Source organism: Pseudomonas sp. FSL R10-0056 (assembly GCF_009600105.1).
Classification (GTDB): domain Bacteria; phylum Pseudomonadota; class Gammaproteobacteria; order Pseudomonadales; family Pseudomonadaceae; genus Aquipseudomonas; species Aquipseudomonas bubulae.
This window is the reverse complement of record NZ_WIWL01000174.1, coordinates 1-57,671: the sequence shown is the minus strand read 5'-3', so window position 1 is coordinate 57,671 and position 57,671 is coordinate 1. Positions and strand designations below refer to the sequence as shown.

50 protein-coding genes (1 of these 50 running past the window's edge) are annotated in these 57,671 nt (G+C 57.6%); 20 read left to right on the top strand and 30 right to left on the bottom strand.

Annotation, left to right across the window (positions count from 1 at the left end; genetic code table 11):
* On the bottom strand, window positions 1-1,278 hold the 5' portion of the coding sequence (gene uvrD / locus GHO42_RS11650; protein WP_153327821.1) for a DNA helicase II. Its footprint begins 906 nt before the window's first position; the window shows 1,278 of its 2,184 coding nt (coding positions 1-1,278); its start codon is at window positions 1,276-1,278; its stop codon lies off the left edge, out of view.
* Between the two features lie 193 nt (window positions 1,279-1,471).
* Here uvrD and GHO42_RS11645 point away from each other — a divergent pair, with 193 nt between their 5' ends.
* The 3 genes from GHO42_RS11645 (at window position 1,472) to GHO42_RS11635 (ending at window position 4,453) form a co-directional block, all read left to right on the top strand.
* Window positions 1,472-3,007 (top strand): bifunctional diguanylate cyclase/phosphodiesterase, encoded by a 1,536-nt coding sequence (locus tag GHO42_RS11645; protein WP_095024793.1) that lies wholly within the window; start codon window positions 1,472-1,474, stop codon window positions 3,005-3,007.
* A gap of 157 nt (window positions 3,008-3,164) precedes the next feature.
* On the top strand, window positions 3,165-4,031 hold the full coding sequence (gene hexR / locus GHO42_RS11640) for a transcriptional regulator HexR (RefSeq protein ID WP_094999545.1): 867 nt from the start codon (window positions 3,165-3,167) through the stop codon (window positions 4,029-4,031).
* Window positions 4,032-4,240: 209 nt separating this feature from the next.
* On the top strand, window positions 4,241-4,453 hold the full coding sequence (locus GHO42_RS11635; RefSeq protein WP_094999544.1) for a PA3496 family putative envelope integrity protein: 213 nt from the start codon (window positions 4,241-4,243) through the stop codon (window positions 4,451-4,453).
* Here GHO42_RS11635 and GHO42_RS11630 read toward each other — a convergent pair.
* Window positions 4,395-5,357 (bottom strand): LysR family transcriptional regulator, encoded by a 963-nt coding sequence (locus GHO42_RS11630; RefSeq protein WP_094999543.1) that lies wholly within the window; start codon window positions 5,355-5,357, stop codon window positions 4,395-4,397. The genes GHO42_RS11635 and GHO42_RS11630 overlap by 59 nt on opposite strands.
* A gap of 190 nt (window positions 5,358-5,547) precedes the next feature.
* Here GHO42_RS11630 and GHO42_RS11625 point away from each other — a divergent pair, with 190 nt between their 5' ends.
* Both GHO42_RS11625 and oadA read left to right on the top strand, forming a co-directional pair.
* On the top strand, window positions 5,548-6,963 hold the full coding sequence (locus tag GHO42_RS11625) for an acetyl-CoA carboxylase biotin carboxylase subunit (protein WP_016782925.1): 1,416 nt from the start codon (window positions 5,548-5,550) through the stop codon (window positions 6,961-6,963).
* An 11-nt stretch (window positions 6,964-6,974) separates the two neighbouring features.
* Window positions 6,975-8,783 (top strand): sodium-extruding oxaloacetate decarboxylase subunit alpha, encoded by a 1,809-nt coding sequence (oadA, locus tag GHO42_RS11620; protein WP_094999542.1) that lies wholly within the window; start codon window positions 6,975-6,977, stop codon window positions 8,781-8,783.
* A gap of 341 nt (window positions 8,784-9,124) precedes the next feature.
* Here oadA and GHO42_RS11615 read toward each other — a convergent pair whose 3' ends face one another.
* The 3 genes from GHO42_RS11615 to GHO42_RS11605 are packed head-to-tail and all read right to left on the bottom strand — an operon-like array spanning window position 9,125 to window position 10,905.
* Window positions 9,125-9,805, bottom strand: a complete 681-nt coding sequence (locus tag GHO42_RS11615) for a GNAT family N-acetyltransferase (protein ID WP_153327819.1) — start codon at window positions 9,803-9,805, stop codon at window positions 9,125-9,127.
* Between the two features lie 14 nt (window positions 9,806-9,819).
* Complete coding sequence (locus GHO42_RS11610) at window positions 9,820-10,269, bottom strand: GNAT family N-acetyltransferase (protein ID WP_094999540.1); 450 nt, start codon at window positions 10,267-10,269, stop codon at window positions 9,820-9,822.
* A 6-nt stretch (window positions 10,270-10,275) separates the two neighbouring features.
* Window positions 10,276-10,905, bottom strand: a complete 630-nt coding sequence (locus GHO42_RS11605) for an FMN-binding negative transcriptional regulator (RefSeq protein WP_095017943.1) — start codon at window positions 10,903-10,905, stop codon at window positions 10,276-10,278.
* An 89-nt stretch (window positions 10,906-10,994) separates the two neighbouring features.
* Here GHO42_RS11605 and GHO42_RS11600 point away from each other — a divergent pair, with 89 nt between their 5' ends.
* The gene (locus tag GHO42_RS11600; RefSeq protein ID WP_153327816.1) at window positions 10,995-12,551 is read left to right on the top strand and encodes a PLP-dependent aminotransferase family protein; all 1,557 of its coding nucleotides are present in this window, start codon (window positions 10,995-10,997) and stop codon (window positions 12,549-12,551) included.
* Window positions 12,552-12,653: 102 nt separating this feature from the next.
* Here the strand turns inward: GHO42_RS11600 and GHO42_RS11595 are convergent, their stop codons facing one another.
* From GHO42_RS11595 to aspA, 5 genes are all read right to left on the bottom strand, one after another.
* Window positions 12,654-13,685, bottom strand: coding sequence for a histone deacetylase family protein (locus GHO42_RS11595; protein WP_095020581.1), 1,032 nt, complete (start codon window positions 13,683-13,685; stop codon window positions 12,654-12,656).
* 140 nt (window positions 13,686-13,825) lie between these two features.
* The gene (locus GHO42_RS11590; RefSeq protein WP_094999536.1) at window positions 13,826-14,818 is read right to left on the bottom strand and encodes an AraC family transcriptional regulator; all 993 of its coding nucleotides are present in this window, start codon (window positions 14,816-14,818) and stop codon (window positions 13,826-13,828) included.
* Window positions 14,819-14,998: 180 nt separating this feature from the next.
* A complete protein-coding gene (locus tag GHO42_RS11585) occupies window positions 14,999-16,003 on the bottom strand; it encodes an asparaginase (protein WP_130872236.1) in 1,005 nt (334 codons plus the stop codon).
* 56 nt (window positions 16,004-16,059) lie between these two features.
* Window positions 16,060-17,481 (bottom strand): sodium:alanine symporter family protein, encoded by a 1,422-nt coding sequence (locus GHO42_RS11580; RefSeq protein ID WP_153327813.1) that lies wholly within the window; start codon window positions 17,479-17,481, stop codon window positions 16,060-16,062.
* Window positions 17,482-17,977: 496 nt separating this feature from the next.
* A complete protein-coding gene (aspA, locus tag GHO42_RS11575; RefSeq protein WP_094999533.1) occupies window positions 17,978-19,402 on the bottom strand; it encodes an aspartate ammonia-lyase in 1,425 nt (474 codons plus the stop codon).
* Window positions 19,403-19,582: 180 nt separating this feature from the next.
* On the opposite strand from aspA, the gene GHO42_RS11570 reads away from it, so the two are divergent.
* On the top strand, window positions 19,583-20,488 hold the full coding sequence (locus GHO42_RS11570; protein WP_095017945.1) for a LysR substrate-binding domain-containing protein: 906 nt from the start codon (window positions 19,583-19,585) through the stop codon (window positions 20,486-20,488).
* 21 nt (window positions 20,489-20,509) lie between these two features.
* On the opposite strand, the gene GHO42_RS11565 is transcribed toward GHO42_RS11570, so the two are convergent.
* Window positions 20,510-21,106, bottom strand: a complete 597-nt coding sequence (locus GHO42_RS11565) for a hypothetical protein (RefSeq protein WP_153327812.1) — start codon at window positions 21,104-21,106, stop codon at window positions 20,510-20,512.
* A 51-nt stretch (window positions 21,107-21,157) separates the two neighbouring features.
* Window positions 21,158-21,712, bottom strand: coding sequence for a reprolysin-like metallopeptidase (locus GHO42_RS11560; protein WP_153327810.1), 555 nt, complete (start codon window positions 21,710-21,712; stop codon window positions 21,158-21,160).
* A 415-nt stretch (window positions 21,713-22,127) separates the two neighbouring features.
* On the opposite strand from GHO42_RS11560, the gene purE reads away from it, so the two are divergent.
* The 4 genes from purE (at window position 22,128) to GHO42_RS11540 (ending at window position 24,689) form a co-directional block, all read left to right on the top strand.
* On the top strand, window positions 22,128-22,619 hold the full coding sequence (purE, locus tag GHO42_RS11555) for a 5-(carboxyamino)imidazole ribonucleotide mutase (RefSeq protein WP_016782937.1): 492 nt from the start codon (window positions 22,128-22,130) through the stop codon (window positions 22,617-22,619).
* A gap of 11 nt (window positions 22,620-22,630) precedes the next feature.
* Window positions 22,631-23,716, top strand: a complete 1,086-nt coding sequence (locus GHO42_RS11550; protein WP_094999530.1) for a 5-(carboxyamino)imidazole ribonucleotide synthase — start codon at window positions 22,631-22,633, stop codon at window positions 23,714-23,716.
* Window positions 23,717-23,822: 106 nt separating this feature from the next.
* Window positions 23,823-24,071, top strand: coding sequence for a GlsB/YeaQ/YmgE family stress response membrane protein (locus tag GHO42_RS11545; protein WP_016782939.1), 249 nt, complete (start codon window positions 23,823-23,825; stop codon window positions 24,069-24,071).
* A gap of 81 nt (window positions 24,072-24,152) precedes the next feature.
* Complete coding sequence (locus tag GHO42_RS11540) at window positions 24,153-24,689, top strand: DUF3299 domain-containing protein (protein ID WP_094999529.1); 537 nt, start codon at window positions 24,153-24,155, stop codon at window positions 24,687-24,689.
* 54 nt (window positions 24,690-24,743) lie between these two features.
* Here GHO42_RS11540 and GHO42_RS11535 read toward each other — a convergent pair whose 3' ends face one another.
* Both GHO42_RS11535 and GHO42_RS11530 read right to left on the bottom strand, forming a co-directional pair.
* Window positions 24,744-25,643 carry a D-hexose-6-phosphate mutarotase gene (locus tag GHO42_RS11535; RefSeq protein ID WP_095021421.1) on the bottom strand — a complete coding sequence of 300 codons (900 nt, stop codon included), beginning with the start codon at window positions 25,641-25,643 and terminating at the stop codon, window positions 24,744-24,746.
* Between the two features lie 22 nt (window positions 25,644-25,665).
* The gene (locus GHO42_RS11530) at window positions 25,666-26,067 is read right to left on the bottom strand and encodes an acyl-CoA thioesterase (protein WP_003438129.1); all 402 of its coding nucleotides are present in this window, start codon (window positions 26,065-26,067) and stop codon (window positions 25,666-25,668) included.
* A gap of 373 nt (window positions 26,068-26,440) precedes the next feature.
* Here GHO42_RS11530 and GHO42_RS11525 point away from each other — a divergent pair, with 373 nt between their 5' ends.
* The 7 genes from GHO42_RS11525 (at window position 26,441) to GHO42_RS11495 (ending at window position 35,876) form a co-directional block, all read left to right on the top strand.
* The gene (locus GHO42_RS11525) at window positions 26,441-27,730 is read left to right on the top strand and encodes an MFS transporter (protein WP_094999527.1); all 1,290 of its coding nucleotides are present in this window, start codon (window positions 26,441-26,443) and stop codon (window positions 27,728-27,730) included.
* Window positions 27,731-27,896: 166 nt separating this feature from the next.
* Window positions 27,897-28,883, top strand: a complete 987-nt coding sequence (locus tag GHO42_RS11520) for a phosphate ABC transporter substrate-binding protein PstS (RefSeq protein WP_094999526.1) — start codon at window positions 27,897-27,899, stop codon at window positions 28,881-28,883.
* Between the two features lie 217 nt (window positions 28,884-29,100).
* Window positions 29,101-31,386: an ABC transporter permease subunit gene (locus GHO42_RS11515; RefSeq protein ID WP_094999525.1), complete on the top strand. Its 2,286-nt coding sequence runs from the start codon at window positions 29,101-29,103 to the stop codon at window positions 31,384-31,386.
* A gap of 15 nt (window positions 31,387-31,401) precedes the next feature.
* On the top strand, window positions 31,402-33,072 hold the full coding sequence (gene pstA, locus GHO42_RS11510; protein WP_095017950.1) for a phosphate ABC transporter permease PstA: 1,671 nt from the start codon (window positions 31,402-31,404) through the stop codon (window positions 33,070-33,072).
* Between the two features lie 155 nt (window positions 33,073-33,227).
* Entirely contained in the window at window positions 33,228-34,061 is an 834-nt protein-coding gene (gene pstB, locus GHO42_RS11505) for a phosphate ABC transporter ATP-binding protein PstB (protein WP_094999523.1), read from the top strand.
* Window positions 34,062-34,146: 85 nt separating this feature from the next.
* Window positions 34,147-34,908: a phosphate signaling complex protein PhoU gene (gene phoU, locus GHO42_RS11500; RefSeq protein ID WP_094999522.1), complete on the top strand. Its 762-nt coding sequence runs from the start codon at window positions 34,147-34,149 to the stop codon at window positions 34,906-34,908.
* 77 nt (window positions 34,909-34,985) lie between these two features.
* Entirely contained in the window at window positions 34,986-35,876 is an 891-nt protein-coding gene (locus GHO42_RS11495) for a response regulator (protein ID WP_094999521.1), read from the top strand.
* A gap of 69 nt (window positions 35,877-35,945) precedes the next feature.
* On the opposite strand, the gene GHO42_RS11490 is transcribed toward GHO42_RS11495, so the two are convergent.
* The 16 genes from GHO42_RS11490 to GHO42_RS11415 all read right to left on the bottom strand — a co-directional run bounded on the left by GHO42_RS11490 (window position 35,946) and on the right by GHO42_RS11415 (window position 54,769).
* Window positions 35,946-36,662, bottom strand: coding sequence for a hypothetical protein (locus GHO42_RS11490; RefSeq protein WP_095017952.1), 717 nt, complete (start codon window positions 36,660-36,662; stop codon window positions 35,946-35,948).
* 43 nt (window positions 36,663-36,705) lie between these two features.
* Window positions 36,706-37,281 (bottom strand): hypothetical protein, encoded by a 576-nt coding sequence (locus GHO42_RS11485; RefSeq protein WP_095021419.1) that lies wholly within the window; start codon window positions 37,279-37,281, stop codon window positions 36,706-36,708.
* 347 nt (window positions 37,282-37,628) lie between these two features.
* The gene (locus tag GHO42_RS11480) at window positions 37,629-41,246 is read right to left on the bottom strand and encodes a tubulin-like doman-containing protein (protein ID WP_169916976.1); all 3,618 of its coding nucleotides are present in this window, start codon (window positions 41,244-41,246) and stop codon (window positions 37,629-37,631) included.
* A gap of 104 nt (window positions 41,247-41,350) precedes the next feature.
* Window positions 41,351-41,761 (bottom strand): hypothetical protein, encoded by a 411-nt coding sequence (locus GHO42_RS11475; RefSeq protein WP_095024788.1) that lies wholly within the window; start codon window positions 41,759-41,761, stop codon window positions 41,351-41,353.
* Between the two features lie 30 nt (window positions 41,762-41,791).
* On the bottom strand, window positions 41,792-43,267 hold the full coding sequence (locus tag GHO42_RS11470) for a hypothetical protein (RefSeq protein WP_095017956.1): 1,476 nt from the start codon (window positions 43,265-43,267) through the stop codon (window positions 41,792-41,794).
* Window positions 43,255-44,721, bottom strand: a complete 1,467-nt coding sequence (locus GHO42_RS11465) for a hypothetical protein (protein WP_095021416.1) — start codon at window positions 44,719-44,721, stop codon at window positions 43,255-43,257. Before GHO42_RS11465 ends, GHO42_RS11470 begins: the two co-directional genes overlap by 13 nt.
* Window positions 44,722-44,918: 197 nt before the next feature.
* On the bottom strand, window positions 44,919-46,880 hold the full coding sequence (locus tag GHO42_RS11460; protein WP_095024786.1) for a DUF4105 domain-containing protein: 1,962 nt from the start codon (window positions 46,878-46,880) through the stop codon (window positions 44,919-44,921).
* Window positions 46,877-47,197 (bottom strand): DUF2388 domain-containing protein, encoded by a 321-nt coding sequence (locus tag GHO42_RS11455; RefSeq protein WP_016782951.1) that lies wholly within the window; start codon window positions 47,195-47,197, stop codon window positions 46,877-46,879. The genes GHO42_RS11460 and GHO42_RS11455 overlap by 4 nt, the downstream gene beginning before the upstream one ends.
* Before the next feature lie 26 nt (window positions 47,198-47,223).
* Complete coding sequence (locus tag GHO42_RS11450; RefSeq protein WP_094999513.1) at window positions 47,224-47,517, bottom strand: DUF2388 domain-containing protein; 294 nt, start codon at window positions 47,515-47,517, stop codon at window positions 47,224-47,226.
* 204 nt (window positions 47,518-47,721) lie between these two features.
* Window positions 47,722-48,039, bottom strand: coding sequence for a DUF2388 domain-containing protein (locus GHO42_RS11445; RefSeq protein WP_094999512.1), 318 nt, complete (start codon window positions 48,037-48,039; stop codon window positions 47,722-47,724).
* A gap of 300 nt (window positions 48,040-48,339) precedes the next feature.
* Entirely contained in the window at window positions 48,340-48,555 is a 216-nt protein-coding gene (locus GHO42_RS11440; RefSeq protein ID WP_094999511.1) for a DUF1127 domain-containing protein, read from the bottom strand.
* A 318-nt stretch (window positions 48,556-48,873) separates the two neighbouring features.
* Window positions 48,874-50,364 carry an acetyl-CoA hydrolase/transferase family protein gene (locus GHO42_RS11435; protein WP_094999510.1) on the bottom strand — a complete coding sequence of 497 codons (1,491 nt, stop codon included), beginning with the start codon at window positions 50,362-50,364 and terminating at the stop codon, window positions 48,874-48,876.
* Between the two features lie 181 nt (window positions 50,365-50,545).
* Entirely contained in the window at window positions 50,546-51,982 is a 1,437-nt protein-coding gene (locus GHO42_RS11430) for an NAD(P)(+) transhydrogenase (Re/Si-specific) subunit beta (protein WP_150629145.1), read from the bottom strand.
* Window positions 51,979-52,302: an NAD(P) transhydrogenase subunit alpha gene (locus tag GHO42_RS11425; RefSeq protein WP_003438157.1), complete on the bottom strand. Its 324-nt coding sequence runs from the start codon at window positions 52,300-52,302 to the stop codon at window positions 51,979-51,981. Before GHO42_RS11425 ends, GHO42_RS11430 begins: the two co-directional genes overlap by 4 nt.
* An 11-nt stretch (window positions 52,303-52,313) precedes the next feature.
* The gene (locus GHO42_RS11420) at window positions 52,314-53,435 is read right to left on the bottom strand and encodes a Re/Si-specific NAD(P)(+) transhydrogenase subunit alpha (RefSeq protein ID WP_178126979.1); all 1,122 of its coding nucleotides are present in this window, start codon (window positions 53,433-53,435) and stop codon (window positions 52,314-52,316) included.
* Window positions 53,436-53,872: 437 nt separating this feature from the next.
* Window positions 53,873-54,769 (bottom strand): LysR family transcriptional regulator, encoded by an 897-nt coding sequence (locus tag GHO42_RS11415; protein ID WP_095017960.1) that lies wholly within the window; start codon window positions 54,767-54,769, stop codon window positions 53,873-53,875.
* Window positions 54,770-54,927: 158 nt separating this feature from the next.
* Between GHO42_RS11415 and GHO42_RS11410 the strand changes: the two genes are divergently transcribed.
* Both GHO42_RS11410 and GHO42_RS11405 read left to right on the top strand, forming a co-directional pair.
* Complete coding sequence (locus GHO42_RS11410; protein WP_094999506.1) at window positions 54,928-56,109, top strand: acyl-CoA dehydrogenase; 1,182 nt, start codon at window positions 54,928-54,930, stop codon at window positions 56,107-56,109.
* Window positions 56,110-56,123: 14 nt separating this feature from the next.
* Window positions 56,124-57,344 carry a CaiB/BaiF CoA-transferase family protein gene (locus GHO42_RS11405; protein WP_094999505.1) on the top strand — a complete coding sequence of 407 codons (1,221 nt, stop codon included), beginning with the start codon at window positions 56,124-56,126 and terminating at the stop codon, window positions 57,342-57,344.
* Window positions 57,345-57,671: the final 327 nt, after the last annotated feature.

Below are 57,671 nucleotides of genomic sequence, written 5' to 3'. Positions count from 1 at the left end.
TTCGACGGTTTTTTCACCAATGCCGCGGGCAGGTACGTTAATCACCCGCTCCAGCGCCGCATCATTGCCACGACCTTCGAGCAGGCGCATATAGGCCATGGCATTTTTGATTTCCGCGCGTTCGAAGAAGCGCTGGCCGCCATAGATGCGGTAAGGGATGCGCTCGCGCAGCAAGGCTTCTTCAAGCACCCGCGACTGGGCGTTGGAACGGTACAAGATGGCGATATCGCTATGGGCGATGCCGGTTTTCAGAGCGCTTTCGATGGTTTCGACCACGTAGCGCGCTTCGTCATGTTCGTTGAACGCGGCGTACAGATTGATGGCTTCGCCTTCGCCGCCGTCAGTCCACAGCTCTTTGCCCATGCGCCCGGTGTTGTTGGCAATCAGGGCATTGGCCGCTTTGAGGATGCCCGCCGTGGAGCGGTAATTTTGCTCCAGACGAATGGTCTCGGCATCCGGGAAGTCGGTTGAGTACTGATAGATGTTTTCGATTTTTGCGCCGCGCCAGCCGTAGATCGACTGGTCGTCATCACCGACCACCATCAGGCTGTCGCCGCCCTGGGCCAGCAACCGTAGCCAGGCATATTGCACGGCGTTGGTATCCTGGAATTCGTCTACCAGGATGTGCCGGAAGCGTTTCTGGTAATGCGCCAGCAAGCCCGGGTTGTCGCGCCACAAATCAAGGGCACGCAGCAGCAGCTCGGAAAAATCGATCACACCGGCGCGTTGGCACGCGACCTCATAGGCCTCGTAAATATTGCGCATGGTGGCCAGGAACAAGTCGCCGCTGGCCTGGATATGTTTGGGGCGAAGGCCTTCGTCTTTTTGACCGTTGATAAACCACTGGGCCTGACGTACGGGCCAGCGTTGTTCATCCAGCCCCAGCTCACGGATCACACGCTTGACCAGGCGTTGCTGGTCGTCGCTGTCGAGGATCTGGAATGTCTGGCTAAGGCCGGCTTCTTGCCAGTGAGCCCGCAGCAGACGGTGAGCCAGGCCGTGGAAGGTGCCGACCCACATGCCTGCCGGGTTGATACCCATCAACTGCTCGATGCGGTGGCGCATCTCGGCAGCGGCCTTGTTGGTGAACGTCACCGACAGCACGGAGTGTGGGGACGCGTTTTCGACCTGGATCAGCCAGGCGATACGGTGCACCAGCACACGGGTTTTGCCGGAACCAGCGCCGGCCAGGACCAACTGACGCCCGACACTGGCCGTGACGGCCTGACGTTGGGCATCGTTGAGAGAATTTAACAAGAGAGAGAGATCATCGCGCATCGGGGCATTTTAGGGGCTGTTGGTGTTTCATTGCTAGCTGCGTGGCCGCCTTGGGCCGAGCGGTCTAAAAGCCGGACAATAAATGTGCCTGGCTGATTTCATCCATTTAATAGCGCCTGTGCGTTTGGTCACGGGCATTGCTTGTGTATGCTCGGGCGACTTTTTGGCTCATCTACTGATAAGAATTTCGCCGATGGTTCAGAGTTTAAATTCGCCGGGTATTTTTTTCGGCATAGGCATCGGTTTTTTCCTGCTGGCGGGCGGCCTGGGATGGCAGGTCAAGCGGATCAGGCAACGGCGCATGGTGCGCCGCTTGCGGCATCAAGGTTTGCGCGAAGATTTGCAGCAAGCGAATGTCCGTAGTGAGCAACTCAATACCGAGCTTGCCTATGAGGTCGAGCAGCGCCGTTTGAGCGAAGCGCGGGTGCGCCACCTGACCCGTTTTGATGAGCTGACCGGGCTGGCCAACCGCCTTCTGTTCAAGGAACGCCTGGAGGAGGCTAGCCAGCGTGTACGCCAGGGCTCGTGCAACCTGACGTTGCTGCACATCAATCTCGATCGTTTCAAATTGCTCAATGACAATTTCGGGCATGAGCTGGCGGACCATGTGCTGCAAAAAATGGCCGAACGCATCACCAAGGCCTTGCCTGAGGCCGACACCATTGCGCGCCTGTCGGGTGATGAATTTGCAGTGCTGTTTGATGCCTATAACAGCCTGACCAGCCTGGCGCGGGTCGCGACCCGGCTGCTGGACAAGCTCGGTCGGCCGCTGGTGGTGGATGGCCATGAGCTGGTCATCAGTGTGTCAATGGGCATCAGCATGTTGCCCGACAGCGCGCGCGATATTGCCAGCCTGGTCCATCAGGCCAACAAGGCCATGCAGCAGGCCAAGCACCTGGGCGGCGGCAGGTTTCAGTTCTACAGTGACAGCCTGCATGGCAGCTCCCTTGAACGGCTGCAGCTGGAAAACCAACTGCGCAAAGCCATTAGCGAACGCCAGCTCAACGTGTTCTATCAACCCAAGCTGTGCCTGGCCACAGGGCGTCTGCACGCCGCCGAAGCGTTGGTGCGCTGGGATCACCCGCAACTGGGTAATGTGCCGCCAGGCAACTTTATTGTCCTTGCCGAAGAGACCGGCCTGATCAGCGCCATCGGTGAATTTGTACTGCGCGAAGCCTGCCGGCAAGCGTGTGAATGGCAACGAGCAGGGCTGGCGCCAATACGGGTATCGGTGAACTTGTCGGGGCATCAGTTGCGCCAGGGCAAGCTGGTCAGCCTGGTGCGCCAGGTACTTGAAGAAACCGGGCTGGCGCCGCACTGCCTGGAACTGGAACTGACAGAAAGCCAGTTGCTCGACAATGTTGAATACGTCATCGCTACCTTCCAGCAATTGCATGAACTGGGGGTGAAGCTGGCAATCGATGATTTTGGCACCGGCTATTCATCGCTCAGTTACCTCAAGCGATTTGCGGTGGATTACGTAAAAATCGATAAAACGTTTATTCACGGCGTGGGCCGTTGCAGCGAAGACGAGGCCATCACCCTCGCAATTATTGCCATGGCCCACAGTCTGGGCCTTAAAGTGGTGGCAGAAGGCGTTGAAAACGAGGCGCAGCTGGCATTTCTCAAGACTCGCCAGTGCGACGAAGTGCAGGGCTATTTGATCAGTCGTCCGATAAACGCAGTGCAATTCAGCGATTTACTGCGTAACGGTGTAGTGGTCTTGTAGTGCCAAAAAGGGCTACATGGCCCTCAAGCGGCTTGAATCAAGGGAGATAACTGGATAGTTGATGGCGTATTGGCTGGGCAGAAAACGAATTCTTGTAGTATAACTACAAGATTGCTACATCCCCGGCGCCCGCCGCTTACAGACCGAGTCCTGCCCTTTGAACCTGCTGCAACATATTGCCCAGTCACGCCACCTGTTACGTAAATCGGAACTCAAGGTCGCCGATCACGTGCTGCTTGATCCTGCGGCTGTAATGCACAGTTCCATGGCCGACCTTGCCCACAGTGTCGGAATCAGCGAGCCGACCATCGTGCGTTTTTGCCGGGCGATAGGCTGTTCCGGGTTTCAGGACCTGAAGCTCAAGCTGGCGCAAAGCCTGGCGGCCGGCGCCAGTTTTGGTCAGTTCGCGATCCATGAAGACGATTCGGTAGCGGACTACAGCCTGAAAATTTTCGACACCACGCTGCATACCTTGATGGACGTGCGCGAGAAACTCGATCCGATAGCGCTGCAGCGTGCCGTGACGGCCATGTCGCAAGCGCAGCGTGTCGAGTTTTATGGGTTTGGTGCCTCGGGCGCGGTTGCGGCGGATGCCCAGCACAAGTTTTTCCGTCTGTTGCTGACCGCGGCGGCCTATTCCGACCCGCATATGCAAGCGATGTCGGCCGTGACCTTGAAGCCTACCGACGTGGCGATCTGCATTTCCCAGTCGGGCCGTTCCAAAGACTTGCTGATCACCGCCAACCTGGTGCGTGAAAGCGGCGCGACCCTGATTACCTTGTGCCCGAGCCAGACGCCGCTGGCGGAGCTGGCAACCGTCAATCTGGCGATCGATGTGCATGAAGACACCGAAATCTATACCCCGCTGACCTCGCGTATTGCCCACCTGGTAGTGATTGACGTGTTGGCAATGGGTGTTGCCATGGCCCGAGGCCCGAGCCTGGTCAACCACCTCAAGAGCGTCAAGCGCAGCCTGCGCAGCTTGCGCCTGTCGCCTAAATCACTGAAAAGCCACGAAGATTAAAAGCGCACAACATCTTCTGTGGGAGCGGGCTTGCTCGCGATAGGGAATGCCGCCGTGTGACAGACACACCGCAGCGCCTGAATCGCGAGCAAGCCCGCTCCCACGCAGAGCTCACATTCAGCGTTCATCCCCCTGTCATCCCACCTTCGCCAAGTCGTCATAAACAAGGTGCATCGTAAAGCTCCCGTACACGCCTTGGGAGACTCGAAATGGCTCAGCCTTACGAAGAACGCAATAGCGCCGTCAAAACCCGCCGTCAGCAAGAAGACCAGCGCCGCATGGCCTTCCGTCGCGCGATTGAAGACCATACGAGCCAGCGCCAACTGCGTCTGGAAACCTCTGATTACCCTGACCTCGGGTCGATCAACTACTGGCAGTCTGCGTCGGCAAGTGACCGTCGAAGCGCTCAACCAACGCGCTGATTTGCAGGCGCTCACTGCGAATAAACCCCAGAAATGCATGCGCTACCGGTGACAGGCGCTTGGCCTTGGCCTGCACCACGCACCAGCTGCGATACAGCGGCAACTCCTCGACCGGCAGTTCGCACAGCAGGCCGGTCGCCAGCTCCAGGCTGACGGCGTGGCGGGTCAATAACGCCACGCCCAACCCGGCTACCGCGCACTCGCGCTGCGACTCGTTGGACGACACTTCCAGCGTCTGATTGAAGTGCACGCGCTTTTCCTTGAAATACTCCTCACACGCCATGCGCGTGCCCGAACCCTGCTCGCGCATCAGCAAGGTATAAGGCTCCAGATCCTGCAAATGCAGCGGACCCCGGTTGCACAACGGATGATCAGCGGGAGCCACGGCCACAATCGGGTTGTTCAGAAACGGCAAGAATTCCAGGCCCATGTCCTGGGGCACCATCGACATGATCACCAGATCATCGCGGTTATCTGACAGCCGACGAACGGCCTGCGCCCGGTTGACCACCGTCAGTTGCAAATTGACTTCCGGATGCTGGCGCTTGAAGGCCGCAAACAGATGCGGCACAAAATATTTCGCGCTCGACTCTACGGCCAGTTTCAACTGGCCTTGCAATGACCCGAGCATGTCGGAAAGTTGCATGTCGAGGTTTTCCAGCCGGCCGAAAATATCCCGACTGGCCAACTGAAGCGCTTCAGCGGCTTCGGTCATGTACAGCTTTTTGCCGACGTACTCGAACAATGGTTGGCCAACCAGCTCTTCAAGCTGACGAATTTGTAGACTTACGGCGGGTTGCGTCAGCGACATTTCTTCTGCTGCGCGGCTGTAAGAACGCAAATCACAGACTTCGTTAAACACCTGTAATTGGCGAAAAGTGATACGCATCAATGACTTACGCATTTTTATAAAATTATCCGAAGCGACAAGTTATCTGACTATAAGTTGTTACTTATGCACAACCCAAGAATTATTGATTTTTGTTTATCACTGCGTGGGTCTAGTGTGACGACACAACGGTTCAGACACATTTGGACACGTGCCGACCTGGTCTAGCAGGTCGTTTGTTCCATGGGCTTTAGGGAAAATCCAAGTGATAAAAAAGATCCTGATCGCCAACCGCGGAGAAATCGCCGTCCGCATCGTGCGTGCCTGCGCCGAGATGGGGATTCGCTCTGTAGCGGTCTATTCCGAAGCTGATCGGCATGCCTTGCACGTCAAGCGCGCCGACGAAGCACACAATATCGGCGAAGACCCGCTGGCCGGTTATTTGAATCCGCGCAAGCTGGTGAACCTGGCGGTTGAAACCGGTTGTGATGCTCTGCATCCCGGTTACGGTTTTTTGTCAGAAAACGCTGAGTTGGCTGATATCTGCGCCGAGCGCGGGATCAAGTTCATCGGTCCGGCCGCTGAAGTCATTCGCCGTATGGGCGACAAGACTGAAGCGCGTCGCAGCATGATCAAGGCCGGTGTGCCGGTCACGCCGGGCACTGAAGGCAACGTTGCCGACATCCACGAAGCCTTGATTGAAGGCGAACGCATTGGCTACCCGGTGATGCTCAAGGCCACCTCGGGTGGTGGCGGTCGCGGCATTCGTCGCTGCAACAGCCGTGAAGAACTCGAGCAAGCCTTCCCGCGGGTGATCTCGGAAGCGACCAAGGCCTTTGGTTCGGCCGAAGTGTTCCTCGAAAAATGCATCGTCAACCCCAAGCATATCGAAGCGCAAATTCTCGGCGACAGCTTTGGCAACGTGGTGCATCTGTTTGAGCGCGACTGCTCGATCCAGCGTCGCAACCAAAAGCTGATCGAAATCGCCCCGAGCCCGCAGCTGACCCCGGAACAGCGTGCCTATATCGGCGACCTGTCTGTGCGCGCAGCCAAGGCCGTGGGTTACGAGAACGCCGGTACCGTGGAGTTCCTGCTCGCCGAGGGCGAGGTGTACTTCATGGAGATGAACACTCGGGTGCAGGTGGAGCACACCATCACCGAAGAAATTACCGGCATCGACATTGTTCGTGAACAGATTCGTATCGCCTCTGGCCTGCCGCTCTCGATCAAGCAGGAAGACGTGCAGCATCGCGGCTTTGCCCTGCAGTTCCGGATCAACGCCGAAGACCCGAAAAACAACTTCCTGCCCAGTTTCGGCAAGATCACCCGTTACTACGCGCCCGGCGGCCCCGGTGTACGTACCGACACGGCGATCTACACCGGCTATACCATCCCGCCGTATTACGACTCTATGTGTCTGAAACTGGTGGTGTGGGCCCTGACCTGGGAAGAAGCAATGGACCGTGGTTTGCGCGCCCTCGACGACATGCGTCTGCAAGGGGTCAAAACCACCGCCGCGTATTACCAGGAAATCCTGCGTAACCCGGAATTCCGTAGTGGCCAGTTCAACACCAGCTTCGTAGAAAGCCACCCTGAGCTGACCAACTACTCGATCAAGCGCAAACCCGAAGAGTTGGCCCTGGCCATCGCTGCCGCCATCGCCGCCCACGCAGGCCTGTGAGGAAAAGAATAATGAGCAAGAAGATTTTCGTAACTGACACCATCCTGCGTGACGCCCACCAGTCGCTGCTGGCCACCCGCATGCGCACTGAAGACATGCTGCCGATCTGCGACAAGCTCGACAAAGTCGGCTACTGGTCCCTGGAAGTCTGGGGCGGCGCGACCTTTGATGCCTGCGTGCGTTTCCTCAAGGAAGATCCGTGGGAGCGTCTGCGCCAACTGCGTGCCGCCTTGCCCAACACGCGTCTGCAAATGTTGCTGCGCGGCCAGAACCTGCTGGGCTATCGCCATTACAGCGACGACGTGGTCAAAGCCTTCGTCGCCAAAGCAGCAGTCAACGGCATCGACGTGTTCCGCATCTTCGACGCCATGAACGACGTGCGTAACCTGCGTGTGGCCATCGAGGCGGTCAAAGCTGCCGGCAAGCATGCCCAGGGCACCATCGCCTATACCACCAGTCCGGTACATACCACCGAGGCGTTTGTGGCGCAGGCCAAGCAGATGGAAGCCATGGGCTGCGACTCGGTCGCCATCAAAGACATGGCTGGCCTGCTGACGCCGTACGCCACGGGCGAACTGGTCAAGGCGCTGAAAGCCGAAATCACTCTGCCGATCTTTATTCACTCCCATGACACCGCCGGTCTGGCTGCCATGTGCCAGCTCAAGGCTATCGAGAATGGCGCAGACCACATTGATACCGCGATCTCCAGCTTTGCGTGGGGCACCAGCCACCCGGGCACCGAGTCGATGGTTGCCGCGCTCAAAGGCAGTGAATACGACACCGGTCTCGATCTGTCGCTGTTGCAGGAAATCGGCATGTACTTCTACGCAGTGCGTAAGAAGTATCACCAGTTTGAAAGCGAATTCACCGCTGTAGATACCCGTGTTCAGGTTAACCAGGTGCCGGGCGGGATGATTTCCAACCTTGCCAACCAGCTCAAAGAGCAGGGTGCGCTGAACCGCATGAGCGAAGTGCTGGCCGAAATCCCGCGTGTGCGTGAAGACCTCGGTTACCCGCCGCTGGTGACACCGACGTCGCAAATTGTGGGTACTCAGGCATTCTTCAACGTATTGGCGGGTGAGCGTTACAAAACCATCACCAACGAAGTGAAGCTCTACCTGCAAGGCGGCTACGGCAAGGCGCCGGGCGTGGTCAACGAGCAACTGCGTCGTCAGGCCATTGGCAACGAAGAGCTGATCGACGTACGCCCTGCGGACCTGCTAAAGCCCGAAATGGTCAAGCTGCGTGCTGAAATTGGTGCCCTGGCCCAGTCGGAAGAAGACGTACTGACCTTCGCCATGTTCCCGGATATCGGTCGCAAGTTCCTTGAGGAGCGCGCTGCAGGCACTCTGACCCCAGAAGTGCTGCTGCCTATCCCTGAGGCTGGCGGTGTCACCAAGGCGAGCGGTGAGGGCGTGCCGACCGAGTTCGTGATCGACGTGCACGGTGAGAGCTATCGCGTTGACATAACCGGTGTGGGCGTCAAGGCTGAAGGCAAGCGTCACTTCTACCTGTCCATCGATGGCATGCCGGAAGAGGTGGTGTTCGAACCCCTCAACGAATTTGTTGGTGGCACCTCAAGCAAGCGCAAGCAGGCCAGCGAGCCAGGCCATGTGAGCACGGCAATGCCGGGCAACATCGTTGATGTACTGGTCGCTGTAGGCGATGTGGTCAAGGCGGGTCAGTCGGTACTGATCACCGAAGCGATGAAAATGGAAACTGAAGTCCAGGCCGGCATCGCAGGCAAAATCGTCACCATCCATGTAATCAAGGGTGATCGCGTTAATCCGGGCGAAATTCTGATCGAAATCGAAGCCTGATACTGTCTTTGATGTAAACGCTTTAAACCTCGGGGGGGCATGTGCTCCCCTTTTTTTTGCTCTTGAATTGAGGCTTTTTCGCAGGTTCGATTCAAGGAATCTGGCGACGACAAGGCTGGAAAAGCGCCTGTAGCGCCTAGCAAGTAGGGCGAGGTGTGGTGTGCCCGTACGAGGCGTTAGACATAAGTCGCTGAGCCATGGTGTTTCAGGTGCATCGCGCTGCTACGAGTGTTTGCGCTTCTCCCTGTGCAACAGGGGTATCAAGCGGTCGCGTAGCGCAAATGTGTTTATTCCAAGCACAAAAACGCCCAGCAGTCCTTGCTGGGCGTATTGATCAAATTTTATACAGCTGTGGCTCTGCATTCTTCCAGGGTCTTTATTTGGCCGCTTTCTGGTTGGTTATCCAATGCCAGCCATTTTTCGAACCCTGCCGCTAGTGGGGGCCATTCCGTACTAATAATGCTGTACCACGTGGTATCACGGTTTTTGCCTTTAACCACCATATGGTGGCGGAAAACGCCTTCGTATGTGTACCCCAATCGTACTGCAGTACGCTTCGATCTTGCGTTATCGTTGTTGCACTTCCATTCCAGACGCCGGTTGCCCAGGGCGAAGGCTTCCTTGGCGAGCAGGTAGACCGCCTCCGTGCTTTTCGGTGAGCGTTGCATGGGTGCGCCAAAGGCGACGTGGCCGATCTCGATACGCCCGTGCTCCGGGACGATGCACATCAGGCTAAGCAAGCCTTGTGCCTCACCGCTGGGCTTGTCGATAACGGCATAGAAATGTGGATCACGGCTATCGGCATGCTTTTGCAGCCAAGCGTCAAAGGTCGGACGCTCGTTAAATGGACCGTAGGGCAGGTAGTCCCACAGCTTGGGATCGGCCTGCGGCCCTTGTAAGGCTAGCCATAGTTCATCGCCATGACGTTCGGGGTCGAGCTTTTCCAGACGAATGAATCGCCCTTCGAGGGTGCGGGTATCCGGGGTTTTAGCCGCCAGCCAACGTTCTAGAGAGTCGGGCATTGCGCGTTCCTTATTTATGACAAGGTTTTGCGAAACTGGATAAAGCCGGGGCGCTCGCCAATGCGCTCATACAACTGAATAGCCGTGGCGTTGGTTTCCTGGGTGAGCCAATGCACTTTGCAGCAGTCCTTGGCGCGGGCGGCTGCGTATACATGCTCGATTAACTGACGACCCACCCCCTTGCCGCGCACATCGGGACTGACAAACAGGTCTTGAAGATAGCAGGCGTCTTTGATGCTCCAGTTGGTGCGGTGATAAACGCACTGCACCATGCCCACCGCTTTGTCGTCTTGCCAGGCCAGGGCCAGGGTGGTCGGTTCTGCCGGGTCGAGAAAACGCGCCCAGGTGGATTGGCTGATTTCGTCGGATAGCTCGGTTTTGTAGAAGCGCAAGTAAGCTTGCCAAAGTGGTAGCCACTGTTCGCGATCGGTGGCGGTGGCAGTTTTGATCTGGATTTGAGCCATTTTCAGTTATTCCTTAACCATTAAATGAGCGAGTGCGTGGTCTTGCGGGTTGGGGTTGGCCAGCAGGCCCTGGCGCACACCAGCCTGGTCGCGGGCGTCGCGGTTCTGGCTGAGTTTGCGTTTGCCTTGCAGGCGGGTGATAGGCAGGCGAAAGCCCACAATGGCCTTGAGCATGCTGTCGACATAGTCGGCGGGGGCGTCGCTGACAGCCCAGGGCGCGGGGCGATTGGCTTCATGCCTGTCGCTCAGGCGGCTGACCAGTGCCAGCAAACGTTCGGCATCATCGAACACCTCGGCCATGCCATAAGCGTGTACGGCCAGGTAATTCCAGGTGGGTACGGCTTTTCCGTGGTCGGCCTTGCCTGGGTAAAAGGTAGGGCTGATATAGGCCTGTTCGCCGGCAAAGATCACCAGTGCTTCCGTGCCTTGGGCCAGGTCCTGCCAGTGTGGATTGGCCCGGGCCAGGTGCCCGTACAATGTGCCGCACGGGCCTTCGTCGGGGTTCAACAGCATAGGCACATGACTGGCGAGCAGGCCCTGGCTGGCATGTGTGACCAGCACGGGCAGGGGGGAGGCCTGCATCTGCTGGTGCAGGATTTTAATGTCGTCTACGGCGAAGGCGCGGGGTACGTACATGGAAATTATCCTTGGCGATTGGCTTTATCCTAGGCAGGCTATTGGTTGGTTGTAAGAGCCATTAATGGTCAATTTCATAGGTCCAATCCATGAAGGATTCAGTTCTTTCCATCGCCTTCAACCCCGCCGGGATCGAGCTTGATCCCAAAAAGGGTCTGAGCCGCCAGCTGTATCTGGCATTGCGCCAACGTGTGCTGGATGGTCGTTTGAATGGCGGCTCGCGCTTGCCCGCCAGCCGTGACATGGCCGGTGCCTTGGGGATTTCCCGCAATAGTGTGATGCGGGCCTATGACCAGTTGTATGCCGAAGGATTTATTGAGGGGAGAGTTGGGGACGGTACCTATGTCGCCAAATTGCCAGAAAAAGCCCTGCCGCTAAAAAAGTTGTCCACCAACTTACCCACAGGCTTTTCAACAGGCTTATCCCCAGGGTTATCCACAAAACAGCCTGAAATACCTGTAATTACATCCAGTAAAGTTATCCACAGCACGGCTCTGAGCAGGGTTGCAACCCATGCATTGGACCTGCCACCCAGTGGTGTTCCCCGCGCATTTCGGGTGGGTGTTCCGGCGTTCGACTTATTCCCTTTCGAGGTATGGAGCAAGCTGCAGGCGGCTTTTTGGCGTAAGCCGGAGTTGCAGCACCTGTGCTACGGCGATCCTGCAGGTGATGAGCGTCTGCGTGCATTGATTGCGGCTTATTTGCGTACTTCACGAGGTTTATCGTGTACGGCTGAGCAAATTTTGATCACCAGTGGCGCGCAGCAAGGAATTAGCCTTTGTGCACAGCTGCTGGTGGAGCCGGGCGAAGGGGTGGCTGTGGAAAACCCCGGCTATCGCGCAGCTGCCTATGCCTTTGCGATTGCCGGGGCGAATGTGCAGGGCGTGGCGGTGGATCAGGACGGTATGGACTGTTCGGCGCTGGCGCATTTGAGCAACTGCCGGCTGGCCTATGTCACGCCCTCCCATCAATACCCCAGCGGGGTCACCATGAGCCTGGCCCGGCGCCTGGAACTGCTGGCCTGGGCCGAGCGTACAGAGGGCTGGATTGTCGAAGACGACTACGATGGCGAGTACCGCTATAGCGGTGCGCCGCTGGCCCCGCTGGCAGCACTGGACCGCAGCGGGCGGGTGATTTATGTCGGTACCTTCGGCAAGGTGGCGTTTCCGGCGTTGCGCCTGGGGTATCTGGTGCTGCCCAAGGGGCTGATCGAGCCGTTTGCCCGCCGGCGCTCGCTGGATATGCGCCATTCGGAGGTCGGCACTCAGGCGGTGATGGCCGAGTTTATGGCGGCGGGGCATTTTCAGCGGCATATACGGCGGATGCGTCGCGCGGCTTTGAGTCGCCGTGATGTGTTGCTGGCCAACTGGCCACAGGGGTTGGCGGAGGTTGGGGCCATGCCGGGTATCGCGGCGGGCTTGCATGTGGCGGTGCCGGTGGCGAGTTTGGCTCGTGAGCAGCAACTGCTGGCGCAGGCCCGGGCAGTGGACGTGGAGATCAACGGGCTGAGCAGTTATTGGTTACAGGATTCGAGTGAGCCTGTGGATAACCGCGCGGGATTGGTGTTGGGGTTTGCAGCGGTACCCGAAGTGGAGATCAAGGCGGCGCTGGAGCGGCTGGGCAAGGTGTGGAATGGCAGCCGTTGAACCTGTGGGAGCGGGCTTGCTCGCGAGGGGGGCACCGCATTAATTCAGACAGACCGCACCGGCTGAATTGCGAGCAAGCCCGCTCCCACAGGAAGGGCTTGATCATTGCGCGCTTTCAAACCCCTCCAGCACATTCACCGCATTCACGCCGATTTCCTCTACGGCGTAACCACCTTCCATCACAAATAGTGTCGGTTTGCCCAGCCGCGCAATACGCTCACCCATGCGCAGGTAGTCCGGGCTGTCGAGTTTGAATTGGGAAATCGGGTCGTTCTTGAATGTATCCACACCCAGCGAAACCACGATTACGCCAGCGTCATAGCGCTCGATTTCAGCGCAGGCCAATTCCAGCGCCGCGCTCCAGCGATCCCAGGCCGAACCCGCAGCCAGCGGGTAGTTGAAGTTGAAGCCTTCCCCGGGCCCTTCCCCCAGTTCGTCTTCGTAGCCCAGAAAGAACGGAAACTCGGCCTCAGGATGGCCGTGAATCGAGGTAAACAGCACGTCGTTACGTTCATAGAAAATCGACTGCGTACCATTACCGTGATGGTAATCAACGTCGAGGATAGCCACCTTGCTGTGGCCTTGATCGAGAAAGGCCTGGGCTGCTATGGCGGCGTTATTCAGGTAGCAGTAACCGCCCATCAAGTCGCTGGCGGCGTGATGCCCCGGTGGCCGGCAAAGTGCGAAAGCACTGTGGGCGCCGTTTTGAATTTCGGCTTGGGCAGTCAGGGCTACTTGCGCTGCACTGTAAGCCGCTTGCCATGTGCCCGCAGTAATCGGCGCTCCGCCGTCGAAGCTGTAATACCCAAGCTGGCCATGCAGGCTGGTGGGCAGAACGGCACGTAAAGTACGGGCAGGCCAGGTATAAGGCAGCAAGTCACCGTCGCGGCCATGTTGGGCCCAGCGGTCCCAGGCACCCTGGAAAAAGTCCAGGTAGGCCGCACTGTGAATCCGCTCGATAGGCCCGCGGCCGAAGTCTTGCGGGGCGCTCACTGGGCCGAGTTCACGGGTTTGTACACGTTGCAAAATATGGTCGGCCCGTGATGGCATTTCAAAGCAGGGCAACAGTTGCCCGTCCATCAACTCACAGCGGCCATGATGCAGGTGGTGATCGTCCGAATAGATCGTCAGCATTGTCTTGTTCTCCCAGGGCATGAGCGGTTGGCTACAGTCTTGCGGCGCCGGGGGTTTGAGAGAACGGCAGGAGCGGCCAAAAGGAGATGTATGTGGCCAAAATGGTTGACCGTAATTGGCCCCTGCCCATCCCCTCTGAATCAGGCCCGGAACTGGCTGGGTGCAACCCCGCTCCAGCGCACGAAGGCATGGCGGAAGCTCGCGGTTTCACTGAAACCCAGGGTCTCGGCAATCTTGTAAATGGGCCATTCGGTTTCGTTGAGCAGCAGCTTGGCGCGCTCAAAACGCAGGTCATCGAGCAGCGTCTGGTAGCTGCAACCCATATCGTGCAAGTGGCGGCGCAGGGTGCGCGGCGAGCAGTTCATGTGCTCGGCCAGCCCTTCGAGGCCGGGGGCTGCATGCAGTTGTGCGGCCAGCAACTGGCGGATGCGTTCCAGCCAGGTTTGTCTCCCGGTGAACTCCAGATTCTGTTTGCGGCAACGCTCGGCCATCGCTTGATGGGTCACCGCATCGGCCAGTGGCAAAGGCTGGTCGAGCCATCGCTTGGCGAAGGCGAAAGCATTGCTGTCGGCATCGAACTGACGCGGGCAATCGAAGCTTTGCCCGTAGCTGGCGTGGTAGTCGGGTGCGCTGTGGATAAAGCGTGCACCCAATAGCGGCAGCGATTGGCCTAGCAAGTCTTCGCATATAACCTTGAGCGAAACCAGGCATAGCTCGGTATTGAACACCGCCATTTGCGGGCTCTCGGCATAGCCATTGGCACAGAACCGGACCTGTTCGCCCTCGACCTCCAGGCTCAGCTCAAAAAGTGTTCCCAGCAGCGCCGGGTAGCGTAAAGCTAGACGCAATGCGTCACCTAAGGTGGCACTGGTGAGTAGGGCGTAACCGAGTATGCCGTAGGACGACACATGCATGCGTCGCCCTAGTTCAAGGCCGATTTCGCGGCGCAGAGCCACGGCATTGGCGCACACGCGCATTTCCTGATTGGTGGTGATGCGAGTGTCTGCACGGCTCAGGTCCGCCGCCCGAATGCCGCTGCCGGCCAGCAGCATCTCGCTGGGCAAGCCTTCTGCGTTGAAGGTGCTGAGCACCAGGGATACGGCGTTGAGCGTTGTGAGATGGGAGTGGAGCATGCTCGTTTCCTGCCTGGGAGGTGCAGGAAGCGAGCAAGTTGTGTGCCGGGGGATGTACACCGAACCTGTAGCCGCTGCCGCAGGCTGCGATAAGGGCCGAAGGACCTTCAATCAAGGCGGGTCTGGTGCACAGTCCATCACAGCCTGCTAGAGCGGCTACATAGGCCGGGTTATGGGCTTTTAGGCCAGCTCCCCGCACACATCCAGTTCGATCAGGCGGCGCACCTCGGCCAGCGGCAGGTCAGCGCCAAGCAAGGCATGCAGTTTGCCGAACACGGCCTCGCGGGTCATTCCGCCACCTGACAGCACACCCGCCTCACGCAAGCGGCTGCCAGCTTCGTACACGTCCAGTTCTACACCGCCTTCATGGCATTGGGTAATGGCCACGATCACAATGCCATTTTCCTGTGCCCGTTGCAGACTGGCGAGAAAGTCCGGGTTGTCGCCAGGGCCGGTGCCACTGCCGAAACACTCCAGTACCAGGGCTTCGATCCCGCTGTTGAGCAAGGCATCGAGCTGGGCGGCGCCAATCCCTGGCACCAGTGGCAGCACGCCTACGCTGGCCTGGTGTTTGGGGTAGCTGTAGGCCAGTTCTGCCGGGAGGGTGCTGGCTTTGGCTCCGCCGCCGTTGCGTGTCAGCGTCACAAACGGGTTACGGCCAAAGCTGCGCACTTTGGCGCAGCGAGTTGGAGCCATCAGCTTGCCGTGGAAGTACAACTGCACGCCGTTAGGCTGGCCCTGGCCCAGCGCCTGCAAGGCACCGCTGATGTTTTCCCAGGCATCGCTGTCAGGTACGCCCGCTGGCAGCATGGAGCCGGTGAAGAGTACCGGTGCAGGCAAGCCCAGCAGTTGAAAGCACATCGCCGCAGCGCTGTAGGCCAGCGTGTCAGTGCCATGCAGGACCAGTACAGCATCGCAGCCATCCTGCTCGACCGCTTCGATGATCGCGCTGCGCAGGCGTAGCCAGTAGGCAGGCGTCATGTTGGCGCTGTCGATCAGCGGGCTCATTTCGCGAAAGGCCCATTGCGGTACTTGCAGCTGCGGTTGGCTGGCCAGGTGCTCGCGCATGCGTGCCTCAAAACCCGAGGCTGGTGCCAGACCGCTGGCGCTGGCCTGCATGCCGATGGTGCCGCCGGTGTAGAGCACCATGACGTGTTGGCAGGTGTGATGAGTGGCTGCGGTCATTATTGAGTCTCCATAAGCAAAAACGCGGCGGTTCTGGAGAACCGCCGCGTCAAGTATCAGCGTTTTGTTTCGTCGACCTGGGCGGCCGGCTTTGGCGGCCAGGCCTTTAGATCGAGATCCAGATCCGGGAATTTACTGGAATCGAAGACAGGTGTCTTGATCCCCGCGCGGCGCTGGTCATCGTAGTCCTTGAGCACGCGCATGCAGATCTTGAACAGCATCGCCAGCGCAACCAGGTTAACGAAGGCGAGCATGGTCATGGCAATGTCGGCGAAAGCGAAAACCGTTTGCAGGTTTTCGATCGACCCCCAAAAGATCAGCACCAGCACCAGTGCGCGATAACCCATCAGTGCTTTGCGGCTCTCTCCAACCAAAAAGCGCAGGTTGTTCTCGCCCAGGTAGTAGTTGTAGAGCATCGAGGTGAATACGAACAGCGCCAGGGCCATGCTGATAAAGACACGACCCCATTCGCCGACCACGGCTGCCAGGGAGTTCTGGGTCAGGGCAATGCCGTCGCCTTCAAAACCTGGGGTGTAGAAGCCCGACAACAGAATCAGCAAAGCCGTACAGGTGCAGATCACAAAGGTGTCGAGGAATACGCTGAATGCCTGCACCACGCCTTGGGCGATCGGGTGCTCAACATCGGCCACGGCAGCCACGTTCGGGGCGCTGCCCAGACCGGCTTCGTTGGCGAAGACGCCACGTTTGACGCCCATCACGATTGCACTGCCGATCAGGCCACCGAACACAGGGTCCAGGCCGAAGGCGCTCTTGACGATATGGCCCAGCATGGCGGGTACGTGGTCGAACTGCAGTACGATCACATACAGGGTGACCGCAATATAGGCCAGGGTCTTGACCGGTACCAGCAGGTCGGCTACCGAAGCGATACGCTTGATCCCGCCGATAAACACCAGGCCCAGCAGGATGGCGATGGCCAGCCCCGAGTAGTTGACCTTGAAGCCGAAGGCGTCTTGCAGCGAGTGGGTCACGGCATGGGCTTGCAGGCCCATGAAGGCAAAACCGAAGGTGATCAGCAACAGCACGGCCATCAGTTTGCCCATCCACACTTTGCCCAGGCCGTACTTCATATAGAAGGACGGGCCGCCGCGCAGTTGGCCTTCCGAATCACGACGCTTGTACAGCTGGCCCAGGGAGCATTCGATCAAGCTGCTGGACATGCCGACCAGGGCGGTCACCCACATCCAGAACACGGCACCGGGGCCACCCAGGGTAACGGCAATACCGACGCCGGCAATGTTGCCCGCGCCGACACGGCCGGCCAGGCTCAGCATCAATGCCTGAAATGAGCTCAGCTCACCGGCGCTGCTGCGCAGGCTGTCCTTGAAAACCGAAAACATGTGCAGAAAGTAACGAAACTGAACGAAACGCGAGCGGATCGTGAAGTAGCCACCGAGCCCGACCATGAGCACGATTAGCACTTTCCCTGAGAGGAAGTCATTGATGACTTCAAGCATGGATTATTCCTCGCTGTTTTTATCTGATGGCAACACGGCCGGATCGAAATATCGCGTTACACCTGCTTGAGCAAGGCATAAACGTAGGCGATCAATGTGACCCTGGCCATGTTGCTGCTTGGTTTACGATGCTGTTTCCGTGCTGACGATGGCCGCTGGTGCTGGGGCCGGGCACAGGAAGAGGGGCGGCACTATACCTAGGAGCGCAGGAAGCGTCTGCATAAGTGACTGAATTTTCATGTGTGAGTTGTCCGATATGGCTTTGTTTATTGTCAAATTGCCCTCACCCCAGCCCTCTCCCTGAGGGTCAAAGGGCTCGATTTGTGGCGTTAATCTGATCTGCTTTTGCCTTTAGTCTTCTCTCCCTCTGGGAGAGGGGGGAGGGGTTTCAAAATCCCAGGGCCAAAAAAAAGGGCCTGCAGACGTATCTGCAAGCCCTCAAAAGGTGAGAGGTGTCTAGTCCCTCGACCTGGTGAGCGTTGAGCGTGTTACAGCATCAGGCCTTGAGTGGCACCAGACGCGGAGCAATCATGTTTTCCGGGCGCAGGATGTCGTCGAGCATGGCGTCGTCGAGCAAGCCTTCTTCGCGCACCAGTTCCAGTACGCCGCGGCCGCTTTCAAGAGCGATACGGGCGATACGGGTGGCGTTTTCATAACCGATGTACGGGTTAAGTGCAGTCACCAGACCAATCGAGTGCTCGACCAGTTCACGGCAGCGCGCTTCGTTGGCCGTGATGCCGGTGATGCAGTGTTCGCGCAGCATGTCCATGGCGCGTTGCAGCAGACGAATCGAGTCGAAGATCTTGAACGCGATCAGCGGCTCCATAACGTTCAGTTGCAGCTGGCCACCTTCGGCAGCGATGGTCAGGGCCAGGTCGTTACCGATGATCTGGAATGCCACTTGGTTCACGGCTTCCGGGATAACCGGGTTGACCTTGCCTGGCATGATCGAACTGCCTGGCTGACGTGCTGGCAGGTTGATTTCGTTGATGCCGGTACGTGGGCCGCTGGACAGCAGGCGCAAGTCGTTGCAGATCTTCGACAGCTTGACCGCGGTACGCTTGAGCATGCCGGAGAACAGTACGAAGGCGCCCATGTCGGAGGTGGCTTCGATCAGGTCGGCCGCCGGTACCAGCGGGTGACCGCTGATGGTGGCCAGGCGGTTCACGGCCAGCATCTGGTAACGCGGGTCGGCGTTGATGCCGGTACCGATGGCGGTGCCACCCAGGTTCACTTCAGTCAGCAGCTCTGGTGCCAGGGTTTTCAGGCGAGCCAGGTCTTCACTCAATGTAGTGGCGAAAGCGCGGAACTCTTGACCCAGGGTCATTGGCACGGCGTCTTGCAGCTGGGTACGGCCCATTTTCAGGACGTGGCTGAACTCGGCGCCTTTGGCTGCAAACGACTGGATCAGGCTGTCGAGGCTGGCCAGCAGCGCGTCGTGACCCAACAACAGGCCCAGACGAATGGCCGTCGGGTAGGCGTCGTTGGTCGACTGCGCCATGTTGACGTCGTTGTTCGGGTGCAGGTATTGGTATTCGCCTTTCTGATGGCCCATGGCCTCCAGCGCGATGTTGGCGATCACTTCGTTGGCATTCATGTTGGTTGAAGTGCCAGCGCCGCCTTGAATCATGTCCACCACGAACTCTTCGTGGAAATCGCCGCGGATCAGACGTGCACACGCTTCGCTGATGGCAGCGTGCTTGGCGTCGCTCAGATGACCCAACTCGCGGTTGGCGTCAGCAGCGGCCTGTTTAACCATGGCCAGGCCCACAACCAGCTTCGGGTAATGCGAGATCGGAACGCCGGAGAGACGGAAGTTGTTCACCGCTCGCAGGGTCTGGATGCCGTAATACGCTTGAGCGGGTACTTCGAGTACGCCAAGCAGGTCTTTTTCGGTACGGAAAGATGCAGCGGAGGACATGATAGAAATCATCTCGATATGAACCCGGTCTGGGCCGGAACGCTGCGAATCCTAGGCCTGCAGACTATTTTGGGCCAATGCCTTTAAACACTAACCTATGCATAAACGGCATAATAGCGACGTGACGCGGCAGGCGCGTCGAGCGTGTGACCCATTTTGGTGCGCGTCCGGGAGGACTCGATGAATCTCGAAAGTAAATGGTTAGAGGACTTCAGTGCCCTGGCTGCTACCCGCAGTTTTTCCCAGGCAGCAGAGCGCCGTTTCGTCACTCAGCCGGCCTTTAGTCGGCGAATTCGCAGCCTTGAAGCGGCGCTTGGGCTGACCTTGGTGAATCGTTCCCGCACCCCGGTGGAGTTGACTGCGGCCGGTCAGCTGTTTTTGGTTACCGCACGTACGGTCGTCGAACAGTTGGGTGAGGTGCTGCGTCACCTTCATCACCTCGAAGGCGGGCAGGGTGAGGTCATGCAAGTGGCTGCCGCTCACTCCCTGGCCCTGGGTTTTTTCCCGCGCTGGATCGCCCAGTTGCGCAATGAAGGGCTGAACATCGCGACACGACTGGTTGCGACTAACGTCGGAGACGCGGTGCATGCTTTGCGCGAAGGTGGCTGCGATTTGATGCTGGCTTTTTACGATCCGGATGCGGCCTTGCAGATGGATCCTGAAATTTTCCCGTCCTTGCACCTGGGTAATACCGAAATGCTCCCGGTATGTGCTGCCGATGCCGACGGCAAGCCGCTTTTCGATCTGGAAGGCGATGTCAGCGTGCCATTGCTGGCCTATAGCGCTGGCGCATTTCTGGGCCGCTCGGTGAATTTGCTGCTGCGCCAGCGCAGCCTGCGCTTTACCACTATTTATGAGACCGCGATGGCCGATAGCCTTAAAAGCATGGCGCTCGAAGGGTTGGGCATCGCCTGGGTGCCGCATTTGAGCGTGCGTGCCGAGCTGGCGCGGGGCGAGCTGGTGGTGTGCGGTGGCCCGCAATGGCATGTGCCGCTGGAGATTCGCCTGTACCGCTGTGCCCTGGTACGCAAGGCCAACGTACGGTTGTTGTGGCGCAAGCTGGAAAGTGGAACTCAACCGGAGTGAATGGGTTTTTTGTTACGGGTTTTAAGGGGCTTTTTTTAGGTGCTGCTTTATGTTGGCGTAATTTTCACTGCTAAAGCTGAAGATAGAGCAAGCACCCTCCTCGCGGCCCGTTGCCATAAAGGTTGCACAGTGAGAAGGATCATTACGTTCGGGCTCACGATACAAGGCAACATCCTCATGGGTAGCGCCGAGGCAGTGCCCTATTTCATGGGCCACCACCGTTCGTCCAAGTGTTGTGGCGATTGCGATGTTGGCCTCTGGAATAGCCAGGCCCTCCACCCCCAACGAGGGCATGAGGAGTCCATCAATCAGGATCAGGTATAAATCGGCAGGTTTTCCGGCCCGCCGATGTTCAGCCATGTATGCAGCAAAGACGGCTTTAATGGCCGTGCTCAGCGCTTCAATAACTGGCTCAATATCCAGACGGTTATCTGAGAAGGACAGGTAGTCAAAATTTGTGATGTCGGGAATATTCCGCAGAAATACAACGTTAACCGAACGGCCAGTCATCTTTGATAGCTGGGGCGTAAAAATATCGAAAAATAAATATTTTAGGTGGCGATCGTTTTTCTGAAGAACAGTGTCATGAACAAATGTATATATATTGATCGGTTGCATTTTTAGTCTTCATTCAGGTGATGACTGGTAAGTCTGTTAGAGACTCCGGTCTTAGGGGGCATCACTTAAGAATGCTCTTATGTTGTCTCTGTTTTCCGGCGTGAAACGGTAACAATTACTTCGAAAAGTTGAAGCGTTGGGAAACATGAACGTTTCACACACGCTTCCCCATGGATTGTGGCCGAGTGATGCATTGTTGTGGGATGCATTGAAACTGTGGCCTACTTCATGGGCGATCACTTGATAGTGTTTAAGGCTGGCAATGACGGCGGGTTGTCCGGGGTAAGCGCAGCCCAGGGTGGTTTCGTTGAGCGGGGAGTGCGTAACCAGAATGTAGCGTTCGGTTTTACCCCACTTTAGCCCGTGTTGGTTTTTGTATCGGATGGCCGCCAACTCCCATCGATGAAGAACATCGTCTATGGACTGACTTTTATAGTTGAAGTCAGTCATGCCCTGCACGTTACGTATGTCCTTGAATATAAAAGATCGTTTTGTAATTGCCGTGATTTCGTCGGTAAACTCTTTGAAGTATGCACGCCCCAATGTGTTGATGGCGCGGTGCGGGACATCGTTGTGGATAAAAATATAAAGTGTGATCGGTTGCATGGGAAATATCCTTTTTATAAGGAGCCTGCAATCCTTGCAGGACTGTTTACGTTTTTGCTGTTACCGGTTTGAATTTAAGTGAAGACGTTAATTCCAGGTTTCGCCGTGGCTGGAATTCGTCGAGTTATGTCGTTTCTATCTCTGTGCGATGTAGGCGTGGCACCCGATGATCAGAGGCCGTAGCCGAGGAGGAGTGCGTTGACCTGCAGGTCAATAAAACCGGGGGATTCAGGATTATCCGATGTGCATGACAGATGGTCGTCAAAGGTGCTTTCAAGGCACATGTTTGGGGTATACTGCGCGGCCTTCGGCTGGCTTGACCGGCCTTAATTCCTATAACAAGCCACGTCGGATCCTCCACGTGGCTTGTTGTTTTTTGACGCGCCTGCGGGCGCCCAAGAGAAGAGGCGCGACGATGAGTGCACTGGTAGGCGTGATCATGGGCTCCAAGTCCGATTGGTCCACCCTCAGCCACACCGCCGATATGCTGGAAAAACTCGGCATTCCTTACGAAGTGAAAGTGGTCTCTGCCCACCGCACTCCGGATCTGCTGTTCCAGTATGCCGAAGAGGCCGAAGGCCGCGGGATCGAGGTCATCATCGCGGGTGCCGGTGGCGCAGCCCACCTGCCAGGCATGTGTGCAGCCAAAACCCATTTGCCAGTGCTCGGTGTACCGGTGCAGTCGGCGATGCTGTCGGGCGTAGACTCGCTGCTGTCGATAGTGCAAATGCCGGCGGGCATCCCGGTTGCAACCCTGGCCATCGGCAAAGCGGGCGCGATCAACGCTGCCCTGTTGTCGGCGAGCATCCTGGGCGCCAAGCATCCGCAGTTCCATACCGTTTTGAAAGCATTCCGTGCTGAACAGACAGACAGCGTGCTGGACAATCCAGACCCGCGCGTAGCCTGAGGTTTCTGACGATGAAAATCGGTGTAATCGGTGGCGGTCAATTGGGCCGCATGCTGGCTCTGGCGGGCACTCCGCTGGGGATGAACTTCGCTTTCCTGGATCCGGCTCCTGATGCCTGTGCCGCCTCGCTGGGTGAACACCTGCGTGCGGACTACAGCGACCCGGACCATTTGCGCCAGTTGGCTGACGAAGTCGACCTGGTGACGTTCGAGTTCGAAAGCGTTCCCGCTGAAACCGTGGCTTTCCTGTCGCAATTCGTCCCGGTATACCCGAGCGCCGAAGCGTTGCGCATTGCCCGCGATCGCTGGTTCGAAAAGAGCATGTTCAAGGATCTGGGCATTCCGACGCCGGCATTTGCCGACATCCAGTCCCAGGCTGATCTGGACGCAGCAGTGGCCACCATTGGCCTGCCTGCCGTGCTCAAGACCCGCACCCTGGGTTATGACGGCAAGGGCCAGAAAGTGCTGCGCACCCCTGCCGATGTCGTGGATACGTTTGCTGAACTGGGCAGTGTGGCGTGCCTGCTGGAAGGGTTTGTGCCGTTCACCGGCGAAGTGTCGCTGATTGCCGTACGCGGCCGTGATGGCGAAACGAAGTTCTACCCATTGGTACACAACACTCACGACAGCGGCATTCTCAAGCTGTCGGTTGCCAGTACCGATCACCCGTTGCAAGCCCTGGCTGAAGACTACTCCAGCCGTGTGCTCAAGCAGCTGGATTACGTTGGGGTGATGGCATTCGAATTCTTTGAAGTCGACGGTGGCCTCAAGGCCAACGAAATCGCCCCGCGTGTCCATAACTCCGGGCATTGGACCACCGAAGGTGCCGAGTGCAGCCAGTTCGAAAACCACTTGCGCGCCATCGCCGGCCTGCCGCTGGGTTCGACAGCCAAAGTGGGTGAAAGCGCCATGCTCAACTTCATCGGCAGCGTGCCGCCGGTTGAGAAGGTGATTGCGATTGCTGATTGCCATCTGCATCACTATGGCAAGGCGTTCAAGGTCGGCCGCAAAGTCGGTCACGCCAACCTGCGCTGCGCTGACATGGCGACGTTGCAAGCGCAAATCCTCAAGGTTGAAGCCCTGATCGACGAAGCGTAAATCGCTTTGTACGGAACCATTGGGTTGTCGCTGCTCTCTGATGGCGTGATGCCAAAGTGCTGACTAGGCTTTGGTTGTAACGCCATTTAATTTTGAGGGAGCGTCCATGGGCATCATCGGAACCATTTTTATCGGCTTGATCGTTGGCCTGCTGGCTCGTTTCCTGAAACCGGGTGACGACAGCATGGGCTGGATCATGACCATCCTGCTGGGTATCGGCGGTTCGCTGGCGGCTACCTATGGTGGTCAGGCGATTGGTATCTACAAGGCAGGCGAGGGTGCCGGCTTTATAGGTGCCGTGGTGGGTGCCGTGATCTTGCTGGTGATCTACGGCCTGGTGTCGAAAAAGTCCTGATTAAACGCTTTGGCTCTCTCTGCGCCAGCCGCAGAGAGGGTTAAACTGCGCGCGTTCAATCCTTCTTTTATCGAGCCTTGCATGCGCCGTCTTCTACTGACTTTTCTTTTGCTGGGTTCAGGCCTGGCACATGCGGCAGAGTTGCCCGAAACCGACTGGCTTGAACTGATGCCCAAGTCGGATCAAATAGCCCTTGAGCAAATGCCCGAAATTGACCATGACTCGCCCGAGGCCAATGGTACGTTTACCGACAAGGGTGGTTTGAAGCAGAGCAAGGGCCTGCCCGCGGTGATGTACTCCAGCAAGACAGTGGCCAGCATGAACGGCAAAAATATCCGTTTGGGTGGCTACCCCGTGCCTCTGGAAACAGACGCCAAGGGTCGCAGTACGCTGTTTTTCCTGGTGCCGTACCCGGGCGCCTGCATTCATGTGCCGCCTCCGCCGCCCAATCAGTTGGTGTTGGTGCGCTATCCAAAAGGCTTGAAGCTGGATGATATCTACACGCCGCTGTGGGTGATGGGCTCGCTGAAGGTCGAGAAGGTCAGCAATGACCTGGCCGATGCGGCCTATGCGCTGGATGCGAGCAAGGTGCGGGTAGTGGTTGAGGAAGATTTGTAGGGATCAGACCAATTGTGGGAGCGAGCCTGCTCGCTCCCACAGGTTTTGGTTGTATCAGGTTTTCAGGCGCTCGCTGCCAATACTCACACCCAGCGTATGGCTGGCGCCCGGTGCCAATGTGATGATGTCATCCATCACATTGGCGGTTTCGATGCACAGCATGCGTTGCCAGCCATCTGCGGCCATATCGCCGAGCGTGGCGGTCTTGTCGATCCAGGGATTCCAGATTACCGCCGAGCGCGAGCCGCGGCTGGTCAGCTCGAGCGTGCGCGACCAGTCCGGGTCGACGATGCTCAACTGCTGCGGGGTATCGAGGTAGATACGATCGGTTTCGCCGCTGAAGGTCAAATCGCCCGCTTGCGCAACACGTTTCCAGTCGTCGAGTGTGTCGATGTAGGTCAGGCCGTCGACTCCTTTGACCTCAACCTTGCGCACGTCGCTGACCGCAAAGTAGCTGTGCAGGGCCTGGCTGATGCTCACCGGGATGCTGCTGCGGTTATGGCTGGTGAGGCTGATATGCAGTTGGCTGTCGAGGCGGATGTTCAGGGTCAGCGCCACGTCGTGGGGCCAGCCGGGCAGGCCGCCTTCGATGTGGGGCAAGCCCAGCGCTATATGCAGCGCCTCACCGGCGTCATCGATCTCCAGCACTTCCCATTCGCGCGTACGTACCAGGCCGTGGGCCGTGGCGGGCTCATCGCTGTGGCGCATGGCCTGTACGCTTTGCGGGTTGAGTGCCAGGTTGCCAAACCAGGGCCAGCACACCGGCACGCCCGTGCGGATGCCATGGCCTTGCTTGAATTGGGCTTTTTCGTTGAGCCAGATGATCGGCGGCTCATCACCTACCTGATAACTGAGAACCTGCGCGCCCTGTTTGGCGACCAGCAGTTGGGCCTGGCCATGCTGGAAGTGCCAGCACTCCAGTTCATCCAGGGTGACTGACTCAATGTGGTGCATGGCAGGTTCTCTATTTATAGGTTTAACGACGTGGCGGAACGGAGCGGGTGCGGCCGCTGCCATCGATGGCGACAAAGACAAATACCGCTTCGGTCACTTTACGCCATTCGCTGGACAACGGGTCGTCACTCCACACTTCAACCATCATCTGGATCGAGCTGCGGCCGATCTCAAGTGCCTGGGTGTAGAACGACAATTGTGCGCCCACGGCCACGGGTACCAGAAATGCCATACGATCAATAGCGACAGTGGCTACACGGCCACCGGCAACCTTGCTGGCCATTGCGGTACCGGCCAGGTCCATTTGAGAGACCAGCCAGCCGCCAAAAATATCGCCGAAACCATTGGTCTCGCGCGGCAGGGCGGTGATTTGCAAGGCCAGATCGCCTTGCGGAATTGGATCTTCTTGTTCGAGCTCTAGCATGCCTAAGGGCCTCTGACCCGTGATTCATCATAAGTACTGCGGGTGAAAAAGCGTCTTTAGAAAAACGATTCAGCCCGAACATACTACGTTCGTCACGTTCTTCATAAGCCGCACCAAGGGGAAACTCTGCGAAATCGGCTGAAGTGGCCAGCGGACGTTTTCGCACAGCAACCTCAGAAGTTACCAAGTGTTTCTTACAGCATGAGTATATCGGGGGACAGCCTGGCCGACGACCTCCTGATTCTGCTTTTTGGGTGCGCTGCACGTCTAGCTCTGTGCTTTTGTAAACAATTTGTTATCTTTCAAAACCTGCCCAGCCCCTGCCGGCGAAGTTGCAGCTTTTTGCCGTGCCTAATAAGAGAAGCAATACCCCATGATCACAGAGCCTTCCAGTGCTGCACCGCCTTCGCGGCCGTTAACCCGTAATGACTATAAAACCTTGTCGCTGTCTGCCTTGGGTGGTGCGCTGGAGTTTTACGATTTCATTATTTTTGTATTTTTTGCCACCGTGGTCGGGAAACTGTTCTTTCCGGCGGACATGCCCGAGTGGCTACGTCTGATGCAAACCTTCGGTATTTTCGCTGCGGGTTATCTGGCGCGTCCTTTGGGCGGCATTGTCATGGCGCACTTTGGTGATTTGCTGGGGCGCAAAAAGATGTTCACGTTGAGCATCTTCATGATGGCTGTACCGACTTTGATCATGGGCTTGCTGCCGACCTATGCGCAGATTGGCATGTGGGCACCGATTCTGTTGCTGCTGATGCGCGTGATCCAGGGCGCGGCCATTGGTGGTGAAGTGCCCGGGGCCTGGGTGTTCGTGGCCGAGCATGTGCCGCCACGGCATGTGGGCTACGCCTGCGGCACCCTGACCTGCGGGTTGACCGCGGGCATCTTGCTGGGTTCCCTGATGGCCACGGCGATCAATACGATCTATACGCCGGCTGAAGTGTCTGACTTTGCCTGGCGGATTCCATTCCTGATGGGCGGCGTGTTCGGCCTGTTCTCGGTGTACCTGCGTCGCTGGTTGCACGAGACACCGGTATTTGCCGAGTTGCAGCTGCGCAAGGCGCTGGCTGCGGAAGTCCCGCTCAAGACCGTGCTGCGCGACCATCGCGGGGCGATTGTGGTCTCGATGCTGCTGACCTGGTTACTGTCTGCCGGGATCATCGTGGTCATTCTGATGACGCCCACGGTGCTGCAAACCATTTATGGTTTTTCAGCGACCACCTCGTTGCAAGCCAATAGCCTGGCGATCGTCTTTTTGAGTTTGGGTTGCATCGCTTCGGGCGCCCTGGCTGACCGCTTTGGTGCGGGCAAGGTGTTTGTGGTGGGTTGCGCCGGGTTGCTGATCACGTCGTGGACCTTCTATCACAGCCTGCTGCAGCATCCGGACTGGCTGTTCCCGCTGTATTCCCTGAGCGGTCTGTTTGTCGGCACCATCGGTGCCGTCCCTTATGTGATGGTTAAAGCTTTTCCGCCAGTGGTGCGTTTCAGTGGCCTGTCGTTTTCCTACAACCTGGCCTACGCCATCTTTGGCGGTCTGACCCCAATGGCCGTGACCCTGTTGCTCAAGGAAAGCCCGATGGGGCCGGCGTATTACGTGGCCATTATCTGCACGATGGGCCTGGTGGTCGGTGCTTATTTGTGGAAAAAGGGCCGCTGAGACATCGCTCAGTGGCCATGACACTTCGCTAGCCTCTCCCCGAAGGCCATCATTTGTAACGAATGATGGCCTTTCATCTAATTGTCACAATCGGTTCATAGAGTAGTCACATGGCCTGCAGATACTGGCCCCCGATTCATCTAACCCCGTTTGCTAGGAGTAAGGCATGAAACTGAAGCGTGTGATGGCGGCCCTGACTTTTGTCGCCGCAGGCGTTGCAACTGCCAATGCGGTTGCCGCTGGTGTTGACCCGGCTATTCAGCCCTACGTGAAGACCACTGGTGTGTCGGGCAACCTGTCCAGCGTTGGTTCCGACACCCTGGCGAACTTGATGACCTTGTGGGCTGAGGCGTACAAAAAAGAATACCCGAACGTAAACATCCAGATTCAAGCTGCCGGTTCTTCGACCGCGCCGCCTGCGATTACTGAAGGCACCGCTAACCTGGGCCCGATGAGCCGCAAAATGAAAGACAACGAACTGGCTGCCTTCGAGCAGAAGTACGGCTACAAGCCTACCGCCATCCCGGTGGCAGTGGATGCCCTGGCCGTGTTCGTGCACAAGGACAACCCGATCAAGCACCTGACCATGGAACAGGTTGATGCGATCTTCTCTTCGACCCGCCTGTGCGGCGCCAAAGCCGACGTTAAAACCTGGGGCGACTTGGGTGTGACCGGCGACCTGGCCAACAAGCCGGTTCAACTGTTCGGTCGTAACTCGGTATCCGGCACTTACGGCTACTTCAAGGAAGAAGCCCTGTGCAAAGGCGACTACAAGCCTAACGTGAACGAACAGCCGGGCTCGGCTTCGGTTGTGCAGTCGATCAGCAGCTCGCTGAACGGCGTCGGTTACTCGGGCATCGGTTACAAAACCGCCAGCGTGAAGACCGTGCCTTTGGCTAAAAAAGGCAGCACCGAGTTTGTCGAAGACACCGAAGAAAACGCACTGAACGGCAAATACCCGCTGTCGCGTTTCCTCTACGTGTACGTGAACAAGGCGCCGAACAAGCCGCTGAATCCGCTGGAAGCCGAGTTCATCAAGCTGGTCCTGTCCAAGCAAGGTCAGGAAGTGGTCGTGAAGGATGGCTATATCCCTCTGCCAGCCAAAGTCGCTGCCAAAGCATTGGCTGACCTGGGCCTGAAAGAAGGCGCATAAGCAGACGCCATGTGGGAGCGGGCTTGCTCGCGATGCAGGCAACTTGGTACATCAGACCTATTGAGTTGACGCCATCGCGAGCGAGCCCGCTCCTGCAGGTCTGCCTCGCAACCGCTTCACCAAATTTTCCATTCCGCTGCCAGCACCGTTGGGCGGCGGATTTTTTGCGTCACTGCTTTGTCATCTTTCTGTCATACAGGACCGCTAGGGTGTGCGCATGAATGATCTGGCCAATTCCCCAATGACTACGACATCCGCTCCCAAGCGCATTGATTTCAATACGCCTGAACTGCAACGCAAGCGCCGTATCCGCGCGTTTAAAGATCACCTGACCCGCTGGTATGTATTTATCGGCGGTCTTGCCGTGCTTGGCGCAATCACTCTGATCTTCTTCTTCCTGGGCTATGTGGTTTATCCACTGTTCCAGGGTGCCGACCTGAACGCCAAACAGGCGATTACGCCGGTGTGGATGCAGGACGCCGGCAAGCCGCTGATGATCTCCATCGAAGAGCAGAATCAGGTCGGTATGCGGGTGTCCGACAAGGGCATGGTGTTGTTCTTCAATGCGAAGAACGGCGAAGAGCTGTCGCGGGTCAACCTGCCGTTGCCGGCCGGCACTCAAGTGACTTCTCTGGGTGAAGACCAGCCGGGTAATCCGGTGGCGGTGCTGGGCCTGTCCAACGGTCAGGCGCTGGTGTTCCGTCACAGCTATAAAGTCAGCTACCCGGATGGCAAGAAGACCATCACCCCGGCAATCGAATACCCGTATGGCGAAACGCCAATCGTCCTCGACCCGCAGGGTGGTGCACTGGATCACGTCAACCTCAGCGTCAACGATTCAACGCTGGTGCTGGCCGGTTCCTCGGGCGCGCAACTGAACGTGCTGTCACTGGCCCGCGAAGAAAACATGATGACCGACGAGGTCACCAACACCGAGACCCGTATCGACCTGCCGCAGATGACCGCGAAGGTCAAAGCGCTGTATATCGACCCGCGTCAGCAGTGGTTGTATGTGATCAATGATCGCGCCCAGGCCGATGTCTTCAGCCTGCGCGACAAAAGCCTCAACGGTCGCTACAAGCTGGTGGATGACGCAACCACCGAGATCACCGCCAGCACACAACTGGTGGGCGGTATTTCGCTGATTTTTGGTGATTCCAAGGGCGGCCTGAGCCAGTGGTTCATGGCTCGCGACCCGGATGGCGAGCAGCGCTTCAAACATATCCGCAGCTTCCAGATGGGCACGTCGCCGATTGTTGAAATCACTGCCGAGCAACGCCGCAAGGGCTTCCTGGCTCTGGACGCGGCCGGCGAGATCGGTGTGTTCCACAGCACCGCGCATCGCACCCTGCTGGTCGAGAAAGTGGCAGAAGGTCCGGGCGTCATGGCGTTGTCGCCGCGTGCCAACCGCATCATCGTGGAAGAGGGCGGCAAGCTGCTGCCACTGACCCTGAAGAACCCGCACCCGGAAGTGTCCTGGAGCGCGCTGTGGAGCAAGGTCTGGTACGAGAACTACGACGAGCCTAAATACGTCTGGCAATCGACAGCCGCCAACACTGACTTCGAACCGAAGATGAGCCTGGCGCCATTGACCTTCGGTACCTTGAAAGCAGCGTTCTACGCGATGTTGCTGGCGGCACCTCTGGCCGTTGCCGCAGCCATCTACACCGCTTACTTCATGGCACCAAGCCTGCGCCGCAAGGTCAAGCCGGTGATCGAGCTGATGGAAGCGATGCCGACGGTGATTCTGGGTTTCTTCGCCGGTCTGTTCCTGGCGCCGTATGTGGAAGGCCACTTGCCGGGGATTTTCAGCCTGCTGGTGCTGATGCCGATCGGCATTCTGGTGGCGGGCTTCACCTGGAGCCGCCTGCCCGAGTCGATCCGCCTGCGTGTGCCTGACGGTTGGGAAAGCCTGATCCTGATCCCGGTGATTCTGTTTGTATGCGGCCTGTCGCTGTATATGAGCCCGTTCATGGAAGCCTGGTTCTTCGGTGGCGATATGCGCCTGTGGATCTCCCACGACCTGGGCATTACTTACGACCAGCGCAATGCTCTGGTTGTGGGTCTGGCAATGGGCTTCGCGGTGATCCCCAACATCTACTCGATTGCTGAAGATGCCGTGTTCAGTGTGCCTCGCGGTCTGACCCTGGGTTCGCTGGCGCTGGGTGCCACACCGTGGCAAACCATGACCCGCGTGGTCATCCTGACGGCCAGCCCGGGGATCTTCTCGGCACTGATGATCGGTATGGGCCGTGCGGTCGGCGAGACGATGATTGTGTTGATGGCCACCGGTAACACCCCGGTCATGGAAATGAACCTGTTCGAAGGCCTGCGTACCCTGGCGGCGAACGTGGCGGTGGAAATGCCGGAGTCGGAAGTGGGCGGTAGCCATTACCGCGTGCTGTTCCTCTCGGCGCTGGTGCTGCTGTTGTTCACCTTCATCATGAACACTCTTGCCGAACTGATTCGTCAGCGTCTGCGCAAGAAATATTCGTCGCTTTAAGGAAGGTAGAAGTCTGTGAAACAGAACTCCCTCAAAGGCTGGTTCAAGAGCGGCGCTCCAGGCGTCTGGATCAGCGGTGGCGCAGTGTCCATCGCCGTCATCATGACCATCGGCCTGCTCTCGGTGATTGCCGTGCGTGGCCTGGGCCACTTCTGGCCGGCCGACCTGATCCACGCTGAATACAACGTGCCGGGTGATGCCAATCACCTGGTGATCGGCGAAGTGGTGCAAAAGGAAGAAGTGCCCCGCGAGCGCCTGAAAAGTGCGGGCCTGCCGGTGCCGGAACAAGGCCCGGAGTTCATGACCCGGGAGCTGATCAAGGTCGGCAACCGTGACCTGAACGGCAATGATTTTACCTGGGTGGTCGGCGAGTGGTTGACGAACCAGAGCACGCCGCCCGAGTTGATGGCCATTGAGCGTCGCGAGTGGGGCAACTTCTACGGCTACCTGGTTAACGTCAAGGAAAACGGCAAGGTGGTGGCAGAAGGTGCCGCGGCCTGGCCGGAGCTGCAAGCGCGGGTCAAGCGGGTCAATGACCTGGCCGCGCAACTGAGCCAGCTTGAGAAGAAAGACATCGGCGCGATCAACTACGGTCTGGAGCGTATCCGCCTGCACGGTCGCAAGCTGGAGCTGGAAGGCAAGCTGACCCCGCAGGCACAGGCCGACATGGAAACCGAGCGCGCCGAGCTGAATGCCCGCTACAAGGCCATCGAGGACCGCCTGGGCGAACTGCATGCACAGTTTAACCGTGACAGCCTTACGGCCCGGGATGCCAACGGCAAAGAGCTGGAAATCGGCATCGGCAAGGTGGTCAAGGTGTACCAGCCGAACGCGATGAACAGCTGGCAGAAACTGGCGATGTACTTCAGCAATATCTGGGAATTCCTGAGCCAGGATCCACGTGAAGCCAATACCGAGGGCGGGATCTTCCCGGCCATTTTCGGCACGGTAATGATGACCCTGATCATGGCGGTGATCGTGACGCCGTTTGGCGTACTGGCGGCGGTTTACCTGCGTGAATATGCCAAGCAAAACACCCTGACCCGGATCATCCGTATCGCGGTGAACAACCTGGCAGGCGTACCGGCCATCGTTTACGGCGTATTCGGCCTGGGCTTCTTTGTGTATGTGCTGGGCGGCTCGGTTGACCGCCTGTTCTTCGCAGAAGCATTGCCTGCGCCGACCTTTGGTACACCTGGCCTGATGTGGGCTTCGCTGACCCTGGCGTTGCTGGCCGTGCCGGTAGTGATCGTGGCCACCGAAGAAGGGCTGGCGCGGATTCCGCGTACAGTGCGCGAAGGCTCGCTGGCGCTGGGTGCAACCAAATCGGAAACCCTGTGGAAAATCGTGCTGCCGATGGCCAGCCCGGCCATGATGACCGGCATGATCCTCGCCGTGGCCCGTGCCGCCGGTGAAGTGGCACCGCTGATGCTGGTGGGCGTGGTCAAACTGGCGCCGTCGCTGCCGCTGGACGGCAACTACCCGTACCTGCACCTTGACCAGAAGATCATGCACCTGGGCTTCCATATTTATGACGTCGGCTTCCAGAGCCCGAACGTCGAAGCCGCCCGACCGCTGGTATACGCCACGGCGCTGCTGCTGGTGCTGGTGATCGCGACCCTGAACCTGTCCGCCGTGTGGATTCGTAACCACCTGCGCGAGAAGTACAAGGCGCTGGATAGCTGATAGACACATGACCTGTGGGAGCGGGCTTGCCCGCGATGGTATCGGTAAGGTTTCAGCGTGAAACCGAGGTGCCTGAATCGCGAGCAAGCCCGCTCTCCCAGAAGAAACCCGGTTACTGAAAAACCGAAACGAATTTTTAGCGTATGGAGCAACCCATGCAGCATGAATCCTCAACCCACGGCATCAACATGTCCGCCTTGGGTCGCACCAAACAAAGCTTGAACCTGGCCAACGAAGAAGTCGCCATTGAAGTACCGGGCCTGAATCTTTACTACGGTGAAAAACAGGCCCTGTACGACGTCAGCCTGAATATCCCGAAACAACGGGTAACGGCATTTATCGGCCCGTCCGGCTGTGGCAAGTCCACGCTGTTGCGTACCTTCAACCGCATGAATGACCTGGTGGACGGCTGCCGCGTTGAAGGCGAGATCAACCTGTACGGCAACAACATCTACCGCAAGGGCGAGGATGTAGCCGAACTGCGTCGCCGCGTCGGCATGGTATTCCAGAAGCCCAATCCGTTCCCCAAAACCATTTACGAGAACGTGGTTTACGGCCTGCGCATCCAGGGCATCAATAAAAAGCGTGTGCTCGATGAAGCCGTCGAATGGGCGCTCAAGGGCGCGGCGTTGTGGGACGAAGTCAAAGACCGCCTGCACGACTCGGCACTGGGTTTGTCCGGTGGCCAGCAACAGCGTCTGGTGATTGCCCGTACCATCGCGGTAGAGCCCGAAGTGTTGCTGCTCGATGAGCCATGCTCGGCACTCGACCCGATCTCGACGTTGAAAGTCGAAGAGCTGATCTACGAGCTCAAGTCCAAGTTCACCATCGTGATCGTAACCCACAACATGCAACAGGCAGCCCGTGTCTCGGATTACACGGCGTTCATGTACATGGGCAAAATGGTTGAATATGGTGACACTGACACGCTGTTCACCAACCCGGCCAAAAAGCAGACCGAAGACTACATTACCGGGCGCTATGGCTAGTTTGAGCGGCATTGCCCGTTCTATGTCACGATAATTCGGCTGGCCGCTAACCGCGTGCAGCTCACAGCTTTTGCGGAGCAGAACCATGATTTCAAAGGATGGCCTCACCCATCACATTTCCGCGCAGTTCAACGCGGAACTCGAAGACGTGCGCAGCCACCTGCTGGCGATGGGCGGCCTGGTCGAGAAGCAGGTCAACGATGCGGTGACCGCACTGATCGAGGCCGACTCGGGCCTGGCGCAACAGGTGCGTGAGATCGATGAACAGATCAACCAGATGGAGCGCAATATCGACGAGGAGTGCCTGCGCATTCTGGCCCGTCGTCAGCCTGCGGCGTCTGACTTGCGATTGATCATCAGCATTTCCAAGTCGGTGATCGACCTGGAACGCATTGGTGACGAAGCGACCAAGATCGCCCGTCGGGCCATTCAGTTGTGCGAAGAAGGTGAGGCGCCGCGCGGATACGTTGAAGTGCGCCATATCGGTGACCAGGTGCGCAATATGGTGCGTGATGCACTGGATGCGTTTGCCCGCTTTGACGCCGATCTTGCCCTGTCTGTGGCGCAGTACGACAAAATCATCGACCGTGAGTACAAGACCGCGCTACGTGAGCTGGCCACTTACATGATGGAAGATCCGCGTTCGATCACGCGTGTGTTGAGCATCATCTGGGTGCTGCGCTCACTGGAACGTATCGGCGACCACGCCCGCAATATCTCGGAGCTGGTGATTTATCTGGTACGCGGTACAGACGTGCGGCACATGGGTCTCAAGCGCATGCGCGAAGAAGTTCAGGGCACGGGTGCCGATAACGCTAATGTTGCGTCGTCGCCTGACGATAAATAAGGCAGCCCGATCTAAAAAACGCCCGGCTCAATGCCGGGCGTTTTGGTTTTCGGGCGTTCATATCCAAGGAGCAGTCGATGAGCAAGGTTAGTGTGCTGGTGGTAGATGACGCGTCGTTTATTCGTGATCTGGTTAAAAATTGCCTGCGTAACTACTTCCCGGGCATCAGGATCGAAGACGCGGTCAACGGCCGCAAAGCCCAGGCCTTGCTGTCCCGTGAAGCCTTCGATCTGGTGCTGTGCGACTGGGAAATGCCGGAGATGTCCGGCCTTGAGCTGTTGACCTGGTGCCGCGAGCAAGACCGTCTGAAAACGCTGCCCTTTATCATGGTCACCAGCCGTGGTGACAAAGAGAACGTGATCCAGGCCATTCAGGCCGGAGTTTCGGATTTCGTCAGCAAACCCTTCACCAATGAGCAGTTACTGTCGAAGGTGAAGAAGGCGTTCACCAAGGCGGGATTGCTGAGCGCCGTGATGGCCAGCACCCCGACGCGGGTTAATTCGGCCTTTGGCAATGACTCGCTGAATGCATTGACCGGTGGCAAGGCGCAGGTCGTGACCCCGACGTCGGTGACATCTGCCCCGGTTGCCCCGGCACCACGGCCGGCACCTGTCGCGGCACCGGCGCTGACCAGCCGTGGTCAGGGGCAACTGCGTTTGCCCAGCGGTACCCAAACCTGCGTAATCAAGGCGTTGAGCCTCAAGGAGGCGCTGCTGGTGGTGCGTCGTGGCGAAGTGCTGCCTCAGGTACTGGACAGTGCCGTACTCGACCTTGAGCAGGGCGAGAACGCCGAGGTGGCGCGTTTGAACGGTTATCTGCATGCCATCGTGGCATTCGAGCCAAAACCGGACAGTGCGTGGTTGCAACTGACCTTTCGCTTTGTCGATCAGGACGCCGACAAAATGAACTATCTCTCGCGGCTGATCGCCCACGGCACGGCGCAGAAGCATTTTGTGCCGGGTGCGTGATGACAGGAGCCTGTGTAGCCGCTGCCTGGTTTCTTCAGCAGCGGCTACAGGGCGAATGCAACCCGCCAGCTATCGATCCAGAAATGCCAGCTGATAGGTCTCGCGATCAATCATCACCAACTGCACATTGTTGATTCGGGTGTTGGCCGGCTTGCCGTTGACGGCCACCGATGTTTCGATCCGGTAGATACCCTGCGGCGCACGCTCATCGAGGGTGATGGTGAAGGTGTTCTCGTAACCGCCACTGCCGCCTTTGGTGTTCGCGATCTTGCTGCCTTCTTTCAACGGCTTGGCCTCGTTGGGGGCAAACAGGCGGATCTCTTCCTTGATTTCGCTGATCGGCTGGGTCGCACCGTTGATCGCAACAATATTGGAAACCACGGTAATCGGTTGACCCCGTTTGATGGTCATACCGGGCTGGATACTGGTGTCGTAGCTAACCAGTTCTGGCTGGGCCGGTTGTTTCTTGCCCGAGGTTTTATATTGTTGTTCAACTTCTTGAGCGGTTTTGGTCTGTACCGACTTGGCATTGATCGCGAAACAGGCGGCCATGCCGGCAACCCCGCCAATCAATACGCCTGCGCCTTTATCGTTGGCACCGCTCACAGCAGCACCCGCTGCCGCACCTGCTGCAATTGCCAGCCCGCACTTCATCCAGTCGCTGCCACTCCAGTTGGTCGGGTTGATGCTGGCAGAGTCGATATTGGCGCAGCCTTGCAGACCCAGTAGCGAAGCCAGGCCCAAGGCCAGCAAGCGTTTATCCAAAGAGTTGGAGGGCAATTTCATCAGTAACTTCCAAGTAAGAGAGGGGAAAACTCATACACCCTGATTATTCGATCCGGGTTCGATTCAGTGCTTCTTTGAGTTGTTGTTCAGCCTGGCGGATGATGTTGCGCGCCCGACTATTGTTTGGGTCCATACCCAGCACGACCCTGGCCACGGCAATTGCAGACTGGTACTCCCCGGCATTGAGCGCGTTTTGCGCTTGTTGCAGGGAGGCATTAACAGCTTTGGCAGCCTGTTGCTGCTGTTGGTCACGCACCTGGCGATCGGCCGCTTCCTGGCGCTGGCGCTCAAGAGCTTGCTGTTCGCGCAAGGCATCGGCTTGTCGCGCCGCCTCGGCGGCCTGGGCTTTGAGCAGCTGCTGTTTTTGCGCCGCATCCTGCAATTGTTGCTGGCGCGCCTGGGCGGCCTGCGCACGCTGCAGCAGACTCAAGGCGCGAGGGTCATTGCTGTCCTGTTGCAAGGCGAGCCCGGCATTGTCCAGCGCGCAAGCAAAGTCCCTGGTGTCAAAACAGCTCTGACCGGTTTGCAAAAAGCCATCGAGCTTTTGCTGGCTTTGCCCGGCCATCATCTTGATTGCAACGTAGCCGCCCACCACCACTGCCAGAGTTACAACTGCCATTATCAGGGCCGGTTTTCTGTTGGTGGGCGCTGGTGTTGCGGCAGGCGGCGCAGGTGGGGGAGACGCCGGACCTGGTACAGGTGTTGGCGCTGCAGCAGGTATGTCCCGGGGTGGTGGAGCACTGGCAGGTGTGACGGTTGCTTTGGGTGCAGGGGTGGCTGGCCGAGCCTTGGGTTCAGCTGCCGGTACCGGGGTAACCGCTGCGGGCGCCTGCTGAAGCGGGGCGCCGCAGAACGGGCAGTATTTAACTGGGCCGCAGAGCCCCTGACCGCAGGCGCTGTTGGCGCATGAGGTCGGGAATGCAGAGGCTTTGGCTGACGATGCGGACATGGTCTTCTCGTGTGCGCTCAAGGTGCTGGCGGTGGAGCCGGGGCTGTCAGAGGAGGGCCGCCCACGGCTGGCGCAAACAGGTGCGCAAGCTCCATGATTTGCCCGGCCGTCTGCCAGGCAGGCATACCTTCACGCCACAGCAGGCTGTCGCGGGTGATTTGCCCGGACTGCACATATTGCTGCAATTGCTGGGTGTTGTAAGGGCCGTAATTGGTCCCGCTGACACTCAGGTGGTAGCTGTGCTGTGGTGCGGCGAACGGTGGTGGTGGGGCCATGCCAGGGGCTGCAGGTGCAGTGCTTGCCTGGGTGGACAGATTTTCCAGCCAGCCGTCGGTGAAGAACTCTTTATTTACCGTGAGTTTTTCGCCGTGATCACCCTCAACTTCATCGTGATAGACGTCGGCTTTTGAGCCTTCGATCCGCTGCCCCCATTGCTCCATAAGGGTTTCAGCGCGGTCTTTGAGGTTTTTCGCATCAGTCGGTGCCTGACGGTCAAGGCGTTCCAGATACTCTTGCTTTAAGAGTTCTGCGATGTTGCATGGGAAGGCTTTGAAATTATATGAGCGTCCGCCTTCATCTTTCTTTTTCGGCTTATAGGCCGTGCTGCTCATGTCTTCGAAAATCGTCGCCAGCACCGCAACTTGGAAGGCGTTAAGGCCTTTGGCCTTGTCGTTGACCTGACGTTCGATGTCGGCACGGTGGATGCTATGGAACCGGCTTTGGCGAATAGAAAACTCATCGCCCACGGTGAAGTTGTCCTTGGCCAGCATGAACTCATACAGCCCGTTGTTCAGACGCTTGAGGACGCCCAAGCCAATGGCATGCAAGTAGAGTTTGAAATCCTCAGCGAACTCGCGGTACTGCTCTTGATTGAACTGGATCGGTTGTACGAATTGGCTAATGCGTTTATGGATATGCAGGGGGATGGAGGCGCTTTCTTTACGATAGCTGGCTAGGTACGTCGACAGCTGGGTGATAGCTGGGATCGGGAACCCGCTCAATTCGGTGTAGCACACCAGTTTGCCGGGCATGCCTGATTCAAAGAAATTGATTTGTCCTGCTGTGATACCCGCGCCTTGTGGCAAGCATTCCGCAATTTGAGCGCCAAACAAGCGGTTGAATTCAGTCGAGTTGTGTACGCCAATCAGGCAGGTGTAGAGGTCTTTGTGGATATTGAAATCACCATTGAGGTTAAGCGGTACCCATGGCATGGCCCGCAGCAACAACATCCTGAACTTCTCTCGCTGTTCTTCGGGGGGTAGTGCCGCCAATGCGGTCATCAACGGATCCACATCCGCTTGATTTTTAGGTAACTGATGCACTGCTTTATTGCGCAGCGCCTGTAGCAGTTCCTCTTGACCTTCTTTGGTCTGCAACTTGCCAAACAAGGCTTTTGAGCCACCAAAGTCTTTGAAAGCGTCCTTGGCCCACTCGCGTACTTGCTGGCTGTCGACGGGATGACGGTCGTCACTTTGCACCAGTTTTAGCGGAATCAGCGTGGCGTGTTGAGTCTGAAGCCCGGCATTGATTTTGGCGATGTTTGAGTCGATGCGATGCAAAAGATGATCAACTGCGTTACGGCCGTCCTGCAGGCGTCCTACAAAACCGCTCCACACAGGGCGACCGTTGACGTCTACTGGTCCTTTGCGGCCCAACCATTCAGAGATATCACGCAGCAACTGAGCCGCTTCGCGCGCGGCAATCGAACGTACGTAGAACAACAGGCTTTCACGCAGGGTATCTTTGACCTGGCTGATCACAGTGTCGGCTTGTTTATCTTTACCGCTCAGTCGCGCCAATAGTCCTTTGCCAGTCGTTTCTTTCAGGCGCTCGAACTCGCGTGCCAGCTCAGATGATTCGAGCTTTTCCGACAGTTCTTTAAAGCGTCCGGCATTTTTCTCCAGCGCAGGGATGATGCCATTGTCGTTTTCAAGGCGGTCTTTGATCATTTCGACCAGTGCCAGGGTGTAATCCAGCCCTCCGCGCTCGTCATCATCCAGACGACGGAACAATTGCTCCGGCAAGCTATCTTCGCGTGTCCATTGTGCGAAACGTTTCAGTCGGTTTTCCTTGATCCGCACTTCATGGTTACGCTCGGCGCTGTCGATAGAGCTGCCTTTGGTGTCACGCTCAAGCTGCTGTTGAATCTCGCGGACCAGGGTCAGCCATTGATCCTTATCGGCGCCGCCATTTTGCAAGCGTTCGAACAGAGATTCGACTTTGTGCTCAATTTGCGCAATGACACTGTTGTCACCTTCTACCTGTAGCAGATCATCGGCGATCTGATAGTGAGTGAACTCGCCAGTGGCTTGGGTTAACTCCACACGGGACAGAAATTCTGGCAGGTCGGTGAAGGTACGTGCCGTGATGGTGAGTTGTTCCTTCAGGAATTCGTCACGCTCTTTATCGGTTGGACGATTACTGATGACTTCGCTATTGGCGACGCCGAAAAACGCCTTAAGCATGTGCTGCACTTGCTGATTCAGACGTACGTTCTGGCGGGCGTCAATTTGTGTGTCGAGAACGGCCTGCCCGACCGAGGAGTAGATACGAGGAAACTGCAGTGTGTTGTTGTCGCCATAGTCGCGCGGCAGGCTGACATCAAAGTTCTCGGTCTTGAACAGGTTTTGGTTTACGGAAACTGATCGCTTTTTGTTGGCGAAGTCTTGTGAAGTGAAGTCGGTGAACAAGATGTCGGAAAGCATTTCATAGACGTCTTCCTGATTCTCGGTTCTTGCTTGTGCGACGTTGCTGTTGTCTAGGATGAAAACGTCATCGTAGGGGCGACTGTCGATAAACAGATTGTCGGAGGCGTCCCAATGTTTTAGCAGGGGATTGCCGCGCATGCAGGTTTCCATTTCCATCAATGCAGCGTAGCCGTTCGCTTGAACACGCTCGCTGTTGAAGGCTTGGAAACCGCCTGGCAGGACGAGGAACAAGTCGACCTTGCCAACAATGTTTTTTTCTTTAAGGATGGCCTTGGCCAGATAGCCCATGTCCAGGAATGCACCGGAGCCGGTACCCCCGGCGGCTGAGCCGGTAATAACGATCCGCAGTTTTCCCGGTTCGATTTCCAGACCAAGTTTTTTCAGCTTGTCTGCTTGAGTACCAATGTTATTGAGCAAACGCCCGACTTTGTCGCGCATTTTGTCGCGGATTTTTGGATATTTGTCGAAGAAATACAGGCGTGACAGTGCACGAATCTGCCCTGCCCCCTTGGAGGGGTCGATGCCTAAAGCTTTGATTTTATCTGGTGTCAGCGGGAACCATTCGGCCACTTCACGGTGGCGATTGAGCTCATCCATGGAGTGGGTGTATTTGCTCAGATGCAGAGGCTCAATGACTTTCTCTTCAGAGGTGAAGGCCACTTGCTCGGCCAGCACGTCGGTTTTTACTGACTTACCATCCTGGGTTACTTCACCTGAATCGAGGTCGAAATTGATGAACTGCACCAGCGGGAAATCCGAGATATGTTGGACTTGATTATTGCCTCCCCAGATCGCATTAAGGATGCGCCGGCGCAGGCGAATATTGACCTTCATACCGGTGCCGCCAAGAGCGATAAACAAAGTGGGGTATATTTTGTCGCAGACCGGAGGGGTTGCAGGGCCGGTCAGTTCTTCACTCTTGTCCATCTCAAACTCCATGAGCCCTTGGGGGCAACCGATGCTTTCGGTGTGTTAATCCAGTATTCAGGTCAGGCGGGCCAAAGACAGGTGTCTGCCAACGGCCGATGAGCTCAGCGTTTAGCCGAAAACGTCATCAGCCATGCCACCAGCGAGATGGCAGCTACGCCACCCAACGGTGCGATGTAGAGCGGCGCAAGGAACTGCCCCGAGTTGAGTACGGCGAGCACGGCCATGATGGCGATCATCAACAGGCCCAGAAACAGGAACCAGCCCGAAGCATTGGCCCGGCTTGGCGCTACACGCTCACGCACGCGCCAGTTGGCATAGGCGTTTTTGATTACGAAAAACACGATTGCCAGTACTACCAGCACCGCTACGCCAATCAGGGCATCGCGACTGTCGACTTTCTTCGCCCCAAGATCCAGGCCCAACGGTTGTGGAGCAGCCAGAGTGGTCGTGGTGGGCGACGGCGCAGGGGCTTCGCTTTCAATCGGTGCTGGCAATGTGCTGGTCTGTGCCATGTATAAAACTTCCTTGCTATGCGTGTGGGGTTACTTGAGTCGTACGGCGGTATCGGGCTGGATATTTTCCAGGCGGGCACCAAACAGGCCGCGCTTGAGGGTCGCGACCCTGTTCTGGTTTGAATCGTATACGCCGGCACTGCTGAAGGGCTTGAGCGGATAAGACTGGGGCACACCTTCGACGATCACGGTCAGGGTCTTTTTGCCTGCAATCAGCAAGGCAGCCAGCAGGGCGCCAATCAAGAGCAGAACAAACAGCCCCAGCAGCATGAGCACCGGACCGAGCGGGTAGCTGATTTTCAGCACAACCGGCAGACGGGTCTCGGAAGTAGTGGCTTCACCGGAGGGGATAAATACGTCAGGCAGGGCGTCACCGGGGAACAGTTCATTCATGCGTGCAATGAACCCCTGGGAGATACGCAGTTGTTGCTCGCTGAGGTTGATGCTGATGCTGCCGGCGCGTTGGTAACCGCTGGAAAAGATCACATCGCTGGACCATTGCGATGGCAGGGGCGGCAGTTGCAGGCTGATCTTCAGCTCGTCGGAGCGGGCGCCTGGCTCGAGGTCTGTCAGGCGGTCCAGCGATATATTCGAGTTCAGGGCTTCGCCCGGCATGTCCAGGGTCATGCCTATTTTCGCGTCATGAATCTGGTAAGGGTTGAACTGGTTTTCGAATTTGCCCAGCAGCACTGCCGTTTTCGGCGAGCTGTCGACGTTGATATTGAGGATGACCGTTTGCTGGTCGGGGGCCAGTTCGGCACTCACGTCCTGAGTGTCTTCAACACCGGTAGGAATAAAGCGCACGGCAGCCTGGGTCAACGGCTTTAGCCGTACCCGGTCATCTTTAAGCAAGCTGGCGAGGGCAGGCTGATTGAGCACCTGCTCCAGTGCGACACCGGCTTTTTGACCATAGGCCAGAGCGTAGATCATCAACCCGTTGGCTTCGTAGTTGGGGCCTTTGACCGGCATTTTCTGCGGGAAGGCGGCAATCCGGGTGATAGCTGCTTCGCTATGCAACAGGTCGTAGAATTCGCGGTTTTTGGCCTGGGTTTCGCTGCTGTTGTTCGGGCTGTTTTTATTGTTGGTGATGATCCAGACAATACCCTCGCGACCTTCCAGCCCGGTGGTGATTGAGGCCAGCAAAGCCTCTTTGAAGTCCGTGTCGGCATAGGCACCGCTGGCTTTGCGCTCCAGCTTCAAGCCATTGACGTAGTTGGGCAGTGCAGCGTGGTTGGCCGGGCCGCGATAGATCCACTCGGGCGAAGGGTGCTGACTGTCAGCCTGGTTGAACCCGCCAATGACGACTTCTGCGCTGCCGGCAGCAGTGCCCACCAGTTGGGTGACCATCGACTTGAACGGCGATGACGGATCGCTGTAGAACGGCTCCATCCAGCCTGAATTTTGTACCAGGAATACCTGGCGCAGAGGCTCTGCGCTGGCCACGCTGCTGGCAAGTACGAGGGAGAGCAACAGGCAGCGGCGCAGCCAGAAGGTCAAGCATTCCATCGGTAAAGCGCTCCGCATGAGTCGATATACAGCCACATTGCGTTATCAAAAAAGAACCACTGGGCATTCCAGGGTTCGCTGGCGCGAGCGCGGAATACAAATGACTGATCGCCGACTTGCTCGAAGCAGTAGTCGACATCCATAGGCTGGTGGTTATCGAAAAAGGCTTCCAGCGGGCTGGATTGTTTGGCTTTCATTGATAGCAGGCGTTTTTGCCCGCTGAATTCGATAAAGGGGTAAATCACGTCGCGGGTCGTCGGCGTGAAGTTCTCGTCGTACTCTTCCCAAGGGCGTTCGAGCCGCACGTTGTATTTAAAGCTCAAATGACCGGTGCTCAGGCGATACCCCTTGATGGGCATCGGCAGGTCGGTAGCACCCGGATCCAGTTGCAGGTAATGCTGACCGTCGGCATCGAAGATCAGCTGCCACAGGCCCCTGCCGTCCAGAAACGGTGGCCCTTGCTCGGGATGGGCGGTGGCGTTGTTGGGCCACGGATGCCATTGGGCCTTGAGTTCGCTGCCTTGGGTCAGGCTGAGGTAGCCGTGTTCACCGATCCACAACAGGCGACGGGAGGCTGCGTCGAGAATCGGCGCCGAGAGCCGGGTCATGCGCTCATGGTCAGCGCCTTCAACCAGGCAACGGTCCCACCCGTAGAGGCTGGCAGGGTTGACGATGCAAACGTGGCCGCTCTTGAGCTGAGGCAAATAAGACTGGCCTTCCAGTGTGCCAGGGCCGGCCAGCGGGCTGCCGTCGTCGCGCAAGGTTTGGTAACGCAGTGTGAGTGGGTCGACACTGACTAACGTCGCTCCGCTATCGCTGGAGAGCAACAGGTGCTGCTGGTTTTCGTCCACGTGAAGGGCGACTGACCAGGCCCAGCTTTCCAGGCGAGAGCGACCGATGGGTTCGCTCTTTGGCAGTAACTCAAGCCACTTGCCCGAGCCTCTTTGCCACAGGAACAAGCTGCCTTCGCGGCTTAGTGCGTACAGGGCTTCGCGATGCCCGCCGAGGTTGGCGGCGAGGAAGTTGAGGCCGTTCTTGCGAGGCAACTCAATAATCAGCTTGCGACTGTTCAGGTCACCCTGGCGGGTATCGAGCAACTGGCTGTACAAGCGCGAGCTGATCTCCTCGGCCGAGGACAGTTTGCAGCGCTCATTGATCACGCGAGAGCCACTGCCATCGCCATAAGGCGGTAGCCAGCGGGTAGTTGTCTGGTAGGCGACCTTCGGCAGTTCTTTGCCTGTGCTGGGGCAAAACGCGAATGCAGCAGGCAGGTAGTTGCCGGGAGAGGTATCAGGCGCGGGTGTTGCCCCGACCAGATAATCCAGATCAACCAGCTCGGCCGGGGGCTTGGTACCAGCGACCTGGTGCAGAGAGAATGTACCGTCATCTGCTTGCAGCCACTCCTGGTCGCCTAGCGTCCAGACAGAGGTGCGGTCGTTTCTGGCTATCTCCATATAATCCTGCCGATACCTGTAAACGGTGCATGCCAGTCCCTGCCGGGGTTATGGCAAGCACTTCACAAATGAGAGGGTGTGACTCAAACGATGGTGTGGCCAACGGCATTGATCAGTGCCGAATAATGGCGCGGTGCCACTTTCCATCGCGGAATAGTGGCAGAATGATAGGACTTGTCAACCGAACTTTAGTTCGGTCAGGGCAGCTGCAAACCGCCGGATGCCTTGTGGATTGTCCGTAGATGTTCGCCGATCAGTTTGACGTTGGCTTCGGTGGCTGCAATTTCGGCTGCACGGGCAGGCTCCAGCAGGCTGCGCACCTCCTTGTCCAGATCAGTGGTCAGACGCAGTAGCTGCTGCTGGCGCTGGCTGCTTTCTGATTCGAGCTTTTCCCACTCTCTGGTTTGCGGCAAGCCGTAGCCGTCGCTGCCGAGCAACTCTGCCGGGCGGCTGAGAAAACCGCTGCTGGCAAGAATTTCCTGCAGGGTCTTGTTGGCTTTGTCCATACCGCCATCCTTGAGCTGGCGTGCGCCCAGGTACTTTTGCTTGACCTCATCCTGTGCCAACAGCAGTTGCCGACGAAAGCTGGCTTGTTCCAGCAGCAACAATGCCGCACTGGCGCGCAGATCGGCTTGCTCAAGCCATGGGCGGCGTTCTGCTGCATCAAGGGCCAGCCAGTCTTCGACTGTGTTTTGCTTGATCGGCAAGCGGGTTTTGAGAACATCAAACATCGCCTGGTAGCGATCACGGTAGGAGTCGAAGCGATAACCCAGGCGCAACGCCTCTTTGGGATCCTCCAGCACGCTGGTATCGGCCAGACCGCGAGCCTTGAGCACTTCGAGCAAACCATTGGGCACAATGCTGTCCAGGCCTTTGAGCCGGGCATTGTCGCTGCCGCTACGCAGCAGTTTGAGGGTTTCAACCGCACAGTTATTGGAGATGAAGTAGTAGTCGCCGTCATAGCTCCAGTGCATCTCGGCGGCGTGTTCAACCACTTCTTCGATTTCAGGGCGGCTCAGTTTGAGCGGCACGGAAGCCAGGCTGCGCAGTTCGGTTTTAGTGTATTCGTCAATTACCTGGGCCAGCGGCAATACGAAAAGGCGCGATGGGTAAGCGCCTGTCAGGCCGTCCCAGCTTGAGAGCTGTACGTCATTGACGAATGCCCGGTAGGACAACACTAAGTGTTCTTGCAGGTCGAGTCGGCAGTCCGGCCCGCGTGGGCGGCCCGGGGCACAGATCACCAGGCGCAACATGCTATGGCCCCAGCGGCTGGCCCATTCCTGATTGGCCTCAGCCAGCAGGTAGTCGACGGCGTAGACCCGCTCGGGATCGACGGTACCCAGTGGCTGTTTGGCGAAATCGTTGCCGGCATTGAGGAAGGCAAAACCCTTCGGGCATTCGTCTCTGGCGGCAGGCGCCCAGCCGAAATGCTGCTGGTAGTAGCGATACAGTGCCGGGCGGCGGCAGGCGTAAGCCGGGTCGAGGAGGAAATACTCCATGTTGACTGCGACAAATTCCTTGGGGCTGCTGACTTCGTACAGGTCCGGGCTGCGCACCACCTGATGATTGTCTTGCTCGCGCTCGCCCCGGCGCCCCACGTATTGCTGCCAGCCGGCCAGATCAAGCAGACGCGGGTCATCGCTGAGGGTGAAGCGGCGTCCGGCTTGCCCGCGGCATTGGTCGGGCAGGCCAATCAGCCCCGTGTTGCTGTTTTGGCGGGTGCAGCGGCGTATCAGCGTGCGCTCGTCCGCGGGCCAGAGACGGGCACGGTCATATAGGTGTGTCAGTTCGTGCAAGACGGTGGCGAGCATCTCCCGGCGCACAGTGCCGTGGGGGCGGTTGGTCTGCAGGCGGGCAGCGGAACCATCGGTCAGCCCGGCCAGCAGCTTGCGATTAAGGTCCAGCTCGGAGGTCAGCGAAGCCTGGCCGTAAGCGTTGGCGGGCATGTCATCGGTCCACCCCACCAGGACTTGCCGGTCCAGTTGTTCGATAAAACGCGGTGGCAGTCTCTGCATGGCTTCATCAAGCAGGGCTTGGCTGGCCTGTTGCTCGGCCGGGCTCAGGCCCTCGGTCTTGAGTTGCAGATGCAGCGCGGCCTGGGCGCTGCTGGCAATCAGCAGCAGGCCACAGGCGGCGAGCCAGCGCGTTAACGGCCTCACAGTGCGAGTATGGCTTCGGCGAGGTCGTGATCGCTGGCGTTACGGGCTTCAGGCACGCGGTCGCGCAAGGTGCTGAAGGCCGCCTCCAGTTGTACGCCGCGAATATCGCCTTGGCTGGCAACGAAAGTGGCGGCGTCGTCGTGAGCTTCACGCACAACTTTGGAGTCACGGATGGAGGTAGTTGTATCGGACGTAAAATCGATGGTGCGGCCAAAAGCACGCACGATGATGTTACTGGTCTGCACGACGGTCTGTGCCTGTGCCACATCGGCAAGCAGCAAAAGGCCAAGAGTGGCGACAATCAAAGGGCTACGCATGAATTTTCTCCAGAAAAAGCGGGTATTTATTGGACGAGAATTGTCTGTGCCAGTTCAAGGTCGCTGGCACTCAATTTTGGCTGGTTCTGGCGCAGATAACGCAGGGCAGACTCCAGCTGTGCGCCTCGCGTCTGGCCATCACTGGCAATAAAGACGGCGGCATCATCCTGGGCGGCACGTATCAGTTTGTGATCAAAAGGCGCGGACGTCACTTTACTGGTGACATAACCACTGAGCACCACATTTTGCGTGGTCAGGTCGAAGGCGTTGGCTGATTGAGTCCAGCAGAGTGCAAGCAGAGCTAATAAGGAAAAACGCATGGGTCTCGAGGCTGTTTGAATGAGCGCCAAGGCTAGCGTAATGGCCGGAGCAGGGCCAGCGTGGGGGCGTTGTTGAAATTTTTTTCATGCCTGCACGGTATATGTGGGAGCGGGCTTGCTCGCGATTGTATCGGCGCGGTTTACCTGAGAAATCAGGGCGCCTGAATCGTGAGCCAGCCCGCTCTCACAGAGTGCTGACCCCGATCAGATCGTCAGGATCGCCTGGGCCAGCTGTGCATCGGTGGCCTGCAGCTGTGGTGCTTGCTGGCGGATGGCATCGAAGGCGCTTTCCAGTTTCACGCCACGGATGGCGCCTTCGCTGGCCACAAAGCTGGCAGCGTCGTCACGGGCTGCGCGCACGATCTTGTTGTCACGAAACGAGCCGGTAGCATCCGATGTCAGGTCGGTGGTGGCTTTGAGCGTACCCACGATGCCATCGGTGGTGGCGATGAAGCTCGTGGCGTTGGCGCTTGCAGCAACAGCCAGCAGAACTGCGGCACTAAGTAGGCGAAGAGTGGGCATGGTAATACTCCTGAACATGAACTAATGAAAATAGACGGTTATGGGCCGAATAGTAGGCTCAGGGTTGCTTCAGGCAAAGGTTGTTTTGTCCGAAGCGCGTATCAGGGTGCTCTGAATCAGGTATCAGGCAAACTGTACCTGTGGTATTTCAATTAATTTAAAACTGTACTTGTCACTTTGCAAGTGGGCAAAACTCGGCCCTAAAACGACAAAACCCGTCAGCGGTAATCCGCGACGGGCTTTGTTTTTTCAATTCAGGTTGCTGGCGGTGGACCGGTGGTCAGGGCCAGCGAGCGCTAATCAGCGCCAGAACGGCTTGCTCAGCTCTTCGTAACGCTGTGCTTCGCTAATCCCGGCATCAGCCAGAAGACGCGAGTCCAGGCGAGCCAGTTGATGGCGGCTGGAGATACGGCGCTGCCACAACATCAGGTTGGCAAGTACGCGCAAAGGCATGGAAGCCTGGGAGTTTACAGTGCTGCTTTCGCTGAACAGTTCGGAACTGAGTGTACGTTCCATGGTGACATCCTTCCGCTTGTGGCGGCATTGGCTAGTGGTTTAACTGATGCCAATGATCCTCCTCTTTGTCCAGGGTCTCTAGATACAGTTCGGTTGTATTGCGATGGGCCAGTTAACTGTTTATGCACGCTGTACGGGCACAAATAGACTCAACTGTACCTGTCCGCACCTAAGTGGTGCGAAATTGGCCCGAAGGTGAGTCAAAGGGAGTGTTACGGGTGGGAAATGACCAGTACAGCAGTACAGTTTTTGAAATATAAAGCATAAAAAAGCCGCTGACGTAACAGTATTTACGTCAGCGGCTGTCTAGCTCGCGGGTTACGGCAGCATTTTCCCGGTTTCTTCCAGGTTGATATGCCAGCTCAGGGCTTCGCGCAGGATGTGCGGGGTGTGGCCGCCAATCGCACAGGCCTTGGCGAAGTAGTCATTGAGAGCTTCACGGAAGTCCGGGTGCACACAGTTGTCGATAATGACCCGTGCGCGCTCACGCGGCGCCAGGCCACGCAGGTCGGCCAGACCCTGTTCGGTAACCAGGATGTCGACGTCATGTTCGGTGTGGTCAACGTGGCTGACCATTGGCACCACGCTGGAGATCGCACCCGCCTTGGCAATGGATTTGGTCACGAAGATCGCCAGGTGCGCGTTGCGGGCAAAGTCACCCGAACCGCCAATGCCGTTCATCATCCGCGTGCCGCACACGTGAGTGGAGTTGACGTTGCCGTAGATGTCGAACTCCAGGGCGGTGTTGATGCCGATGATACCCAGGCGACGAACCACTTCAGGGTGGTTGGAAATCTCCTGCGGGCGCAGGACCAGTTTGTCCTTGTAGCGCTCCAGATTGCCAAATACGTCCGAGTTGCGACGCTCCGACAGGGTGATGGAGCTGCCCGAAGCGAAGCTCATCTTGCCCGCGTCGATCAGGTCGAAGGTCGAATCCTGCAGTACTTCGGAGTACATGGTCAGGTCTTCGAACGGCGAGTCGATCAGGCCGCACATCACCGCGTTGGCGATGTTGCCGATACCGGCTTGCAGCGGGCCGAGCTTGTTGGTCATGCGCCCGGCTTCAACTTCGGCTTTAAGGAAGTTGATCAGATGAAAGGCGATACCGTCGGTTTCGCTGTCCGGCTCGGACACGGTGGATGGCGAGTCCGGCTTGTTGGTGATCACGATGGCGACGATTTTTTCCGCCGGGATCGGGATTGCGGTGCTGCCGATACGGTCGTCGACCTTCACCAACGGGATCGGTGTGCGCGTCGGACGGTAGGTCGGAATATAGATGTCGTGCAGACCTTCCAGGTTCGGGTTATGCGCCAGGTTGATCTCGACGATCACTTGCTTGGCGAAAATCGCGAAGCTGGCGGAGTTGCCCACGGATGTCGTCGGAACAATATGACCTTGTTCGGTAATGGCCACTGCTTCAATAACTGCAATGTCCGGCAGCTTGAGCTGATTGTTGCGCAACTGCTCAACGGTTTCGGACAAATGCTGGTCGATAAACATCACTTCACCGGCGTTGATCGCCTTGCGCAGAGTGCTGTCTACCTGGAACGGCATGCGACGGGCCAATACGCCGGCTTCCGTCAGTTGCTTGTCGAGGTCGTTGCCCAGGCTGGCGCCGGTCATCAGGGTGATTTTCAGCGGCGACTTCTTGGCCCGCTCGGCCAGGGCCTGGGGGACGGCTTTGGCTTCGCCGGCACGGGTAAAACCGCTCATGCCGACAGTCATGCCGTCTTGGATAAGGGCGGCGGCTTCTTCGGCGCTCATGACCTTATCGTGCAGGGAGTTCAGGCGAATACGTTCACGGTACATGGATTGTTATCTCGGGCAACGGAAGCAAGAGGCGCAGTCTATTCATTTTCAGAGCCTTGCGTCCCGCTACCATGGTCGAATGCCAGCGGCCGATTTAGAGCCTTTGGTCGGGTTCCTTGGAAAAAGAAAAACCCCGGCCAATAGAGCGCCGGGGTTCTCGATGTTGCGTTGGTGCGCGATGTTACTCGACAGCTTTAACCATATCTTCAATAACTTTCTTGGCGTCACCGAAGACCATCATGGTTTTATCCAGGTAAAACAACTCGTTATCCAGACCGGCATAGCCGCTGGCCATTGAGCGCTTGTTCACGATGACAGTCTTGGCTTTATAGGCTTCGAGGATCGGCATGCCGGCAATCGGCGATTTTGGATCGTTCTTGGCCGCCGGGTTGACCACGTCGTTGGCGCCCAGTACGAGCACCACGTCGGCCTGGCCGAACTCGGAGTTGATATCTTCCATCTCGAACACCTGGTCGTAAGGCACTTCGGCCTCGGCCAGCAGTACGTTCATATGGCCTGGCATGCGGCCCGCAACCGGGTGAATCGCGTACTTCACGGTCACGCCGCGGTGAGTCAGCTTTTCCGTCAGCTCTTTAAGTGCGTGTTGTGCCCGTGCCACGGCCAGGCCGTAACCCGGGACGATGATTACGGTGTCGGCGTTGGTCAACAGGAAGGTGGCGTCGTCCGCCGAGCCGGATTTCACCGGACGGGCTTCTTGCGCACCGGCCGGGCCACCGACGTCGGTTGCACCGCCAAAGCCGCCGAGGATCACGTTGAAGAACGAACGGTTCATCGCCTTGCACATGATGTACGACAGGATCGCGCCCGAAGAACCTACCAGCGAACCGGCAATGATCAGCATCGAGTTGTTCAGCGAGAAACCGATACCGGCAGCCGCCCACCCCGAGTAGCTATTAAGCATCGACACCACCACAGGCATGTCGGCGCCGCCAATCGGGATAATGATCAGCACACCCAGCACGAACGCCAGAGCCAGCATCAGCGCGAAAGCATTGAGGTTGCCGGTCAGCATAAACGTGATGCCCAGGCCCAGCGTGGCCAGGCCCAGTACCAGATTGAGCTTGTGCTGGCCGCCGAATTGTACCGGTGCACCCTGGAACAGGCGGAACTTGTACTTGCCCGAGAGTTTGCCGAAAGCGATCACCGAACCGGAGAAGGTGATTGCACCAATGGCCGCGCCCAGGAACAGCTCCAGACGGTTGCCCGCCGGGATGGCGTCGCCCAGGTGTTTGACGATGCCCAGCGATTGCGGTTCGACCACGGCTGCAATGGCAATAAATACCGCCGCGAGGCCGATCATGCTGTGCATGAAGGCAACCAGCTCAGGCATTTTGGTCATCTCGACACGCTTGGCCATGATCGAGCCTGCTGTACCGCCGATCAACAGGCCAACAATGACGTAGCCGATACCAGCGGTGGCAATCTCGGCGCCCAGCTTGTAGATCAGGCCAACCGTGGTGATGATCGCCAGACCCATGCCGAGCATGCCGAACAGGTTCCCGCGACGAGAGGTGGTGGGGTGCGACAGGCCTTTGAGGGCCTGAATGAAGCAGATCGACGCAACCAGATACAGAACAGTAACCAGGTTCATGCTCATGGCTTGCGCACCTCTTCTTTGGCTTTAGGTGCTTTCTTCTTGAACATTTCCAGCATGCGCCGGGTGACCAAAAATCCACCGAATACGTTTACGGCAGCCAGCGCGACTGCCAGGGTGCCCATGGTTTTACCCAGGGGGGTAACGGTCAGCGCGGCGGCGAGCATGGCGCCTACAATCACGATCGCCGAGATGGCGTTGGTAACGGCCATCAGCGGGGTGTGCAGCGCAGGTGTAACGTTCCAGACCACGTGATAGCCCACATAGATGGCCAGCACGAAGATGATCAGGTTGTAGATACCGGGGGAGATGAGCTCTTCCATTATTATTGTCCTCAGCCGTTTTTGCGCACGACTTGACCGTCGCGGCACATCAGGCATGCGGCGACGATGTCGTCTTCAAGGTTGATCTGGAACTGCCCTTCGGAGGTGAAGACCAGCTTGAGGAAGTCCAGCAGGTTGCGGGCGTAGAGTGCCGAGGCGTCCGCAGCAACCATGGCGGGCAGGTTGGTGTGGCCGACGATGGTTACGCCGTGTTCAACCACGACCTGATCGGCGACGGTCAGCGGGCAGTTACCGCCCTGGGCTGCAGCCAGATCGATGACCACTGAGCCCGGCTTCATCTGGGCTACGGTTTCTGCGCTTAGCAGCACCGGGGCTTTACGGCCCGGGATCAGGGCTGTGGTGATCACGATGTCAGCCTGCTTGGCGCGCTCATGCACGGCCAGTGCCTGGCGCTGCATCCAGCTGGCAGGCATCGGGCGGGCGTAGCCGCCTACGCCAACGGCGCACTCGCGTTCTTCGTCGGTCTCATAAGGCACGTCGACAAACTTGGCTCCAAGCGATTCGATCTGCTCTTTAACCGCAGGTCGCACATCGCTGGCTTCGATTACGGCACCCAGGCGCTTGGCGGTGGCAATGGCCTGCAAACCTGCAACACCGGCACCCAAAATAAGCACGCGAGCGGCTTTGACGGTACCGGCGGCGGTCATCAGCATCGGCATAAACCGCGGATGGTGGTGAGCGGCGATCAGGACGGCTTTATAGCCGGCGATATTGGCTTGGGATGACAGCACATCAAGACTTTGCGCACGAGAGGTTCGTGGAGCAGCTTCGAGAGAGAAGGCGGTGATCCCGCGCTCGGCCAGTTTGGCAATGGTTTCATTGCTGAACGGGTTAAGCATGCCAATCAGCACGGTGCCGGTTTTGATCAGGGCCAGTTCGCTGTCGCTGGGGGCGACAACCTTGAGAATCAGCTCTGCGCCGAAAGCATCTGTAGCGTTGCCAATAGTTGCGCCGGCGGCTTCATAAGCACTGTCGATAACGCTGGCATTAACGCCGGCGCCGCTTTGAACAGTCACTTTATGGCCTTGGCCGATCAGCTTCTTGATGGTTTCCGGGGTTGCAGCAACCCGCGTTTCACCCGTATGGGTTTCGAGAGGAACACCAATGTGCACGTCATATCTCCTGCGTGATCTTTTATAAGAAAGCCAGCGCACTACGGATGGTGCGACTGGGGCGGCCGATCAGCACGATCCCACCAAAAGTATGGGTGGGGCGGGGCATTCTGCTGGCAATTTTTTTACCCTTCAAGGACTTATGGAGGATGACGAGATACAAACTACAAGTCATGCAGTGACCGAATGTCGCAATGGTCGGCTGCATGCCTTTAAATACGTGGCTTACAGAAGATTTGACGTTTTTTTGAGTTTTTTTCAGATTTCTTTTGGTTATCGCTGCATAACTTTGAGAAATACCCTGTAGGCCGCGTGGTTACTGGCCTGCAGGTTTGTCCAGTTAGACCAAAGTACCGAGTGTCAAAACGCGACATTTACTTATATATGTAGTGACTTTTTATGCTGCGCTACATAGTTCGTGCGGACGATGCGATCCTTTAAATCAGGCTGTAGCCCTCGGCCTGCTTGATCAGCCAGTCTCGAAAGGCCTGCAATGAAGCCGACTCAATTTTGCGTTCGGGGATCATCAGGTAGTAAGCCCTGGTGCTGGGCAGGCTGCTGTCATTGGCAATCACCAGGCGTTTTTCGGCCAATTCGCGCTGAATCAAAAAGGGCGGAATCAGGGCGACCCCCATTTCATGCATGGCCGCCTGAGCCAGCATTGAAAAGAGCTCATAACGTGGGCCGCTCATGTCGCGTGGCACATTTATGTCCTGGGCGTTGAACCATTGGCGCCAGGCGTAGGGGCGGGTGGTTTGCTGCAGTAGGGGGAGTTCGGCGAGGGTGTGCGGGGAGAGGCTCTTATGCGGGCCCAGCAGGTTAGGACTACACACGGGTACCGGGTTTTCTCCCATCAGGCGGTAGGACGAAGTGCCGGACCAGTCAGCATCACCGAAGTAGATGGCAGCATCGAAGTCGGTATCTGCGAACAGAAAAGGGCGTGTGCGGTTGGTCAGGTTGACCGTGACATCCGGGTGCTGTTGCTGGAAGTCCTTGAGCCGGGGCAGCAGCCATTGCGTGCCGAAGGTGGGCACCACGGCCAGTTCGATCACGTTGGCGCCTTGTTGGCCCATGACGGACAGCGTGTCCCGTTCTACAGCATCCAGTTGGATTGCGATGCGCCTACTGTAGGAGATGCCGGCTTCTGTCAGTTTTACGCCACGCTTGGAGCGTCGGAACAGTTCTACACTCAGAAACTCTTCCAGGCTGGCGATCTGTCGGCAAATAGCCCCTTGAGTGATGGAAAGCTCTTGTGCGGCCTTGGTAAAGCTTTCATGGCGCGCAGCCGCTTCGAAGCTGATCAGGGCGGTTGTGCTGGGGATCTTGCGGCGCATGTACGGCTTCCTCACTAAATACAGTCAGAAATGGCTTTCATGTGGTTCACGGAGTGAGAAATTATCACAGCATCGTGTCGAATCCTCGTTTGTCCTTCTATATAGAGGGAGCCTAGGATCAGTGCACGATATTTGATCTATTACGCGAGGGTTCTCTCATGGCGGGTAAAGCAAGCTTCAACTGGATTGATCCACTGTTGCTGGATCAGCAGCTCACTGAAGAAGAGCGCATGGTGCGCGACAGTGCCGAGCAGTTTGCTCGGGACAAACTGGCGCCGCGTGTACTTGAGGCTTTCCGCAATGAGAAGACCGATCCTGCAATTTTCCGTGAGATGGGTGAGACCGGTTTGCTGGGCGCGATGATCCCTGAGCAGTACGGCGGCAGTGGCCTTAACTACGTCAGCTACGGCCTGATTGCCCGCGAAGTGGAGCGTGTCGACTCGGGCTACCGTTCAATGATGAGCGTGCAGTCCTCCCTGGTAATGGTGCCGATCAATGAGTTCGGTACCGAAGCGCAGAAGCAGAAGTACCTACCCAAGCTGGCATCTGGCGAGTGGATTGGCTGCTTCGGTCTGACTGAGCCAAACCACGGCTCTGACCCTGGTGCGATGATTACCCGTGCGCGTTCGGTAGAGGGTGGCTACAGCCTGACGGGCAGCAAGATGTGGATCACCAACAGCCCTATCGCCGATGTGTTTGTAGTGTGGGCGAAGGACGATGAAGGCGACATTCGTGGCTTTGTTCTTGAAAAAGGCTGGAAGGGTCTGACTACACCTGCGATTCACGGCAAGGTCGGTTTGCGTGCGTCCATTACCGGCGAAATCGTCATGGACAACGTATTTGTGCCGCAAGAGAACATCTTTCCGGATGTGCGCGGCCTCAAAGGTCCTTTTACTTGTCTTAATTCGGCTCGTTACGGCATCTCCTGGGGGGCGCTGGGCGCAGCCGAGTTCTGCTGGCACACCGCGCGCCAGTACACCCTTGACCGTCATCAGTTTGGCCGGCCTTTGGCTGCGACCCAGCTGATCCAGAAAAAACTGGCTGACATGCAGACCGAGATTACGCTGGCCCTGCAGGGTTGCCTGCGTCTGGGGCGGATGAAGGATGAAGGTACAGCGGCGGTTGAGATCACTTCGATCATGAAGCGCAACTCGTGCGGCAAATCCCTGGATATCGCACGCATGGCTCGCGACATGCTGGGTGGCAACGGAATCTCCGATGAGTTCGGCGTGGCGCGTCATCTGGTCAACCTGGAAGTCGTGAACACCTATGAAGGCACGCATGATGTGCATGCCTTGATCCTTGGGCGTGCGCAGACCGGTCTTCAGGCGTTCTATTAACAGGAGCTCGGCTCATGGGTGCTTTATCGCATTTGCGGGTGTTGGATTTGTCTCGTGTGTTGGCGGGGCCGTGGGCGGGGCAGATACTGGCTGACCTGGGGGCTGAGGTAATCAAGGTTGAGCGCCCGGGCAATGGTGATGACACCCGGGCCTGGGGGCCCCCCTTCCTTAAAGATGCTTATGGTGAGAGTACGGGGGAGGCTGCCTATTACTTGTCAGCCAACCGCAACAAGCAATCGGTAACTATTGACTTCACCAAGCCGCAAGGCCAGCAACTGGTTCGCGAGCTGGCAGCCAAATCCGACATCCTGATCGAGAACTTCAAGGTGGGTGGCCTGGAGGCGTATGGCTTGGACTACGCGTCGCTCAAGGTATTGAATCCGGACTTGATCTACTGCTCGATTACGGGGTTCGGTCAGACTGGCCCTTATGCCAAGCGGGCCGGCTATGACTTTATGGTTCAGGGGCTGGGTGGGTTGATGAGCCTGACCGGGCGGCCTGAGGGTGAGGAGGGTGCGGGGCCGGTGAAGGTGGGTGTTGCGCTGACAGATATTTTGACCGGGCTCTACTCGACGGTTGCGATCCTGGCAGCCCTTGCCCATCGTCAGCATGATGGTGGCGGGCAGCATATAGATATGGCGTTGCTGGACGTGCAGGTCGCTTGTTTGGCTAATCAGGCGATGAACTATTTGACTACAGGTGTGGCTCCGCAACGCCTGGGTAATGCCCATCCGAACATCGTGCCTTATCAGGATTTTCCGACGGCAGATGGTGACTTCATTCTTACTGTGGGAAATGACAGTCAATTCCGCAAGTTTGCTGAAGTAGCTGGCCGACCGGAGTGGGTCGATGATCCGCGTTTTGCTACCAACAAGTTGCGTGTGGCGAACCGGTCGGAGCTGGTACCGCTCATCAGGCAGGCAACGGTGTTTAAAACCACCGCTCAGTGGGTTGCACAGTTGGAGGCTGTCGGCGTGCCTTGTGGGCCCATCAATGACCTGGCGCAGGTGTTTGCTGATCCTCAGGTTCAGGCCAGAGGGTTGGCGATGCAGTTGCCCCATGCGCTGGCGGGGCTGGTACCCCAAGTGGCGAGCCCTATCCGGTTGTCCAAAACCCCGGTGGAGTATCGCAATGCTCCTCCTTTGCTGGGTGAGCATACCCGGCAGGTCCTGGAGCAGGTACTGGGGTTGAAGGCAGCAACGGTGGAGGCTTTAAGGCGGTCGGGTGTTGTGTAGCTATATAGAGGGGGCGTTAGCCCCCTCTATATAGCTGTATTACGGGTGTTTCTGGATTAAGTGATAGAGTCGCTCAATTAGTCCTTGACTCAGTTTTGTAACTGTCTATAATTCGCCCCACTTCCGGCGCAGTCGAAACGGAAAACTCCTTGAGTTTCAATGAGTTGGACGGTTTTCGGCGGTGTCAGCTTCAAGTCATCGAAGCAGGAAATGAGGTGTTGACAGCAGCGTGTAACGCTGTAGAATTCGCCTCCCGCTAACGAGAGATCGAAAGCGCAAGTGGTTGATGTTACAGAGGAAACTTTGAAAACATCTTAAAATAACCGC

Coding starts and splice junctions, on each gene's coding strand:
- GHO42_RS11490 (WP_095017952.1), bottom strand. CDS start 36,662: ATGAAATTGCCCTCCAACTCTTTGGATAAACGCTTGCTGGCCTTGGGC.
- oadA (WP_094999542.1), top strand. CDS start 6,975: ATGAGCAAGAAGATTTTCGTAACTGACACCATCCTGCGTGACGCCCAC.
- GHO42_RS11590 (WP_094999536.1), bottom strand. CDS start 14,818: ATGCTCCACTCCCATCTCACAACGCTCAACGCCGTATCCCTGGTGCTC.
- GHO42_RS11535 (WP_095021421.1), bottom strand. CDS start 25,643: ATGCACCACATTGAGTCAGTCACCCTGGATGAACTGGAGTGCTGGCAC.
- GHO42_RS11480 (WP_169916976.1), bottom strand. CDS start 41,246: ATGGACAAGAGTGAAGAACTGACCGGCCCTGCAACCCCTCCGGTCTGC.
- GHO42_RS11610 (WP_094999540.1), bottom strand. CDS start 10,269: ATGGCTCAAATCCAGATCAAAACTGCCACCGCCACCGATCGCGAACAG.
- GHO42_RS11550 (WP_094999530.1), top strand. CDS start 22,631: ATGAAAATCGGTGTAATCGGTGGCGGTCAATTGGGCCGCATGCTGGCT.
- phoU (WP_094999522.1), top strand. CDS start 34,147: ATGATTTCAAAGGATGGCCTCACCCATCACATTTCCGCGCAGTTCAAC.
- GHO42_RS11600 (WP_153327816.1), top strand. CDS start 10,995: ATGAAGGATTCAGTTCTTTCCATCGCCTTCAACCCCGCCGGGATCGAG.
- GHO42_RS11560 (WP_153327810.1), bottom strand. CDS start 21,712: ATGCAACCGATCACACTTTATATTTTTATCCACAACGATGTCCCGCAC.
- GHO42_RS11540 (WP_094999529.1), top strand. CDS start 24,153: ATGCGCCGTCTTCTACTGACTTTTCTTTTGCTGGGTTCAGGCCTGGCA.
- GHO42_RS11425 (WP_003438157.1), bottom strand. CDS start 52,302: ATGGAAGAGCTCATCTCCCCCGGTATCTACAACCTGATCATCTTCGTG.
- GHO42_RS11445 (WP_094999512.1), bottom strand. CDS start 48,039: ATGCCCACTCTTCGCCTACTTAGTGCCGCAGTTCTGCTGGCTGTTGCT.
- GHO42_RS11645 (WP_095024793.1), top strand. CDS start 1,472: ATGGTTCAGAGTTTAAATTCGCCGGGTATTTTTTTCGGCATAGGCATC.
- GHO42_RS11565 (WP_153327812.1), bottom strand. CDS start 21,106: ATGCAACCGATCAATATATATACATTTGTTCATGACACTGTTCTTCAG.
- GHO42_RS11495 (WP_094999521.1), top strand. CDS start 34,986: ATGAGCAAGGTTAGTGTGCTGGTGGTAGATGACGCGTCGTTTATTCGT.
- GHO42_RS11595 (WP_095020581.1), bottom strand. CDS start 13,685: ATGCTGACGATCTATTCGGACGATCACCACCTGCATCATGGCCGCTGT.
- GHO42_RS11415 (WP_095017960.1), bottom strand. CDS start 54,769: ATGCGCCGCAAGATCCCCAGCACAACCGCCCTGATCAGCTTCGAAGCG.
- GHO42_RS11530 (WP_003438129.1), bottom strand. CDS start 26,067: ATGCTAGAGCTCGAACAAGAAGATCCAATTCCGCAAGGCGATCTGGCC.
- GHO42_RS11570 (WP_095017945.1), top strand. CDS start 19,583: ATGAATCTCGAAAGTAAATGGTTAGAGGACTTCAGTGCCCTGGCTGCT.
- GHO42_RS11465 (WP_095021416.1), bottom strand. CDS start 44,721: ATGGAGATAGCCAGAAACGACCGCACCTCTGTCTGGACGCTAGGCGAC.
- GHO42_RS11545 (WP_016782939.1), top strand. CDS start 23,823: ATGGGCATCATCGGAACCATTTTTATCGGCTTGATCGTTGGCCTGCTG.
- GHO42_RS11525 (WP_094999527.1), top strand. CDS start 26,441: ATGATCACAGAGCCTTCCAGTGCTGCACCGCCTTCGCGGCCGTTAACC.
- purE (WP_016782937.1), top strand. CDS start 22,128: ATGAGTGCACTGGTAGGCGTGATCATGGGCTCCAAGTCCGATTGGTCC.
- GHO42_RS11440 (WP_094999511.1), bottom strand. CDS start 48,555: ATGGAACGTACACTCAGTTCCGAACTGTTCAGCGAAAGCAGCACTGTA.
- GHO42_RS11475 (WP_095024788.1), bottom strand. CDS start 41,761: ATGGCACAGACCAGCACATTGCCAGCACCGATTGAAAGCGAAGCCCCT.
- GHO42_RS11630 (WP_094999543.1), bottom strand. CDS start 5,357: ATGCGTAAGTCATTGATGCGTATCACTTTTCGCCAATTACAGGTGTTT.
- aspA (WP_094999533.1), bottom strand. CDS start 19,402: ATGTCCTCCGCTGCATCTTTCCGTACCGAAAAAGACCTGCTTGGCGTA.
- GHO42_RS11405 (WP_094999505.1), top strand. CDS start 56,124: ATGGGTGCTTTATCGCATTTGCGGGTGTTGGATTTGTCTCGTGTGTTG.
- GHO42_RS11410 (WP_094999506.1), top strand. CDS start 54,928: ATGGCGGGTAAAGCAAGCTTCAACTGGATTGATCCACTGTTGCTGGAT.
- GHO42_RS11615 (WP_153327819.1), bottom strand. CDS start 9,805: ATGCCCGACTCTCTAGAACGTTGGCTGGCGGCTAAAACCCCGGATACC.
- GHO42_RS11455 (WP_016782951.1), bottom strand. CDS start 47,197: ATGCGTAGCCCTTTGATTGTCGCCACTCTTGGCCTTTTGCTGCTTGCC.
- pstB (WP_094999523.1), top strand. CDS start 33,228: ATGCAGCATGAATCCTCAACCCACGGCATCAACATGTCCGCCTTGGGT.
- GHO42_RS11435 (WP_094999510.1), bottom strand. CDS start 50,364: ATGTACCGTGAACGTATTCGCCTGAACTCCCTGCACGATAAGGTCATG.
- GHO42_RS11430 (WP_150629145.1), bottom strand. CDS start 51,982: ATGAGCATGAACCTGGTTACTGTTCTGTATCTGGTTGCGTCGATCTGC.
- GHO42_RS11580 (WP_153327813.1), bottom strand. CDS start 17,481: ATGCTTGAAGTCATCAATGACTTCCTCTCAGGGAAAGTGCTAATCGTG.
- GHO42_RS11470 (WP_095017956.1), bottom strand. CDS start 43,267: ATGGAATGCTTGACCTTCTGGCTGCGCCGCTGCCTGTTGCTCTCCCTC.
- GHO42_RS11585 (WP_130872236.1), bottom strand. CDS start 16,003: ATGACCGCAGCCACTCATCACACCTGCCAACACGTCATGGTGCTCTAC.
- GHO42_RS11605 (WP_095017943.1), bottom strand. CDS start 10,905: ATGTACGTACCCCGCGCCTTCGCCGTAGACGACATTAAAATCCTGCAC.
- GHO42_RS11515 (WP_094999525.1), top strand. CDS start 29,101: ATGAATGATCTGGCCAATTCCCCAATGACTACGACATCCGCTCCCAAG.
- GHO42_RS11520 (WP_094999526.1), top strand. CDS start 27,897: ATGAAACTGAAGCGTGTGATGGCGGCCCTGACTTTTGTCGCCGCAGGC.
- GHO42_RS11635 (WP_094999544.1), top strand. CDS start 4,241: ATGGCTCAGCCTTACGAAGAACGCAATAGCGCCGTCAAAACCCGCCGT.
- GHO42_RS11450 (WP_094999513.1), bottom strand. CDS start 47,517: ATGCGTTTTTCCTTATTAGCTCTGCTTGCACTCTGCTGGACTCAATCA.
- GHO42_RS11485 (WP_095021419.1), bottom strand. CDS start 37,281: ATGGCAGTTGTAACTCTGGCAGTGGTGGTGGGCGGCTACGTTGCAATC.